The sequence below is a fragment of the Mesorhizobium sp. LNHC221B00 genome (assembly GCF_000502935.1).
Classification (GTDB): domain Bacteria; phylum Pseudomonadota; class Alphaproteobacteria; order Rhizobiales; family Rhizobiaceae; genus Mesorhizobium; species Mesorhizobium opportunistum.
This window is the reverse complement of sequence record NZ_AYWR01000009.1, coordinates 1-55419: the sequence shown is the minus strand read 5'-3', so window position 1 is coordinate 55419 and position 55419 is coordinate 1. Positions and strand designations below refer to the sequence as shown.

General features: G+C 62.7%; 54 protein-coding genes, 1 tRNA gene and 6 pseudogenes (1 of these 61 only partly in view). 41 read left to right on the top strand and 20 right to left on the bottom strand.

Going from position 1 to position 55419, the window contains the following annotated elements:
- Positions 1–748: the 5' portion of a pyridoxal phosphate-dependent aminotransferase gene (locus X741_RS153145; protein WP_023777886.1), read on the bottom strand. It extends 365 nt beyond the left edge of the window; the window shows 748 of its 1113 coding nt (coding positions 1–748); it begins with the start codon at positions 746–748; the stop codon falls past the left edge of the window.
- A gap of 327 nt (positions 749–1075) precedes the next feature.
- Positions 1076–1288: pseudogene (locus tag X741_RS1000000168305) on the bottom strand (porin); the annotation flags it as partial.
- A 248-nt stretch (positions 1289–1536) separates the two neighbouring features.
- Here X741_RS1000000168305 and X741_RS153150 point away from each other — a divergent pair.
- Positions 1537–1627: transfer RNA gene (locus X741_RS153150), tRNA-Ser, on the top strand.
- A 55-nt stretch (positions 1628–1682) separates the two neighbouring features.
- Positions 1683–2350, top strand: a pseudogene (locus X741_RS01000000166520) (site-specific integrase); the annotation flags it as partial.
- A gap of 45 nt (positions 2351–2395) precedes the next feature.
- Here X741_RS01000000166520 and X741_RS153155 read toward each other — a convergent pair.
- Together X741_RS153155 and X741_RS153160 are read right to left on the bottom strand one after the other, a co-directional pair.
- The gene (locus tag X741_RS153155; protein ID WP_023777884.1) at positions 2396–3301 is read right to left on the bottom strand and encodes an alpha/beta hydrolase; all 906 of its coding nucleotides are present in this window, start codon (positions 3299–3301) and stop codon (positions 2396–2398) included.
- Positions 3302–3529: 228 nt separating this feature from the next.
- On the bottom strand, positions 3530–5590 hold the full coding sequence (locus X741_RS153160; RefSeq protein ID WP_023777883.1) for a lytic transglycosylase domain-containing protein: 2061 nt from the start codon (positions 5588–5590) through the stop codon (positions 3530–3532).
- A 301-nt stretch (positions 5591–5891) separates the two neighbouring features.
- On the opposite strand from X741_RS153160, the gene dapA reads away from it, so the two are divergent.
- From dapA to X741_RS153180, 4 genes and pseudogenes are all read left to right on the top strand, one after another.
- Positions 5892–6773 carry a 4-hydroxy-tetrahydrodipicolinate synthase gene (dapA, locus tag X741_RS153165; protein ID WP_023777882.1) on the top strand — a complete coding sequence of 294 codons (882 nt, stop codon included), beginning with the start codon at positions 5892–5894 and terminating at the stop codon, positions 6771–6773.
- 25 nt (positions 6774–6798) lie between these two features.
- Entirely contained in the window at positions 6799–7278 is a 480-nt protein-coding gene (gene smpB, locus X741_RS153170; protein ID WP_013896388.1) for an SsrA-binding protein SmpB, read from the top strand.
- A gap of 88 nt (positions 7279–7366) precedes the next feature.
- The gene (locus X741_RS153175) at positions 7367–8077 is read left to right on the top strand and encodes a GH25 family lysozyme (RefSeq protein WP_023777881.1); all 711 of its coding nucleotides are present in this window, start codon (positions 7367–7369) and stop codon (positions 8075–8077) included.
- A gap of 224 nt (positions 8078–8301) precedes the next feature.
- Positions 8302–8547 (top strand): annotated as a pseudogene (locus X741_RS153180) (zinc-binding dehydrogenase); the annotation flags it as partial.
- 46 nt (positions 8548–8593) lie between these two features.
- Here X741_RS153180 and X741_RS153185 read toward each other — a convergent pair.
- The gene (locus X741_RS153185; RefSeq protein WP_023777879.1) at positions 8594–9250 is read right to left on the bottom strand and encodes a uracil-DNA glycosylase; all 657 of its coding nucleotides are present in this window, start codon (positions 9248–9250) and stop codon (positions 8594–8596) included.
- Between the two features lie 11 nt (positions 9251–9261).
- Complete coding sequence (locus tag X741_RS153190) at positions 9262–9843, bottom strand: NYN domain-containing protein (RefSeq protein ID WP_013896383.1); 582 nt, start codon at positions 9841–9843, stop codon at positions 9262–9264.
- 341 nt (positions 9844–10184) lie between these two features.
- Between X741_RS153190 and rpoZ the strand changes: the two genes are divergently transcribed.
- The 9 genes and pseudogenes from rpoZ to era all read left to right on the top strand — a co-directional run bounded on the left by rpoZ (position 10185) and on the right by era (position 17730).
- Entirely contained in the window at positions 10185–10586 is a 402-nt protein-coding gene (gene rpoZ / locus X741_RS153195; protein WP_013896382.1) for a DNA-directed RNA polymerase subunit omega, read from the top strand.
- A gap of 134 nt (positions 10587–10720) precedes the next feature.
- On the top strand, positions 10721–12949 hold the full coding sequence (locus X741_RS153200; RefSeq protein WP_013896381.1) for a bifunctional (p)ppGpp synthetase/guanosine-3',5'-bis(diphosphate) 3'-pyrophosphohydrolase: 2229 nt from the start codon (positions 10721–10723) through the stop codon (positions 12947–12949).
- A 96-nt stretch (positions 12950–13045) separates the two neighbouring features.
- Positions 13046–13624 (top strand): orotate phosphoribosyltransferase, encoded by a 579-nt coding sequence (pyrE, locus tag X741_RS153205; protein ID WP_023768484.1) that lies wholly within the window; start codon positions 13046–13048, stop codon positions 13622–13624.
- Positions 13625–13639: 15 nt separating this feature from the next.
- Positions 13640–14020 carry a VOC family protein gene (locus tag X741_RS153210; protein WP_023777878.1) on the top strand — a complete coding sequence of 127 codons (381 nt, stop codon included), beginning with the start codon at positions 13640–13642 and terminating at the stop codon, positions 14018–14020.
- Between the two features lie 264 nt (positions 14021–14284).
- The gene (locus X741_RS153215; RefSeq protein WP_023777877.1) at positions 14285–14875 is read left to right on the top strand and encodes a DUF2062 domain-containing protein; all 591 of its coding nucleotides are present in this window, start codon (positions 14285–14287) and stop codon (positions 14873–14875) included.
- Positions 14872–15285, top strand: coding sequence for a holo-ACP synthase (gene acpS / locus X741_RS153220; protein WP_023777876.1), 414 nt, complete (start codon positions 14872–14874; stop codon positions 15283–15285). The genes X741_RS153215 and acpS overlap by 4 nt, the downstream gene beginning before the upstream one ends.
- A gap of 78 nt (positions 15286–15363) precedes the next feature.
- Complete coding sequence (lepB, locus tag X741_RS153225) at positions 15364–16113, top strand: signal peptidase I (protein ID WP_013896376.1); 750 nt, start codon at positions 15364–15366, stop codon at positions 16111–16113.
- 2 nt (positions 16114–16115) lie between these two features.
- Positions 16116–16829 (top strand): ribonuclease III, encoded by a 714-nt coding sequence (gene rnc / locus X741_RS153230; protein ID WP_023777875.1) that lies wholly within the window; start codon positions 16116–16118, stop codon positions 16827–16829.
- Positions 16814–17730 (top strand): annotated as a pseudogene (gene era, locus X741_RS01000000166515) (GTPase Era). Before rnc ends, era begins: the two are co-directional and overlap by 16 nt.
- A 73-nt stretch (positions 17731–17803) precedes the next feature.
- On the opposite strand, the gene X741_RS153235 reads toward era, so the two are convergent.
- Complete coding sequence (locus X741_RS153235; RefSeq protein ID WP_023777874.1) at positions 17804–19309, bottom strand: winged helix-turn-helix domain-containing protein; 1506 nt, start codon at positions 19307–19309, stop codon at positions 17804–17806.
- A 128-nt stretch (positions 19310–19437) separates the two neighbouring features.
- Positions 19438–20241 (bottom strand): type II CAAX endopeptidase family protein, encoded by an 804-nt coding sequence (locus X741_RS153240; protein ID WP_023777873.1) that lies wholly within the window; start codon positions 20239–20241, stop codon positions 19438–19440.
- Positions 20242–20986: 745 nt separating this feature from the next.
- Between X741_RS153240 and X741_RS153245 the strand changes: the two genes are divergently transcribed.
- The 11 genes and pseudogenes from X741_RS153245 (at position 20987) to X741_RS153290 (ending at position 31664) form a co-directional block, all read left to right on the top strand.
- Positions 20987–22153 (top strand): porin, encoded by a 1167-nt coding sequence (locus X741_RS153245; protein WP_023777872.1) that lies wholly within the window; start codon positions 20987–20989, stop codon positions 22151–22153.
- A gap of 131 nt (positions 22154–22284) precedes the next feature.
- Positions 22285–23061: a DNA repair protein RecO gene (gene recO, locus X741_RS153250; RefSeq protein WP_023777871.1), complete on the top strand. Its 777-nt coding sequence runs from the start codon at positions 22285–22287 to the stop codon at positions 23059–23061.
- Complete coding sequence (locus X741_RS153255; RefSeq protein ID WP_023777870.1) at positions 23058–23576, top strand: PaaI family thioesterase; 519 nt, start codon at positions 23058–23060, stop codon at positions 23574–23576. Before recO ends, X741_RS153255 begins: the two co-directional genes overlap by 4 nt.
- Before the next feature lie 94 nt (positions 23577–23670).
- Complete coding sequence (locus X741_RS153260; protein WP_023777869.1) at positions 23671–26421, top strand: DUF2339 domain-containing protein; 2751 nt, start codon at positions 23671–23673, stop codon at positions 26419–26421.
- A gap of 47 nt (positions 26422–26468) precedes the next feature.
- Positions 26469–26711 (top strand): type II toxin-antitoxin system VapB family antitoxin, encoded by a 243-nt coding sequence (locus X741_RS153265; protein WP_023777868.1) that lies wholly within the window; start codon positions 26469–26471, stop codon positions 26709–26711.
- Positions 26711–27127 (top strand): type II toxin-antitoxin system VapC family toxin, encoded by a 417-nt coding sequence (locus tag X741_RS153270; protein ID WP_023777867.1) that lies wholly within the window; start codon positions 26711–26713, stop codon positions 27125–27127. Before X741_RS153265 ends, X741_RS153270 begins: the two co-directional genes overlap by 1 nt.
- A 163-nt stretch (positions 27128–27290) precedes the next feature.
- The gene (locus X741_RS153275; protein WP_013896365.1) at positions 27291–27809 is read left to right on the top strand and encodes an RNA polymerase sigma factor; all 519 of its coding nucleotides are present in this window, start codon (positions 27291–27293) and stop codon (positions 27807–27809) included.
- Positions 27806–28597 carry an anti-sigma factor gene (locus tag X741_RS153280; RefSeq protein WP_023768470.1) on the top strand — a complete coding sequence of 264 codons (792 nt, stop codon included), beginning with the start codon at positions 27806–27808 and terminating at the stop codon, positions 28595–28597. The genes X741_RS153275 and X741_RS153280 overlap by 4 nt, the downstream gene beginning before the upstream one ends.
- A 206-nt stretch (positions 28598–28803) precedes the next feature.
- Entirely contained in the window at positions 28804–29901 is a 1098-nt protein-coding gene (locus tag X741_RS153285) for a GNAT family N-acetyltransferase/peptidase C39 family protein (RefSeq protein ID WP_023777866.1), read from the top strand.
- Positions 29901–31374: pseudogene (locus X741_RS01000000166510) on the top strand (RimK family protein). Before X741_RS153285 ends, X741_RS01000000166510 begins: the two are co-directional and overlap by 1 nt.
- A gap of 17 nt (positions 31375–31391) precedes the next feature.
- Entirely contained in the window at positions 31392–31664 is a 273-nt protein-coding gene (locus tag X741_RS153290; RefSeq protein WP_023777865.1) for a DUF3303 family protein, read from the top strand.
- A gap of 20 nt (positions 31665–31684) precedes the next feature.
- Here the strand turns inward: X741_RS153290 and X741_RS153295 are convergent, their stop codons facing one another.
- A complete protein-coding gene (locus X741_RS153295; protein ID WP_023777864.1) occupies positions 31685–32602 on the bottom strand; it encodes a LysR substrate-binding domain-containing protein in 918 nt (305 codons plus the stop codon).
- A gap of 113 nt (positions 32603–32715) precedes the next feature.
- Here X741_RS153295 and X741_RS153300 point away from each other — a divergent pair, with 113 nt between their 5' ends.
- Complete coding sequence (locus X741_RS153300; RefSeq protein WP_023777863.1) at positions 32716–33606, top strand: fatty acid desaturase family protein; 891 nt, start codon at positions 32716–32718, stop codon at positions 33604–33606.
- A 10-nt stretch (positions 33607–33616) separates the two neighbouring features.
- Here the strand turns inward: X741_RS153300 and X741_RS153305 are convergent, their stop codons facing one another.
- The 3 genes from X741_RS153305 to X741_RS153315 form a co-directional block, all read right to left on the bottom strand.
- The gene (locus X741_RS153305) at positions 33617–35758 is read right to left on the bottom strand and encodes an EAL domain-containing protein (protein ID WP_023777862.1); all 2142 of its coding nucleotides are present in this window, start codon (positions 35756–35758) and stop codon (positions 33617–33619) included.
- 65 nt (positions 35759–35823) lie between these two features.
- Positions 35824–36459 (bottom strand): HD family hydrolase, encoded by a 636-nt coding sequence (locus X741_RS153310; protein ID WP_023777861.1) that lies wholly within the window; start codon positions 36457–36459, stop codon positions 35824–35826.
- Positions 36459–37319 (bottom strand): folate-binding protein YgfZ, encoded by an 861-nt coding sequence (locus X741_RS153315; protein WP_023777860.1) that lies wholly within the window; start codon positions 37317–37319, stop codon positions 36459–36461. The genes X741_RS153310 and X741_RS153315 overlap by 1 nt, the downstream gene beginning before the upstream one ends.
- Positions 37320–37394: 75 nt before the next feature.
- Between X741_RS153315 and X741_RS153320 the strand changes: the two genes are divergently transcribed.
- Positions 37395–38726 carry a dihydroorotase gene (locus tag X741_RS153320; protein ID WP_023777859.1) on the top strand — a complete coding sequence of 444 codons (1332 nt, stop codon included), beginning with the start codon at positions 37395–37397 and terminating at the stop codon, positions 38724–38726.
- An 84-nt stretch (positions 38727–38810) separates the two neighbouring features.
- Here the strand turns inward: X741_RS153320 and X741_RS153325 are convergent, their stop codons facing one another.
- From X741_RS153325 to X741_RS153340, 4 genes are all read right to left on the bottom strand, one after another.
- Positions 38811–39596: a hypothetical protein gene (locus tag X741_RS153325; RefSeq protein ID WP_023777858.1), complete on the bottom strand. Its 786-nt coding sequence runs from the start codon at positions 39594–39596 to the stop codon at positions 38811–38813.
- Between the two features lie 70 nt (positions 39597–39666).
- The gene (locus tag X741_RS153330; RefSeq protein ID WP_008874920.1) at positions 39667–39924 is read right to left on the bottom strand and encodes a hypothetical protein; all 258 of its coding nucleotides are present in this window, start codon (positions 39922–39924) and stop codon (positions 39667–39669) included.
- 408 nt (positions 39925–40332) lie between these two features.
- The gene (locus X741_RS153335) at positions 40333–40710 is read right to left on the bottom strand and encodes a TIGR02301 family protein (RefSeq protein WP_023768459.1); all 378 of its coding nucleotides are present in this window, start codon (positions 40708–40710) and stop codon (positions 40333–40335) included.
- 62 nt (positions 40711–40772) lie between these two features.
- The gene (locus X741_RS153340) at positions 40773–41207 is read right to left on the bottom strand and encodes an NUDIX hydrolase (RefSeq protein ID WP_023777857.1); all 435 of its coding nucleotides are present in this window, start codon (positions 41205–41207) and stop codon (positions 40773–40775) included.
- Between the two features lie 128 nt (positions 41208–41335).
- Between X741_RS153340 and X741_RS153345 the strand changes: the two genes are divergently transcribed.
- Positions 41336–42097, top strand: a complete 762-nt coding sequence (locus X741_RS153345) for an SOS response-associated peptidase (protein ID WP_023777856.1) — start codon at positions 41336–41338, stop codon at positions 42095–42097.
- A 79-nt stretch (positions 42098–42176) separates the two neighbouring features.
- Here the strand turns inward: X741_RS153345 and X741_RS1000000168300 are convergent, their stop codons facing one another.
- The gene (locus X741_RS1000000168300) at positions 42177–42332 is read right to left on the bottom strand and encodes a hypothetical protein (protein WP_013896350.1); all 156 of its coding nucleotides are present in this window, start codon (positions 42330–42332) and stop codon (positions 42177–42179) included.
- A 416-nt stretch (positions 42333–42748) separates the two neighbouring features.
- Here X741_RS1000000168300 and cysS point away from each other — a divergent pair, with 416 nt between their 5' ends.
- The 10 genes from cysS (at position 42749) to X741_RS153395 (ending at position 51249) form a co-directional block, all read left to right on the top strand.
- Positions 42749–44197 (top strand): cysteine--tRNA ligase, encoded by a 1449-nt coding sequence (cysS, locus tag X741_RS153350; RefSeq protein ID WP_023777855.1) that lies wholly within the window; start codon positions 42749–42751, stop codon positions 44195–44197.
- A gap of 120 nt (positions 44198–44317) precedes the next feature.
- A complete protein-coding gene (locus tag X741_RS153355) occupies positions 44318–44725 on the top strand; it encodes an endonuclease domain-containing protein (RefSeq protein ID WP_023777854.1) in 408 nt (135 codons plus the stop codon).
- Positions 44722–45108 carry a VOC family protein gene (locus X741_RS153360; RefSeq protein WP_023777853.1) on the top strand — a complete coding sequence of 129 codons (387 nt, stop codon included), beginning with the start codon at positions 44722–44724 and terminating at the stop codon, positions 45106–45108. The genes X741_RS153355 and X741_RS153360 overlap by 4 nt, the downstream gene beginning before the upstream one ends.
- 6 nt (positions 45109–45114) lie before the next feature.
- A complete protein-coding gene (locus tag X741_RS153365) occupies positions 45115–45606 on the top strand; it encodes a GFA family protein (protein ID WP_023777852.1) in 492 nt (163 codons plus the stop codon).
- On the top strand, positions 45603–46079 hold the full coding sequence (locus X741_RS153370; RefSeq protein ID WP_023777851.1) for a GFA family protein: 477 nt from the start codon (positions 45603–45605) through the stop codon (positions 46077–46079). Before X741_RS153365 ends, X741_RS153370 begins: the two co-directional genes overlap by 4 nt.
- Positions 46076–47029, top strand: coding sequence for a prolyl aminopeptidase (gene pip, locus X741_RS153375; RefSeq protein ID WP_031250025.1), 954 nt, complete (start codon positions 46076–46078; stop codon positions 47027–47029). The genes X741_RS153370 and pip overlap by 4 nt, the downstream gene beginning before the upstream one ends.
- A gap of 197 nt (positions 47030–47226) precedes the next feature.
- Positions 47227–48843 (top strand): citramalate synthase, encoded by a 1617-nt coding sequence (gene cimA / locus X741_RS153380; protein ID WP_023777849.1) that lies wholly within the window; start codon positions 47227–47229, stop codon positions 48841–48843.
- Between the two features lie 3 nt (positions 48844–48846).
- On the top strand, positions 48847–49359 hold the full coding sequence (locus X741_RS153385; RefSeq protein WP_023777848.1) for a hypothetical protein: 513 nt from the start codon (positions 48847–48849) through the stop codon (positions 49357–49359).
- A 276-nt stretch (positions 49360–49635) separates the two neighbouring features.
- Positions 49636–50553, top strand: a complete 918-nt coding sequence (gene rarD / locus X741_RS153390) for an EamA family transporter RarD (protein WP_023777847.1) — start codon at positions 49636–49638, stop codon at positions 50551–50553.
- 9 nt (positions 50554–50562) lie between these two features.
- Positions 50563–51249 carry a glutathione S-transferase family protein gene (locus X741_RS153395; RefSeq protein WP_023777846.1) on the top strand — a complete coding sequence of 229 codons (687 nt, stop codon included), beginning with the start codon at positions 50563–50565 and terminating at the stop codon, positions 51247–51249.
- A gap of 15 nt (positions 51250–51264) precedes the next feature.
- On the opposite strand, the gene X741_RS153400 is transcribed toward X741_RS153395, so the two are convergent.
- Together X741_RS153400 and X741_RS153405 are read right to left on the bottom strand one after the other, a co-directional pair.
- Positions 51265–52260 (bottom strand): transporter, encoded by a 996-nt coding sequence (locus X741_RS153400; RefSeq protein WP_023777845.1) that lies wholly within the window; start codon positions 52258–52260, stop codon positions 51265–51267.
- A gap of 181 nt (positions 52261–52441) precedes the next feature.
- Positions 52442–52732: a muconolactone Delta-isomerase family protein gene (locus X741_RS153405; RefSeq protein ID WP_023777844.1), complete on the bottom strand. Its 291-nt coding sequence runs from the start codon at positions 52730–52732 to the stop codon at positions 52442–52444.
- A 107-nt stretch (positions 52733–52839) separates the two neighbouring features.
- On the opposite strand from X741_RS153405, the gene X741_RS153410 reads away from it, so the two are divergent.
- Positions 52840–53724 carry a LysR substrate-binding domain-containing protein gene (locus X741_RS153410; RefSeq protein ID WP_023777843.1) on the top strand — a complete coding sequence of 295 codons (885 nt, stop codon included), beginning with the start codon at positions 52840–52842 and terminating at the stop codon, positions 53722–53724.
- Between the two features lie 132 nt (positions 53725–53856).
- Here X741_RS153410 and X741_RS153415 read toward each other — a convergent pair whose 3' ends face one another.
- The gene (locus X741_RS153415; protein WP_023777842.1) at positions 53857–54468 is read right to left on the bottom strand and encodes a TIGR00730 family Rossman fold protein; all 612 of its coding nucleotides are present in this window, start codon (positions 54466–54468) and stop codon (positions 53857–53859) included.
- Positions 54469–54644: 176 nt separating this feature from the next.
- Between X741_RS153415 and X741_RS1000000167495 the strand changes: the two are divergent.
- Positions 54645–55419 (top strand): annotated as a pseudogene (locus tag X741_RS1000000167495) (peptigoglycan-binding protein LysM); the annotation flags it as partial.

Here is a 55419-nt window from a genome sequence, read left to right as displayed (position 1 = left end):
GGATCTTTTCGAAGTCACGGATCACTTGCGTCTCCGCCACCGCATAGCCGCAACGTATCCCGGCGAGCCCGTAAGCCTTTGAAAAGGTGCGCATGCGGATGACGTTCGGCCGGGAAATATCAATCGGCGGCAGTGACGAGGCCGGCCCCAATTCGCCATAGGCCTCGTCGAGCACCAGCATGGTTGTTTCAGGCAACGCCTTGATGAAGCGGATGATTTCGCCCGCCTCCCACCAGGTGCCCATCGGATTGTCCGGGTTGGACAGATAGACCAGCGGCGCCTTTTCCTTGACGACCGCCGAAAGCAGGCCGTCCAGGCTTTCGTGGTCGTTCTCGTAAGGAACGGTCACCAGCCGCCCGCCAACGCCGGCGACATGGAAGTTGAAGGTCGGATAGGCGCCGAGCGAGGTGACCACCGCATCGCCTGGCGCCACATACATGCGCGCTACCAGGCTGAGCAGGCCGTCTATGCCTTCGCCGACAACGACATTCTCGACCGCCACGTTGTGATGCGCGGCTACTGCAACCTTGAGATCGTAATTGTCCGGATCGCAATACATCCACATATCGCGGGCGATTTCGGCCATGCGGGCTATGACACGCGGGGACGGTCCAAAACTGCTCTCATTGGCGCCGATGCGGGCACGGAAAGCCCGCCCGCGCTCGCGCTCCTGCGCTTCGGGACCGACAAACGGCACAGTCGAAGGAAGCGCTGCGATGAGCGGTGTGAGGGGAGGGCGCTGGCGCATGACGGAAGCTCGCATGGAAGGGGCTTTCTTGCTAGCTTGACCGCATGGTTGGCGCAAGCTGTGGTGGCCTCGGTTTGTCGTGCTGGATTCCTGCGACTGTTTTTGCTAGCGAGGCAAGATGAACAATCGTCTGCCGCCCGCTTGGTCCAAACACCTGAAAGCTCCGTCCGGCTCGAAAATCCCGCACCCGAATCGCACAGCCAAAGGCGAACCAGCTATCGCGGGCACAGGCCGACGACGCGTTGTTCGGCAGGCGGTAAAGCTTCATCAAGCAAACCGGTTGCTTGAGGCCGAGGCACTGTGTCGGCGCGGTCTGGCGCATAACCCGCCCGAGCCTTCTTCGAGCGAGACCACGGCCGAGAAGCCATTGCCGGCATCGAAGTAGTACTGCACGGCGTTGGTGTCGAAATTGCCGTAGGGGACATCCTCCATGACGTTGCCGGCATAGCCGATGAACGTATCGAAAGCAGATTCGTCTTTACCGACGCGCAGGCCACCGAGCTGGGTCCAGGCGAAGTTCAGCGAAACGCCCTTGTTGTGCCCCTGCCAGCCGTCACCTCACTCAGAAAGCTCTCGTTAACCTTCAGGCCCGCCGCAACCGCTTGTTTCCAGCCGAATCCGGCAATCGGCCGACGGAATCATGGCAAAGCCTGGAGTCGCCGGCCTGGGATTTGCCGCAGAACTGCCGCAGCCGGGGAAACCCGCGATTTCCGGCGCCATCTTATTTTTCCATATAATGGTGCGGGCTTGTTGATTGTGGCGGCGCTTTTCTTTATCTGCGGCGCAACGGAGAGGTGGCCGAGTGGTCGAAGGCGCTCCCCTGCTAAGGGAGTAGAGGTCAAAAGCTTCTCGTGGGTTCGAATCCCATCCTCTCCGCCATCCTGCTTCGCTCTTCGAGCTTCGCAGGACAAGCCCAGACCTCCCCGCGAAGCAGGATGTCACCTTGCGCCAGCGCGGCAACAGCAACGCAACCATCAATCGAAAGATGGCTGCCCTCAGCAAACTGCTGCGCAAGGCTTACAAGATGGGGGATATTCACAGCCTGCCCGAGTTTCGTCGCCAGAAGGAACGGGCGGGGCGGATTCGTTTCGTGGAAAGGGACGAAGAGGCGCGGCTGTTCGCCGCTATCAAGAGCCGCAGCGAGGATGCCTACAGGCTTTCCGTCTTCCTGGTCGATAGCGGCTGCCGTCTCGGCGAGGCGCTGAGGCTGATCTGGAACGACCTCCAGGAGCATCGCGTCTCCTTCTGGATCACCAAATCCGGCCGCAGCCGCACCACCCCGATGACCGAGCGGTCAAGGAGGTGACCAAGCTGCCCCCGGCCGAAGGCCGTCGGCCGAAAGGCCCATTCACCAAGCTCAGCCAGGCACAGTTCCGTGCCATCTGGAACGAGGCGAAAGCCGAGGTCGGACTTGGCGCCGATGACCAGGTCGTGCCGCACATCCGGCGTCACACCTGCGCCTCGCGACTTGTCCAGGGCGGCATCGACATCAGGCGTGTGCAGATGTGGCTCGGCCATCAGACCCTGTCGATGACCATGCGCCACGCGCATCTGGCCACCAACGATCTCGACGGCTGCGTTGCCGTGCTGGAGACGCCTCGGTGCAATGGGGCGGGCGACCGCAATTCATGGGGTCAAGATTTGACCCTAGGCTTCTTGCTTCGAGCCTCCCTGCCTTTCCGCACGGGCGAGAAAAGCCGCGATGTCGTCGGGCAAGCTGCCGGTCTCAAGGAAAGGGGCGTGACCCTGGCCCTCGACCGTGATCGTATCCATCATCGGATGGCGCTCTCGCATCCGCCGCAGCGTATCCACCGACAGCAATCTCGAATTGGCGCCGCGTATGGCGAGCAAGGGAATCGCCGCCAACGCATCGAACTGCGGCCACAAGGCCGGCAATGGCTGCGACAGGTCGAGACCGGCAACCGTGTCGACCAGTCTCGGGTCGAAGTCCGGCAACAGCCCCAGATCCGTCTCGCGGTAGAGCGCCGCCACCATCCGCTTCCAGTCAGCTTCGGTGAGCGCCGGAAAGTCCCGACCGTGAACGCTGCGTTGAGCATTCATCACCTCGGCGACGGTCTTCGGCTTCGGCGCGCGCTCGAGATACGACTGGATATGCGCGAGGCCTGCCGGCTCGATCACGGGCCCGATGTCGTTGAGAACAATGGCTTTCAGCGCGGCTGGCCGCAGGGCGCCGAGCACATGGATGATCAGCCCGCCGCGCGAGGTGCCGATGAAGGCGGCCTCCTCGATGCCGAGCGCTGCCAGCCCGGCAAGCACGTCGCCGGCCTCGATGCCGACATTATAGTGGCTGAGATCGGGATCGTAGGCCGACTGCCCGCGTCCGCGATAGTCGAAGGCAACCACGTTGCGTGGATTGGGTCCTGTCGACAGATGCAGCGCCAGCTCGTGAAAATCCCGCGCGTTACGGGTCAGGCCAGGCAGGCAGACGACCGGCCAGTGTCCGGAATTCGCTTCGCCATAGACGCGCGCATGAAGTCTGAGCCCATCCGGCGCGGCGTAGAAGTAATCGCAAAAGCCTTCGTGGTTCGACATTGGAAAAGACTCCTGGCCGGCTTGTTTCCGACTGCTACAGATGAGTGCAGGAGCGGTCAAATAGAAGGCGCGACGCCGAAGCTGCCAATCTCCCCCCTTGCGGGGGAGATGGCCGGCAGGCCAGAGGGGGGNATCGACAGGTTGGCGGGACAGCACCCCCCTCTGCCTTGCCAGGCATCTCCCCCGCAAGGGGGGAGATCGGCAACTTTGGCGACGGTGTGCTTGCCGTCAACTCCGTCCGTTCACCAGATCGCCTACAATGTCGTATTTGCCGGAAATACGCATCTTGTAGACCTCGTAATTCTCCATCACGCGCTGCACGTAACTTCTTGTTTCCGTGTAAGGAATCCGCTCGATCCAGTCCACCACGGCATCGATGTCCTTGCCGCGCGGGTCACCGTATTTCGCCACCCATTGGCTGGCCCGGGCCGGACCGGCATTGTAGCCGGCGAAGGTCAGCACATAGGAGCCGTTGAAGCGGTTGAGCTGTTCGCCAAGGAAGGCCGAGCCAAGCGTGGCGTTGTAGCCGGCATCGGTGGTCAGCCGTGTCTGCGAAAACTGCAATCCGGCCTTCTTCGCCAATTGCCTGGCGGTTCCCGGCATCAGCTGCAGCAGCCCGCGTGCTCCCGCGCTGGAGACGGCGCCGACGTTGAATTCGCTTTCCTGGCGAGCGATCGCATAGGCCAGCGCCTTGCCCGAACCGGAAATATTGGCCGAATCGGGAATGACGCCGAGCGGATGCGACAGCGCGCCGACATCGATGCCGCGGGCGCCGGCGATCTTGCCGACCTTCAACGCCATGAAATGGTTGTCCTGCTTCTCGGCAAGGACAGCGAGCAGTGCCAGTTCGCCGGGGCTGGTCAACTGTCCGGCAAGATCGCGATAGAGCGTTTCGGCATAGCGATCATAGCCTGCCTCCTGCAGGCGCTTGATGGCGCTCACCGCTTCACGGCCGGCAAAACTCTGCCGGTCGGCCGCACTTGGCGAGGGATAGACGATATTCAGCGCCTGCCGGCCGACACGCTCGGCGGCAAGCTGGCCGTAAAAAGTCGTGCCATAGTCAGCTGCGCGCCCAAAATAGTCCTTGGCATTGCCGGGGCCGCCGACTTCCGCGGCACGGCCGAGCCAGTAATAAGCGCGCGACAGGGTCATCGGCCCCTGGGCAAGGTCGGCGATGCGCGTGAAATGCGTTACGGCAAGCTTGGGGTCGTTCAGGCCGCGCAACGCGTACCAGCCGGCATGGAATTCGGCTTCCGCCGCATTGGCAGCACTTTCGGCCGCATGCATGGCGACGATCCGGTAGGCCATCTTCATGTCGCCCTGGTCGACCAACTCGCGCGACAGCACCCGGCGCTCGACCCACCAGGCATCCGGATCGACAAGTGCCTCGCGGTCCGTCGGCGCCTTCATGACAATGGCGGCGGCGCCGGCAAGATCCTCCTGCTTGCGCAAATACTCGGCCTGGGCGAAGAAAAAACCGGCCGAACGCTGCGCCACCGGCACTGCCTTGAGCAGTTTCGGCGTGTTCTTGTCGCCCCTGTCGGCGGCGGCCCAGGCGTCCGCCAGCTGCTGGGCGCCGGCAAGGCCGGCGACGCGCAGGGCGGAATTCACCCTGTCGGCATAGAACATGCGCTCCATGCGAAAGCGATGGTCGGCGGCAGGGATCAGGCCGCCGAACTCCTTGATCAGCGCCGTCTCGTCCTTGGCTTCCAGGATTGCCGTGTGCCAGAACGGCGACAGCACCGAGCGCGCCGCCTTGATATCGCCGGATGCCACATAGGCACGGGCTAAAACCATCACGCCTTCGAATGTCTGCGGCTGGCTGCCATCGAACGCCCGGACGACGATGTCGGGGGCGGGGTTTTCGCGATAGAGAGCGCGCTCGCTGTTCTTGCGCAGGGCAGCCGTGCCCGGCCAGTTGGGCAGCACCTTCGCGGCGTTGGCGATATCGCCGCTCGGTACCTTGTCGCCGCCATAAAGCGCGATTGCCCAGGCCAGAATGTGCTGGTCGAGTGCGTGAGCGGGCAGGGCGTCACGCACGCCGCGAGCGCGGGGAATATCACCGGCCGCCAGCGCATCCAGCCCGCTTTTCAGCAGGGCGACGCTGGGGGAGGGATCCTGCTGCGCCTCGTCTTGCCGGTTCGGGTCTTGCAGGTTCTGGTCTTGCAGATCCGGCATGGGGATGGCCGAGGTGACCCGCACATCGACGCTGCCGCCGATCGCCACGCCGGGCACCAGCACGGCAATGGCGCCAAGCAGCGCGAAGAAATGGGGCCGATTGGCCGGCATGATCTACCTCTTTCCTTGCTCTGGCATTTGCCAGCAGGCGAAGATGCCTCGAAGCCTAAACTTAGGTCGTGAAGGGCTCGTAAACAAAAGCTTATCGAGGCCGTTCGAATTGCGCTCGGTGGCACCACGGCAATGCTTGCCGCGCAACCATGTCGAGACTATGGTGCGCCGCTTCGCTTTCGGCTAGAAGGCGCGCACGGCAAACTGATCGACAAAACACCGATGCATGTCGCCCAAAAATGGTTACCGGGTTTGGGACAACGACATGCACAAACAAAGAAGTCCCAAGGAGTTGGACGATATGCTGAGAGGCTCGCTTACTGCGCTCGTGACACCGTTCGAAAAGAGCGGGCGTTTCGACGAGAAAGCCTTTCGCGCGTTTGTCGAATGGCAGCTCGGCGAGGGCACGGCGGGCCTGGTCCCGGTCGGCACCACGGGCGAGTCGCCGACGCTGTCGCATGACGAGCATCGCCACGTCGTCAAGGTCTGCATCGAGGTGGCCAAGGGCCGCGCTCCGGTCGTCGCAGGCGCCGGTTCCAACAACACCGAAGAGGCCGTCGGCCTCGTGCAATATGCCGAGGAGGCCGGCGCCGATGCCGCTTTGGTCGTCACGCCCTATTACAACAGGCCGACGCAGCGCGGGCTCTACGAGCACTTCGCCGCCGTCGCCAGGGCGACCAAGCTGCCGATCATCATCTACAACATCCCGCCGCGCTCGGTCATCGATATGATGCCGGAGACGATGGGACGGCTGGCGCATGACTTCAAGAACATCGTCGGCGTCAAGGATGCGACCGGCAAGGTCGAACGTGTTTCCGAGCAGCGCATGACTTGCGGCAAGGATTTCATTCAGCTTTCGGGCGAGGATGCCTCCGCGCTCGGCTTCAACGCGCATGGCGGCGTCGGCTGCATCTCGGTGACGTCCAATGTCGCGCCGCGGCTCTGTGCCGAGTTCCAGGAAGCGACGCTTTCCGGCGACAGCGCCAAGGCGCTGGAATTGCAGGACCGTCTGTTGCCGCTGCACAAGGCCATTTTCATCGAGCCCGGCGTTTCCGGCGCCAAATACGCGCTGTCGAAGCTCGGCAAGGTCGAGAACGTGCTGCGTTCGCCGTTGGTTACGGTCGAGCCTTCGACAGCAGAAAAGATCGATGCGGCCATGAAGCACGCCGGCTTGATTAATTAGGGATGAGGCGCCACCTCTCCACATCATGAATCAAGTCAGAAAAGCCGATCCCAACAACAAGACCGTTGCGGAAAACCGCAAGGCGCGGTTTTCCTATGAGGTGCTCGACACGATCGAGACTGGCCTTGTGCTGACCGGCACCGAGGTCAAGTCGCTGCGCCAGGGCCAAGCCAACATCCAGGACAGCTACGCTTCGGTCGAGGGCGGCGAGATCTGGCTGATCAACTCCTACCTGCCGGAATATTTGCAGGCCAACCGCTTCAACCACGAGCCTAGGCGGCGCCGCAAACTGCTGCTCAACAAGCGCGAGATGGCAAAGCTGGCGCAGAGTGTCGACCGCGAAGGCATGACCTTGGTGCCGCTGAAAATCTATTTCAACGACCAGGGCCGCGCCAAGCTGCTGCTTGCCGTCGGTCGCGGCAAGAAGCTGCACGACAAGCGCGAGACCGAGAAACAGCGCGACTGGTCGCGCGAAAAGGGCCGGCTCTTGAAGGAGCGCGGGTGAGAAACATCGGGCGATAGCCCTGGAAAAGCCAAGCGTTTGGCCTTCAGGTGCGAGCAGTGGAGCCAAGCTGATACCGGAGGAGACAGTCTTGAAGAACCAGATCATCCTCTGGGGATCGGTTAGCCTGATTCTTGCAACCCTCATCGTCGCCGGCGGCTTCTTCTACTTTCAGACCTATTCTCCCGACCGCGGCAAATATCCGCTCAGGGGCATCGATGTTTCCCATCATCAGGGCCAGATCGACTGGCGGCGCGTTGCCGCCGACGATGTCGCCTTTGCCGTCATCAAGGCGACCGAGGGCGGCGATCATGTCGATGATGCCTTTGATCGGAATCTGCGGGAGGCTCGCGCGGCCGGCCTAGCTGTCGGCGCCTATCATTTCTTCACCTTCTGCCGGCCCGGCGCCGATCAGGCGAAGAACTTCATCTCGGTCGTGCCACGCGATCAGCCCTTGCTGCCGCCGGTCGTCGACGTCGAGTTCGGCGGCAATTGTCCGCAGCGCCCGTCGCCCGAACAGTTGAATGCCGAACTCCAGGCCTTTCTCGGACCTGTCGAGGCAGCGTTCGGCAAGCCGGCGATCGTCTATCTGACGGATGAGGCCGAGGCAGCCTATGCCGGGCAGATCGCGGCTCGTCCGCTCTGGCTTCGCTCGCTGCTCGTGGAGCCGGACCGCCACGACTGGGTCTATTGGCAGTATCACAACAGGGGCCGCGTCGACGGGATCGCGGGCGATGTCGACCTGAACGTTCTTCAGGGCGGGCAAGAGAGATTGGCGGCGCTGCTTGCATCCGCGCATTGAGGTGTTGACGCGCGCCCGAATCTGTTTCTTCACAAGCCGAGCCATGTCATTGAATCCAATGACGATTGCGGTGGCACTTACCTATGCCTCGATCGGCGACGTGGAACCGGACGCACTGCTGCCGGTGTGAGCTTTGCCGGTCGCTGCCGCCACCGCCTCAAGCCGCGGCTTGAGACCCCTCTGGCGCCAGCGTCACATTCGCGTCGCCCCACACTTTCAGCGCGATGAATGAGCGCAAGAGCGTTTCGATCCATTGGGAGCTGATGTTCACCCGCTCACTGTACGAAGCGCCTGATATGGCTGCGCAGGGAGAGCATCTGAACGAACTGGCGCGGCTCGTAGACGCTGGCACGATCCGCACCACGCTGGGTGAGACGTTCGGTCCCATCAATGCCGCCAATCTGAAGCGTGCTCACGCGCTGATCGAGAGCGACAGGGCCAAGGGCAAAATCGTGCTGGAGGGGTTCTGACGCAATTTCAGAAAAATTGTGAAACGGTTTCCCGTCCGGAATCGCGCTATTCCCGCAGGAACGCCGCGATCTCGCTGAACACCTTGACGAACATCGCTTCCGTCAACACACCCGTATTGGTGTTGTAGCGCGAGCAGTGATAGCTCGAAAAAAGCGTGATGCCGCCGGCCGGCAATTGCCCGCCATGCTTGAACGGGTAGGCGGCGACACGCCCGCCCAGCGCGCGCACCGTCGACTGGTGCGCGATCGATCCCAGCGCGAGCACGGCGCGCAGATTGGGGAAGCGGGCGATCGTCGGCACCAGGAACGTCCGGCAAGTGGCGATCTCGGCGCCCACGGGTTTGTTTTCCGGCGGCACACAGCGCACCGCATTGGTGATCGCCGTGCCGACAAGCTCCAGACCGTCATCGGGCCGGGCCTTGAACTCGCCACGTGCAAAACCGAGCGCGATCAGCGTCGAGTAGAGCAGGTCGCCGGCATAGTCGCCGGTGAAGGGACGCCCGGTGCGGTTGGCGCCGCGCAGGCCGGGCGCCAGCCCGACGATCAGTAATCGAACCGCGGCGTCACCTTCCGGCGGCAAGAAAGTCGGTACCGGCGCGTTGAACCAGGACGGCTCGCGCTGCCGCCATTCGGCGATGAAGTCATGCAGCCGCGGACAGAGCGGGCAGTCGCGGTTCGGCTCGGAAGCGGAAAGGGCCGTCAAGGCGACCGGCCTCAGTAGTCGTCCTCGTCGACTTCGGCCGGCTCGGGCCGGCGCACGGGCCTCTCCGAGGGATCGCGGCCGACCTCGTTCTTCAGCGTCACAAGGTCGATGAAATGGTCGGCCTGGCGGCGCAGGTCGTCCGATATCATCGGCGGCTGCGAGGCCATGGTCGAGACGATCGACACCTTGCGGCCACGCCGCTGCAGCGCCTCGACCAGCGTGCGGAAGTCGCCATCGCCGGAAAAGATGACATAGTGGTCGACGACATCGGCGAGCTCCAGCGCGTCGACCGTGAGCTCGATGTCCATATTGCCCTTGATCTTGCGGCGGCCGGTCGAGTCGGTGAATTCCTTGGCGGGTTTGGTGACCACCTTGAAGCCGTTATAGTCGAGCCAATCGATCAAGGGGCGGATCGACGAGTATTCCTGATCCTCCACCAGCGCCGTGTAATAATAGGCGCGCAGGAGATAGCCGCGCTTCTGGAAGCTCGACAAGAGCTTGCGATAGTCGATGTCGAAGCCGAGCGCCCGCGACGTGGCGTAGAGATTGGCACCGTCGATGAACAGGGCGATTTTTTCACGAGGGTCGAACATGGAAAATATTCCTTTTCGAAAATGCGGGCCGTCTAAACGAAATGCGGTAGCGACTATCGGTCAGGCTCATAATAAACCGGCTGACCTTGTCCATCCGAGATAACGCCAGTTTGGTGGCAATCCAAGGCGTGATGGGGCACTGCAAGCAATTGTGATCGCAGCGCCGAAAGAAGGAGGCGGCCCGACTTTGCCAAATCCCCCGACTTTGCCAAATCCAGCGTCTGGACAGGGGATTGAGCGCCCAATAGCGCCGCCATTGCCAAGAAGCTTGTATTTCGGCGGCGTTCGGGTTATGGACCGCGCCTGTTTTCCGTCAAATCCAGGCATGAAAGGGGCAATCCATGGCCCGCGTAACCGTTGAAGATTGCATCGACAAGGTCGACAACCGCTTCGAGCTGGTGCTGCTTGCCGGCCACCGCGCTCGCCAGATCAGCCAGGGCGCGCAGATCACCGTGCCGCGCGACAACGACAAGAACCCGGTCATCGCCTTGCGCGAGATCGCCGACGAGACGCTGTCGCCCGACGATCTCAAGGAAGATCTGATCCACTCGCTGCAGAAGCATGTCGAGGTCGATGAGCCCGAGGCCGATGGCGAAGTGATCGCCGACCAGACCGGCGGTGCCGTTGCGGCCGCCGACACCGACGACGCCGAGGAGAATGTCACGTTCGACCGGATGACCGAGGAAGACCTGCTGGCCGGCATCGAGGGTCTGGTGCCGCCGGAAAAGAGCGACGACTACTAAGAGCGAGCTTCTGTTCCGGGGGGGGGCTGGAATAATCTTCCGCACTTCCGTCCTGGCAGTTTCGTGGTTATCTATGACATGCGCCGTACAGCAGTGCGGCGCATGATTCATTTCATCGCCGAGAGATTCCGCCCATGATGCGTCAGTATGAGCTTGTCGAGCGCGTCCAGCGCTACAAGCCTGACGTCAACGAGGCATTGCTCAACAAGGCCTATGTCTATGCCATGCAGAAGCATGGCCACCAGAAGCGCGCGTCCGGCGATCCCTATTTTTCGCATCCGCTCGAAGTCGCGGCGATTCTCACCGAAATGCACATGGACGAGGCGACCATTGCGGTCGCCCTGCTGCATGACACCATCGAGGACACCACGGCGACGCGGGCCGAGATCGACGATCTGTTCGGCCCGGAAATGGGCAAGCTGGTCGAGGGCCTGACCAAGCTTAAGAAGCTGGACCTCGTGTCGAAGAAGGCCGAGCAGGCGGAAAACCTGCGCAAGCTGCTGCTGGCCATCTCGGAGGATGTCCGCGTGCTTCTGGTCAAGCTCGCCGACCGCCTGCACAACATGCGCACCCTCGACCATATGCCGGAGGCCAAGCGCCTGCGCATTGCCGAGGAGACCATGGACATCTATGCGCCGCTGGCTGGGCGCATGGGCATGCAAGGTATGCGCGAGGAATTGGAGGAGATCGCCTTCCGCTTCATCAATCCGGAAGCCTACCGCGCCGTCACCGCGCGGCTTGCCGAGATCTTCGAGCGCAACAAGGGCGTGCTGACCGACATTGAAAAGGCACTGTCTACGCTGTTCGAGAAGCATGCGATCAATGCCGGCGTCAAAAGCCGCCAGAAAAAGCCGTGGTCTGTGTTCCGCAAGATGGAGGCCAAGGCGCTGTCTTTCGAGCAGCTGTCCGACATTTTCGGCTTCCGCGTCGTCGTCGATACGGTCGAGGATTGCTATCGTGCGCTCGGCGCCATCCACACCACATGGTCGATGGTTCCCGGCCGCTTCAAGGATTACATCTCGACGCCGAAGCAGAACGACTACCGCTCGATCCACACCACCATCGTCGGCCCTTCGCGCCAGCGTGTCGAACTGCAGATACGCACCCGCGAGATGAACAAGATCGCCGAATATGGCGTCGCCGCCCATTCCATCTACAAGGATACCGGCGGCAAGGTGAACGGTGCCGCCCCCGCGATCTCGAAGGAAACCAACGCCTATGCCTGGCTGCGGCGCACCATCGAACAACTCGCCGAAGGCGACAATCCCGAGGATTTCCTCGAAAACACCAAGCTGGAGCTGTTCCAGGACCAGGTGTTCTGTTTCACGCCGAAGGGGATGCTGATTGCGTTGCCGCGCGGCGCCACGCCCATCGACTTCGCCTATGCGGTGCACACCGATGTCGGCGACACTTGTGTCGGCGCCAAGGTCAACGGCCGCATCATGCCGTTGATGACGGAACTGAAGAATGGCGACGAGGTCGAGATCATCCGCTCCAAGGCGCAGGTGCCCCCTGCCGCCTGGGAATCGGTCGTCGTCACCGGCAAGGCGCGCGCCGCCATCCGCCGGGCCACCAAGAACGCCATCCGCAAGCAGTATTCGGGCCTTGGCGCGCGCATTCTGGAGCGGGCCTTCGAACGGGCCGGCAAGACTTTCACCAAGGATAGCCTGAAGCCGGTGCTGCACAGGCTGGCGCGCAAGGACATCGAGGATGTCCTGGCCTCGGTCGGTCGCGGCGAACTGGCCTCGACCGACGTCATGAAGGCGGTGTTCCCCGACTACAAGGACGAGCGCGTCACGCCGGCCGCGCCCAAACAGCGCGAGGAGGGCTGGTCGAAGATCCGCAATGCCGCCGGCATGCTGTTCCAGATACCGGGCCGCGCCGCGCGCAAGGACAAGGACCAGCCGCGCGACGGTGCAGTTCCCATCCGCGGCGTGCGCGGCGATCTTCCGGTGCGCTTCGCGCCGGAAGGCGCCGTGCCTGGCGACCGCATCGTCGGCATCGTCCAGCCGGGCACCGGCATCACCATCTATCCGATCCAGTCGCCGGCGCTGCAGGCCTTCGACGACCAGCCCGAGCGCTGGATCGACGTGCGCTGGGACATTGACGAACGCACCAAGGAGCGGTTTCCCGCGCGTGTCTCGGTCACCGCCATCAACGCGCCGGGATCGCTCGCCGACATCGCCCAGGTCGTTGCCTCCAACGACGCCAACATCCATACGCTGTCGATGGTGCGCACGGCACCCGACTTCACCGAAATGCTGATCGATCTCGAGGTCTGGGATCTGAAGCATCTCAACCGGCTGCTGTCGCAGCTCAAGGACAATTCGAGCGTCAGCGACGCACGGCGTGTGAATGGGTGATAGTGAGTAGTGAATGGTGAAGGAAGTGCATTACCCTCTACCCTACCCTCTACTCACTACTCACTACTCACTACTCACTACTCACTGGAGCGAACAATGAACACCGATGAAGTGCTGGGCATTTTCCGCGAGGCAGGTGCTGTTCTGGAGGGGCATTTCATCTTGACGTCCGGCTTGCGCAGCCCGGTTTTCCTGCAGAAGGCGCGCGTGTTCATGCATGCCGACAAGACCGAGCGGCTGTGCGAGGCGCTGGCGACAAAGATCCGCGCGGCGGTGCCGGGCAAGATCGACTATGTCGTCGGCCCGGCGATCGGTGGCCTGATCCCGGCTTACGAGACCTCGCGCCATCTTGGCGTGCCGGCGATCTGGGTCGAGCGGGAAGGGGGCGAGTTCCGCTTGCGTCGCTTCGAGATCGCGCGCGGGGCGCGTGTCGTCATTGTCGAGGACATCGTCACCACCGGCCTGTCGATCCGCGAAACCATCGACTGCCTGCGCGAGCTTGGCGCCGAAGTGGTCGCCGCCGCCTGCATCATCGACCGTTCGGCCGGCAAGACCCATGTCGGTGTGCCGCTGATCGCGCTGGCCGAGTATGAGGTCCCGGCCTATCCTGCGGACCGGTTGCCGCCGGAGCTTGCCGCCATACCGGCAATCAAGCCCGGCAGCCGCAACATCTGACGACGGGAGGTCGAGATGATCGTCGGGATCGATCATTTTGTTTTGACGGTGGCGTCGCTCGACGCGACCTGCGCCTTTTATCAGCGCGTACTGGGTTTTGAGCGCATCGATACGCCGGGCCAGCCGACAGCGCTGGCTTTTGGCAATCAGAAGATCAATGTCCACGAGATCGGTCGCACTTTCGAACCGAAGGCTAGGTTGCCGAGGGCAGGATCCGGCGATTTCTGCCTGATCACCGATCGCCCGCTCGGCGAAGTCATCGCCAGTCTCGAGGCAAACACTGTGGTGGTGGAACTGGGGCCGGTCGAACGCACCGGCGCCCGCGGCCCGATGATGTCGGTCTATTTCCGCGACCCCGACGGCAACCTTGTCGAGGTCAGCGAATACCTGCGGTAGTATCGCAAGCATTGGGCTGCGACAAAAAGCCGACGCCCCTTCTCAAATTCGCCGTGATTGTCCGGTGTTGGAGGAGGCGAACCTTACCAGGATTATAGGCTGTATGGCCGCAGTTCGGATGGCATTCGGTTGTTGTCGGGGGTGCGCATGGCTATATCAAAGTCGCGATTGCCTTTAGGCGGCCGCAAAGCGCAAGATATGGCGGTCGAAGCCGGGCTGGAAGCAGCCGGTATGTAAGCTGTACGTTACCGGGAATAGGAAAGAGTGCTTTTTCGTCGCCGCAAGCCGGATGGTCTTCTCGAGCGGGTGCGTACCTATCTGTGGCCGCGCCGCTCGTTTTCACGCTCGCTCCAGTATTTCTCCAAGCGTATCCTGCGGCTGAAGGCCACGCCGCACGCTGTGGCGGCCGGGGTCGCCGCCGGCGTCTTTGCATCGTTTTTCCCGGTGGGCTTCCATTTCGCCATTGCCGCTATCGTGTGCTGGCTGATCGCCGGCAATCTGGTGGCAGCCGCCCTCGGCGCGGTTTTCTTCGGCAATCCGTTGACCTTTCCCCTGTTGTGGGGCGCGTCCTGGGAAACCGGCAAGCTGATCCTGCATGAGCGCCTGCCCAAGCACGGACCGCCGGCGCAACTGGGCGACATGATGCATACGCTTTCGTTTGCGAAGCTGTGGCACCCCGTGCTGGAACCCATGCTGATCGGCGCCGTGCCGCTCGGGCTGGTGTTTGGCCTCTTGTTCTACGGCATCACGCGCTGGGGCATGAACGCTTTCCGCGAACAGCGTCGCAAGCGCCTTGCCGAGCGCGCACGCCGATCGTCCCATCCCACGGGAAGCATCGGCTCCGCCGCACGATGATCATTGGCATCGGCAGTGACCTGATCGATATCAGGCGCATCGAGAAGTCGCTGGAGCGCCACGGCCAGCGCTTCATCCAGAGAATCTACACCGAGGTCGAACAGGCGCGTTCGGAAAACCGGCGCGCCCGCGCGGCCTCCTACGCCAAGCGCTTCGCTGCCAAGGAGGCTTGCGCCAAGGCCTTGGGAACGGGTCTGGCGCAAGGCGTCTTCTGGCGCGACATGGGTGTCGTCAACCTGCCCAGCGGGGCGCCGACGATGGCGCTGACTGGCGGCGCACTGGCGCGGCTGGAAAAGATTCTGCCCCGGGGGCATCGCGCGGCGATCCACCTCACCATCACGGATGATTTCCCGCTCGCTCAAGCCTTTATGATCATCGAAGCGTTGCCCGTCGAAGAAGCGCCACATTGATTGCCTCTGACGACCGGCATTGACGTTGCCCAGCGCGCGCCGAGACTCTATACCATCCAACGCACAATCGAGGACGACATGAGCGTGGCTGATAAATCCCAGAAGAAATCCGGCGGGCTTGGCGAAACCGTCAGCGTCGTCGTCCAGGCGCTTTTGCTCGCCCTGGTCATCCGCACGCTCTTGTTCCAGCCCTTTTCGATCCCGTCGGGATCGATGCGGCCGACGCTCCTGGAAGGCGACTATCTGTTCGTCACCAAATGGTCCTACGGCTACTCGCGCTATTCGCTGCCTTTTGGCCCCGATATTTTTTCTGGCCGCATCTGGGGCTCCGAGCCCAAGCGCGGCGATGTCGTGGTGTTCAAGTTCCCGCCGGACCCTTCCGTCGACTATATCAAGCGCGTGGTCGGCCTGCCCGGCGACAAGATCCAGATGAAGGACGGCCAGTTGTTCATCAATGGCGTGGGCGTGCCGCGTGTGAAGACCGGCCAGATCGATAATCCCGACGTCACGGAAAAGGATTATCCGATCGACGTCTATCGTGAGACCCTGCCTAATGGTGTCAGCTACGACACGCTGGACCTGTCGCCGAATTCGATCGGCGACAACACCCGCGAATTCGACGTGCCGCCCGGCCATTATTTCATGATGGGCGACAACCGGGACAACTCCGCCGACAGTCGTTTCACGGTCGGCTATGTTCCGGCGGAAAACCTGGTTGGCCGCGCCAATCTCGTTTTCTTCTCGATCGCCGGCAAGGCAAGCCCACTCGAAATCTGGAAATGGCCGTCGCTGATGCGCGCGTCGCGCCTGTTCCACTTCGTCAATTAGGGATGGCAGCGGCAAAACGCCTGACCGCCGATGCGCTCGCCGAAGCGCTTGTGGAACGCACGGGCCATGCCTTTGCCGACCGCCAGCGCCTGCAGCGCGCGCTCACGCATGCCAGTGCCCGTGGCGCCAATGCCGGCATCGATTACGAGCGCTTCGAGTTTCTCGGCGACCGCGTTCTCGGCCTGGTCGTCGCCGACATGCTGCTGGCCGCATTTCCCGATGCGGCGGAAGGCGAGCTGTCACTGCGGCTCAACGCGCTGGTCAACGCCGAGGCGCTTTCGGACATTGCTGAACATATCGGGTTGCCGGACCTGATCCGCGCCGGATCGGATATACGCGGGCTCGATGGGCGCAAGCGCGTCAATCTGCGCGCCGACGCCTTGGAATCGCTGATCGCCGTGCTCTATCTCGACGGTGGGCTGGAGGCGGCGCGGGCTTTCATCCACAAATATTGGGTGCCGCGTTCGCAGGCTTCGGGGGCGGCGCGCCGCGACGCCAAGACCGAATTGCAGGAATGGGCGCATCAGGCGGCGGGTGCGGTTCCCGCCTACCAGATCGACAGCCGCGAGGGGCCGGACCACGACCCGCTGTTCACGGTCAGCGTCAGGGTCGGCGCGTTTCAGCCGGCAGTCGGCAGCGGCCGTTCCAAGCGCGAGGCCGAGCAGGCGGCCGCGGCTGCCCTTCTGCTGCGCGAAGGTGTATGGAACGCGGCATGACCGATATCGAAACTGCTGAACCCCCCGCCACGCACTCCGGTTTTGTCGCGCTGATCGGCGCGCCCAATGCTGGCAAGTCGACGCTCGTCAACCAGTTGGTCGGCGCGAAGGTGTCGATCGTCACCCACAAGGTGCAGACGACACGTGCCATCGTGCGCGGCATCGCCACGCATGACAATGCGCAGATCGTCTTCGTCGACACGCCCGGCATCTTCAAGCCCAAGCGGCGGCTCGACACGGCAATGGTCACCACCGCCTGGGGCGGCGCCAAGGACGCCGACATCGTCTTGCTGCTGATCGATGCCGAGCGCGGCATTCGGGGCGATGCCGACGCCATCCTCNCCCCCAGCCGATGGCGCTGATCCTCAACAAGGTCGACCGGGTCAAGCACGAGACGCTTCTGGCCCTGTCCGCGGCGGCGAATGAGAAAGTGCCGTTCAAGCGCACCTTCATGGTCTCGGCGCTGACCGGTTCCGGCTGCAAGGACCTGCTCGACTATCTGGCGCAGGCACTGCCGGCCGGCCCTTGGTACTATCCGGAAGACCAGATTTCGGACCTGCCGATGCGCCAGCTCGCAGCCGAGATCACGCGCGAAAAACTGTATCTGCGGCTCCATCAGGAATTGCCCTATTCCTCCCATATCGAGACCGAGAAATGGGAAGAGAAGCCGGACGGCTCGGTGCGCATCGATCAGACCATCTACGTCGAGCGCGACAGCCAGAAGAAGATCGTGCTCGGCCACAAGGGCGAGACCATCCGCGCCATCGGCCAGGCGGCGCGCATGGAAATCGCGGGCATTCTCGAGCAGAAGGTGCACCTCTTCCTGTTCGTCAAGGTGCGCGAAAACTGGGGTGACGATCCCGAGCGCTACCGCGAGATGGGACTGGAGTTCCCGCATTAAGGTCGAAATCGACACAGCACTCGTCAGCTGGTTGGTCGCCACGCCTATAAGCTGTGAGGTAACGGCACCGGATCTAACGTCGCCGTCCCAGCGCCAGCAATACGCCATTGACAAGATGCTCCGCGTCGACGGCGTTTTCGAACGGGACCACTGTTGTCGCATAGTCGACCGGCGAAAAATCGAAGCCACCGGCATTGATCAACGCCGCCTGGCGTGTTGCCGCCTCCATGTTGCCGAGTTGCGCATAGCAGGCGGCCAGGCGCGTGCGGATCCACGGCGTTGGCCGCGTCGCCAGTTCCAATGCCTCCGCGGCCGGCCGGTATTCGCCCAGCATGTAGAGCGCCAGCGATCGATCGTATTGGTACCAGTGAGGATTGAGCGGGTCGATCCTGATGGCGCGCGCCAGCCAGCTGAGCGCCTCGAGCGGTCGGCCGCGCATCGTCAGAAGATGGCCCATCTGCTCGATGCATTCGGCGTCGCCAGGATTAAGCTCGAGCGCGATCCGCAAATGATGCTCGGCGGCCGGATGGTCGCGCATGCTGAGCCGGACCAGCGACTGAATGCGGTGCGCCGTCGCCTGGTCGGGAGACAGCGCGATACCCCTTTCCGCAAGATCGCGGGCTTTTGCCAGCACGGAACTGCTGGTGGGTCCGAATTCGCTGTTCAGCACATGGGACAGCGCCAAATACGTGTGGGCGAGGCCATAGGAAGGATCCTTCGAGATCGCCGCCTCGAACAGTGCCGCAGCTGCCTTCAGGTCGCTTTGCGCCGGGTCGCGCATCAAGGCGACGCCTCGCAATACCAACTCATAGGAGGCGAGGCTGGTCACCGGCCGCCGCGAGGCGCGCGTCAGTCCGGCATTGCTGACTTTGACCACCAGCCGACCGACGATCTGCTCGACGATGTCCTGCTGGATCGCGAACAGCCCGGCAGCCTCAGCCTGGTAGCGATCGCCCCAGAGCTGCGCTGAATTGGCGGCATCGATCAGACTGACCGCGGCGATGATGCGCTCCGCTTGTCGCCGCACCGAGCCTTCAACGAGATAATCGGCGCCGATGCGCGAGCGGATGGCTGGCCACTCGGCGGGCGAATGGGAGGCGAACGAAAAGCTCGAATTGCGCGCCAGCACTGTCACCGTGCCGAAGCGGGCAAGACCATTGATGATGTCTTCTGCAAAACCGTCGACAATCTCCTGATTGGCTGGATCCGCGCCGTCGTTGCGAAATCTCAGCACCGCCACGATTGGCTGTGCACCGGATTCGGGTACTGCTTCCGTCTCCGGCACCAACATGTAGCCGCGTTTCGACACCGTCCGCACCCGTTCCTCACCCAGCACCTTACGAATTTCGCGCACCGACTGCGTCAGCGAATCCTCGGTGACGAAAACTCCAGGCCAGACCGTATCCATCAGCTCCGATTTCGGCACCACGCGGCCGATGTGGCAGGCAAGGTGGGTCAGCAACGCGTAGGCTTTCGGGCGCAGGAAGGCCGGCTGGTCGGCCCGGCTGAGCGTGCCTTTGCCCAGATCGAGCGTAAAACCGCCGAATTGAAAAACCTGACCGGTGGCCGAGACCGCCATCAAAGGCCCGCTCCTGAAGCCATGCCGGCATTGGGCTACGGCGAGCGGGCTGGGTCAAGGGCCAGTGCACTTTCATCGCCAGAAAGACGCAGCGCCTGGCTTCGGTCGCCGCGACAATTGCGTTTGCGTTAGACTGTGCCGGCGACGGCAAACCGCATCTTTGGCCTGCGCACGAAACTTTCCGTGCCATAGTGGGCGACAATGATGACCGCGATGACTGCCCAAATGCCGACACCGAGCCATTGCTGCTGTACGTAGTCGCCGCCCGTGAACACCTGGCCCAGGAAGCGCACGCTGTTCTGGTGGGTGAGGTGCATGATGAAGGCGAGAAGCACGCTGCCGGTATTCTGGTAGAGCCATGTGAAGACCACGGCAGCCAGCAAGACATTGATCGTGCCGTACAGGCTGAGGTCGCCGACCAGCCCAAGCGGAAAGTGCCAGACTGCCCAGATCACGCCGAGGATCAGGCTGCCGGCCAGCGCCGAATGACTGGCGAGCAGACGTGATGTCGCAAAGCCCCGCCAACCGGGCTCTTCTCCGAGCGGGCCGCTGAAGATGGCGTAGAGCGCGATGATCGGCATCATCTCGGAAAAGGCTGGAATATTGGCCCAGGCTGGTGCTGCGGCGCCAAATAGCGGATTGATCATGATGGAAGTCAGCTGAGTTGCGAACGGCAGGCCGAAGGCCACCAGGTACCATGTCGGATGCACCCGCCACTTTACCATCGAGGCGAGGATCGCCTTGACTGAAGTCCAACCTCCGGAAAGAGAGGCGACGATGAAGCCGGCGGCCATCGGGCCAAACGTAAACCAGGGAATACTGTCGCCATTCGACAGCCAGAACGGGATGAAGCCCAGCCAGGTCAGGCCAAGCGCCAGTGAAAAGAAGGTGGTCAGTTGGTGCCTTCGCACCGTGCTCAGGAGGGAAATCATGTCAGGTCCTCTCGACGGGCAGATTGGTCAGGAGAAGTCGCCGGGCTGCCCGATCGGTCGACCTGCATGTGGAAACGAGCCTAATGTGTCCGGCCGTTGATCGACCGCTCTGGCCGACCTGCCCTTATTGCTTCTTGTGCCGCCAAAAATCCCGAGCAGTTTCTGAAATATTTCCGATATTTCTGAAGGGCTGGCCTATTGCTCGGCAGCCGGGGCGGAGCCGATGTCGGATCCGGCCACGGACTGCTACCGGGCACCGCGTCCCGATTGGCGCCATCTCACAGTCTTGCCGGACGGTCTGCCGACCGTATCGCCGCAGATGCCCGGGCCGTCGGCGTTGCCGAAGGGACGAATGTCGCATGGCGATGCGTCGGGCAAAAAAACAGCTGCGTATTTGCAATTCGGAACAGGTATGGCCTCACGAGTTCCGGTGTTTTGTAGCGGTACCATGCGTATACGGCTATCTAGCCAGGAAATTATTCGTATATATATTGAATATATGACGTTGTTCCGATTGTGCCATTCGCTAAAATGGCAAGTGTTATTTGTGCAACACAGGATTATTCTGTTAATGGAATCGACGTTATTTACGAAACCGTCATTGAAGGCGGACGATTGATGGGTATGTTCGCCGCGAAAAGGGGACGCGGTGCGAGCCTTTTTCGTTGTGGGGATGAGGCGGGAAAACATATCCGCCAGCCACAAATCCGAAGCCATTTTTAACTTTGACTGGAGAGGTCAGAAAATGAACATCAAGAGCCTCCTTCTCGGCTCAGCCGCGGCACTGATCGCGGTATCCGGCGCGCGCGCCGCGGACGCTGTCGTCGTCGCCGAGCCGGAACCGGCCGAATACGTCAAGATCTGCGACGTCTACGGCGCCGGCTACTTCTACATCCCGGGCACCGAGACCTGCCTGCGCATCGGCGGCTATGTCCGTTATGACATTGGCGTCGGCGACGCCGGCACGTTCGATGGTGTCAACCATGTCCCTGACCATCAGAGCGTCGGCGACACGCATTCGACCTATTACAAGAACACCCGCTTCACGCTGAAGACCTGGACCGGTCAGGAGACCGAGATCGGTACCCTGAAGACCTACACCGAGACCCGCTTCAACTACGGCAACAGCTCAGGTGATTATCTCAATCAAAAAGCCAGCAATGCCGACGACTGGCAAGGCCGCAACAAGTCTCTCTCGCTGCGTTTCGCCTGGATTCAGCTCGGCGGCCTGCGCGTCGGCAAGGACGACACGGCTTTCGATACGTTCATCGGCTATGCCGGGAACGTCATCCAAGACACGATCGTGCCCTATGGCGGGCAGGAGAGCAACGTCGTTCAGTACTACTTCGATGCAGGCAACGGGCTGACCGGGCTGGTCTCGCTCGAAGAAGGCGCCGGCAAGATCGGAACCATCGACAGCTATGTTCCGCATGTCGTCGGCGGCTTGAAGTACAAGGGCGACTGGGGTGCGATCACTGGCGTCGTCGCGTATGACAGCAACTACGAAGAAGTTGCCGGCAAGGTTCGTTTGGACGTGAACGTCAGCAAGGAATTTTCGCTGTTCGTCATGGGCGGTTACGGCACCGATGACAACCTCACCGATCCGACCAACGCCATCGATGCCAAAGGTCGCGGCTTCTACAAGCAGTGGGGCGGCAACTGGGCAATCTGGGGCGGCGGCACCTACAAATTCGACGCCAAGACCTCGTTCAACGCTCAGGTCTCTTACGACGACTGGAAGAACCTCGGCATCGCCGCTAACGTTGCCTATACCGTTGTGCCCGGCTTCACGGTCACGGCCGAAGTCGACTACCAGAATGTCGGCAATGACACCCCGGCGAACTCCATATGGGCCGGTGCCACCAAAAAGAGCAATGTCGGCGGCATTCTCCGCTTCCAGCGCAACTTCTAAAGGGTAGACTGACCTCACCACCCGCCCGCAGCATTTGCTGCGGGCGGTTTTTTATGCCTTGTTGCGAGAGTCGGTCCTGGTGCCAGGCCCATACCTTGATTTCGCCACCCGATCGGTGAAAAGCTCTAGAAATGGAATGGCGCGACGAGGGAATCATTCTCGGCACCCGCAAGCATGGCGAAACCAGCGCCATTCTCGAGGTGATGACGCGCACGCATGGCCGCCATCTCGGTCTCGTTCGCGGCGGCCGTTCGCGCAAGCAGCAGCCTGTCCTGCAGCCAGGCAATCGCGTCGATCTCTTGTGGCGGGCACGTCTTGACGAGCATCTCGGCACCTTCCAGGCCGAGCCGATCGAGATGAATGCCGCCCGGCTGATGGACAGCGCCGTCGCCGTCTACGGATTGCAGACCATGGTGGCACATCTGCGTCTGCTGCCGGAGCGCGACGCCCATGGCGGCCTTTATGAGGCGCTTTCGGTGATGATCGTCCATCTCGACAACGCCGATGCCGCAGGTGAACTGGTGGCACGCTTCGAGCTTCTGATCCTCGATGAACTCGGCTTCGGCCTCGATCTCAGCCGCTGCGCCGCCACCGGCACGCAACAGGACCTCGCCTATGTCTCGCCGAAGTCGGGGCGCGCCGTGTCGCGTGAAGCAGGCTTGCCGTGGCGCGACAAGATGCTGGCGCTGCCGGCCTTCCTGCAGCGCGGTTCCGGCCTGCGCGCGGATCCCGGAGCTGTCGAGGACGCCTTCCGGCTCACCGGCTTCTTTTTCACCCGCCACGTCTATGAGCCGCGCGCCATCGAGCAGCCCGATGCCCGCACCGGCTTTCTTGCCGCACTGCGCAAGCATCATGCAGCGCGCAAGACTATTGCCGGAGAGAATGCCGCCAGAGAAATCATCACATGAGCGAGATTGAACTCTATCCGGGCCGCGTCTCGCCGCTCGGCTTGGGCACCATCCCGCATGCCGACATCCTGGAGTACACCGGCCTGGAATTGCTGCAGCGCATCGTCGATGGCAAATATCCGGCGCCGCCGATTTCCTTTCTGCTGAATTTCACCCTCACCGAAGTCTCGGAAGGGCGCGCTGTCTTTCATGGCATGCCGAGCGAGCGTCACCTCAATCCGCTCGGCAGCGTGCATGGCGGCTGGGCGGCGACGCTTCTCGATTCGGCTTTGGCCTGCGCCGTGCAGACACTGCTCGAAAAGGGCGAGGCCTATACGACCGCGGAATTCAAGGTCAATTTGACACGGCCGATCACGCCCAGGACCGGCGAGGTGGTCTGCGAAGGCAAGGTTGTCCACAAAGACCGAACGCTTGCCGTTTCGGAAGCGACGTTGAAGGACGCTGGCGGCAAGCTGCTAGCTTTCGGCACCGAGACATGTTCCATATTTCCAGCCGCCAATCTGGCGTCGCGTTGAGTTTTCCAGCTGTCCAGCCGTCGCCTAGCCGCCGTATTTGAATGTCAGTGAGACGAAACGTCAGTGAAAACTGGCCTGGTTTGGGGGAACCGCCATGTTTGAGAGCCTGATCGGCCTTGTCGCCATCATCGCCTTGTTCGTCATCATTTCGCGCCAGCAAGGCCGCATCGGCCTGATCGAGCGCGAACTTGGTGCGTTGCGCAGCCTTGTGCTTTCAGGCGCCGTGCCATCAGTGGTCAAGCCGTCCGAACCGGCGGCCACCGATGGCAAGGAGGACGCGGCACCGGTGCCGGCGGCAGCGGCCGATCTGGCTCCAGCAGCAGTGAGCGAGCCGACCGCCGCACCGGCACCGGCTACGGAAGCAGAAGCTCCGTCCGGCGAGATCATGTCCGGGCCATGGACCACGGGCGAGCCGAAGGCAACGGAGCCCACCGAACCTGCCACAACGCCGAAAGCCGCCCGCCAATCCGATGTCGAAACGGCGCTCGGCACCCGCTGGGCGGTCTGGGTGGGCGGCATCGCGCTGGCGCTGGGCGGGTTGTTCCTGATCCGCTACACCATCGAGGCTGGTATTTTCGGTCCCGGCGTGCGGCTCATCATGGCTGCGGTGCTCGGGCTGGTGCTGGTTGCGGGCGGCGAGTTCATCCGCCGCACCGGCTTCAAGATGCCCGTGCAAGGCGCCGCGGGCGCCTACATTCCGGCAATCCTGACAGCGGCGGGTGCCTTCATCCTGTTCGGCACCGTCTACGCCGCCCATGGCATTTACGGTTTCATCGGGCCAGCGCTTGCCTTCACGCTGCTCGGCGCCATCGGCGTGGCGACCATCGCGGCCGCTCTCGTCCACGGCCAGGCGCTGGCGGGCATCGGCCTTGTCGGCGCCATGGCGACGCCGGTGCTGATCGCCTCGCAGGCGCCCAATCCCTGGGCGCTGTTCGGCTATCTGGCCATCGTGCTTGCCGCCACCGGCGTCATCGCCCGCATCCGAGATTGGAAGCTGCTGATGGCGGCGGCCTTTTTCGGCACCGGCATCTGGACCATCCTCTACATGACCGACGCACCGGGGGCGAACCTCTCCGCCATCCTGTTTATCAACGCGGCCACGCTCGCTGTGCTCGCTTTTGTCTGGCTCGGCCGTCGTGGCGACGAGACCGGACCGGCCAGGGTTTTCGACTGGCCGTCGATCGTGCCTGGGCTGTTCGTCGCATTCTCGGCGCTGGGCCTGTCGGTCGACCCGGTCTTCGCCGCCGCCGGCGATGCGTTGTCGGCGGCAGTGCTGCTTGCCGTGATGGTGGCCGTCGCGCTCTATCGACCGCTGGCGCTGCCCCTGCTTTTCGCCGCCGGATTGGCGACGGTGCTGATCTATCTCGGCATCATACCGCCGACCTCGATCGCTTTCGATTTTTCGGGCGGCGCTCTTGGTGTCGATGGGCTGCCGCTTGCAACCTCCAACGCGCTGACATGGCGCATCGGCATCGCGCTGGGCCTGGTCTTCATTGGCGCCGGTCTCTGGGCAGCCCGGAAGTTCGCGGCCTCCTCCTGGCCGCGGTCCGCCTCCTGGGCGGCATGGGCCGTCATCGTGCCGCTGGTCATCCTGCTGGGGCTCTGGTTCACCTTCGGCAATCTCGACCGCGACTTTGTTTACGCCGCCATCGCGGCACTGCTGGTGGTGATTTTCGCCGCCGGCGGCGAGTGGATCGCAAGGGCCGAAGCGCCGCCGCTCAAGGGTGGAATGGCTGTATCATTTGCCTTGGGCGGCGCGGCAATCGCCGGCCTCCTGATGCTGCACATGGCTTTCGGCTCGGGCTGGACCACTATATTGCTGGGTGCCGCGGCCATCATACCGGCGCTGGCGACACGCTGGCGTTCTTATCCGGCGCTCGGCTGGATTTCTGTCGGCGCCGTGATCGCGGTGCTCGGCCGCGTCGCCTTCGATCCGACAATCGTCGGCGCTGAATTGCTCTCCACCACACCGGTGTTCAACTGGCTGCTGCCGGGTTACGGGATACCGGCGCTGGCCTTCGGCTTCGCCGCCTGGCAACTCGCCCGCACCACCGATGGCCGGCCGCGCCTCGCCATGGAAGCGGCCGCGGCGCTGTTTGCGCTGTTAGCCGTTGCCATGCTGGTGCGTCACGCCATGCATGGCGGCGTGATCGACACGGGTGCCATGACGCTCGCCGAACAGGCGATCTACACGCTGATCGCCATCGGCGCCGGCGCCATCCTGGTCGCCATCGACATGCGCTCGCCAAGTTCGGTGCTGCGCTATGGTTCGATGGCCGTCGGCGTGGTCTCGGTCGCCTTCATCGTTGTCAGGCATTTCGTGGTGCTGAATCCGCTATTCACGGACGAATCGACAGGCCGGATCCCGGTGTTCAACCTGTTGTTCCTCGCCTATCTCCTGCCGGCGGTCGCCGCCGGCGGGCTGGCGCTCTACGCCAGGGACAAGCGGCCGAAATGGTATGCTCAGATGTTGGCGCTGGTGGCGGCGCTGCTTGCCTTTGCCTATGCCACGCTGTCGGTGAGGCGCCTGTTCAAGGGCGAGTTCATCGGCTTGTGGAGCGGGCTTGGCCAATTGGAAACCTACACCTATTCGGCGCTCTGGCTGGTCATCGGCGTGGCGCTGCTCACCGCCGGCGTCTGGCTGAAGTCGCAGGTGCTGCGCATTGCCTCCGCCGGGCTGATCGCTGTCGCAGTGCTGAAGGTCTTCCTCTTCGACATGTCCGAACTGGAGGGCGTGCTCAGGGCGCTGTCCTTTATCGGGCTTGGTGCCGTGCTGATCGGCATCGGTCTGTTTTACCAGCGACTTTTGACGCGGGCGGCGAAGGAGGGAAGCGTAGCGTCTTGAAGGAATATGCAAGGTAGAATATATGAATATCCATTGGAGGATATTCCATGCCGCTCTACATCCGTGACGATGAGGTGGATGCGCTGGCAACCAAATTGCAGCGCGAGACCAATGCCTCGAGCAAAACGGAGGCGGTTCGGATCGCGTTGGTACACGAACTTGAGCGCAATCGCGCCACGGTGCCGCTTCGCGATCGGATTGCGAGGTTGCAAGCCGAGGCCAGGAAGCTTGGCCTGCCCAACCCCGATTTCGACATGAAGAAATTCACCGACGAGATGTGGGAAGACTGATGTTCGTCGACGCATCGGTGATCGTCGGAATTCTCAATTGGGAACCTGGGTGGGAGGAACTGGTCAAGCGGCTTTCCGGTTTTGCCGGCCCGCTCTACGTATCTGCGCTGGTGCGTTTCGAGGCGACGCAGGCAGTGGCGCGCGCAGCCGCGGGCTCCCACAGGCCGGATACTGAAGCCCTTCTCAGGGCCCGCGATCTGATCGATCGTTTCATTGTGGAAATTGGCGCGGAAAATGTGGTCATCGGCGAAGACATTGGCTCCCAGGCCATTGATGCAAGTGCGCGCTATGGCAAGGCTGTCGGCCATCAGGCCCAACTGAATTTCGGCGACTGTTTCGCCTACGCTTGTGCCAAAAGCCTCAATGTTCCGCTGCTCTACAAGGGCAATGATTTCCCGTTTACCGATTTGGGATAATTCGGCTTTCTTGTTGATTGCCGGGAATAAATCGCCCGACGGGCTCGTTATCTCATTGCTTGGGTGACCGGGGCGGCGGACCGCTTCGCGCTGGCCGCTTGCGCCGCGCCGGGAAGGCGCGTTCAATCGAGATCAACAAAGGCGACCTCAGAAACCAGCGGTCATGGACGAAAAGAAGGCAGCAATCCTTGGCGAAATACCGCGCCTGCGCCGCTACGCACGCTCGCTTTTGCGCGACCGCGATTCTGCCGACGACCTCGTCCAGGACTGCCTCGAACGCGCACTGCTGCGGCTCGAGAACTGGCAGACGGGAGAGAGCCCCAGGAGGTGGCTGTTTACGATCATGCATCATTTGTTCATCGACCAGATGCGCAAGGTGAACCGCCGTGGCGAGGCGGCGATGCTGCCGCTGGAAGCGGGCGAGGCGGTTGCCCAGCCGGCCGAACAGTTGGAGGGCATCGCCTCGCGCGAGATCATCAATGCTTTGCAGGCGATCAGCCCCGATCGTCGCGCCGCGCTTGTCATGGTCGCGATCGAGGGCTTTTCCTATGCCGAAGCCGCCAACATCCTGGGCGTGCCCGCCGGCACGTTGATGTCACGCATCGCGCGTGGGCGTGAGGAATTGCGCGGGTTGCTGGATGATACGGCGCGCCGCCGCACGATAAGGATCGTCGAGAAATGATCCGCCGCGATTTTTCCGAACGTGACATCCACATGGCGCTCGACGGCGAGCTGCCGGCCGACGAGCGTGCCGCCTACGATGCCTGGCTCGAAGCCAATCCCGAGATGAAGGCCAGGAGCGTCCGCTTCACCGCCGACCGGGAGGCATTGCGCGCCGCCTTTGGCGGCGTGCTGGATGAGGCTGTACCCCTGCGTTTGCGCAAGGTGGTGCTCGGCGAGGCACCGCTCAGGGTCGCCGCGCCACGCTCGCGCTGGTGGCTTGCTGCTGCCGCGGCCGTGCTTCTGGCCGCGGGCGGATTTGGCGGCTACTTTGCCGGCATCGACGGCATCGGGCAGGAGGATCCGGCTGAAGACAGGCTCGCCGAACAGGCGATCGCCGCCCATGTCATCTTCGCCGCCGAGAAGCGGCATGCCGTGGAAGTGCCTGCCAGCGACAAGGATCATTTGCAGACCTGGCTGTCCAATCGGGTCGGCTTGAGGCTGGTCGCCCCGGACCTGACAGCCAACGGTTTTCAACTGATCGGCGGCCGGCTGCTGCCGGCCGGCGAAAGCAAGGCCGCGATGCTGCTCTACGAGGACGACAAGGGTGAGCGCATATCGCTCTTCGTCACCGCGGAATCGACGGAGAACGCCAAGGGCACCTATGCTGCGGCGCAGGACGGGCCGCAGGCCGTCTATTGGCTGGACAAGGGCTATGGCTGCGCCGTCGTCGGCTCGCTGCCGCGCGAGCAATTGGCGGTCGTGGCCAAAAATGCGTATGGCCAGCTTTTGGCTGGTCTCGCGAGCTGAGCGGGCTGTGATCTTCCGCAACGGGCAGGCTTCAAACGGCGACCTTGCGCAAAGCTTGCCGGCTTCGCTGCCGTCACCGAAACTGTCACAATTCGGCCCTAATCAAGGAGCGATAGCGCTTGATGAATACCGGCGCTTCGGCCGGTGTTCGCGACGCTTTTGACCGGGGCCGTTTCCGCAACGCAATCGAGGTTTCCTCAAGCCGCATGCCTGCCGAGATCCGCACGGCCCGCGCGTCCGACGTCGATGATCTCGCCGCCATCGAGAAAGCTGTGTTCTCGAGCGACCGCATCTCCCGACGCTCCTTTCGCCAGTTCATCGAGCGTGAGACCGCCGAGACGCTGGTCGCCGAAATCGATGGCCGCGTCGCCGGCTATTCGATCGTGCTGTTTCGCAAGGGCAGCGGGGTCGCGCGGCTCTATTCCATAGCTGTCGGCCCGTTTTTCGGGGGACTCGGTGTCGGCCGCCAGCTGCTGTCGGCGGCCGAGGAGGCAGCCTTCGAGCACGACCGCATGATGCTGCGCCTCGAAGTGCGTGAGGACAACGGCCGGGCCATCCGCATCTACGAACAGGCCGGCTATCGCAAGATCGGCCGCGAGCCGGGCTACTACTCCGACGGCGAGACCGCGCTTCGTTATGAAAAGACACTGCGCGGCGATCTCCCGGTCGCCACCAAGGTGCCGTTCTATCAGCAGACCTGCGAGTTCACCTGCGGTCCGTGCTGCCTGATGATGGCCATGGCCAATTTCGACCAAGGCTTCGTGCCGGACCCGGTGATGGAAATCCGCCTCTGGCGCGAGGCGACGACCGTCTTCATGATGTCTGGACCTGGCGGCTGCGAGCCGTTCGGCCTGGCGGTCTCGGGTTACGAAAGCGGACTCGCGGCGGAGATTTTCGTTTCCTTCTACGGCGCGCTGTTCCTGCAGTCGGTGCGCAGCGAGGACAAGCGCCGGGTGATGGAGCTGGCCCAGGTCGACTTTCGCCGCCGCGCGGAACTTTACGGCATCCCGGTGAATTACCGTCCGTTCACCATCGACGATATCAGAACCGCGATCGCTGGGGGAAAGCTAGTGCTGGTGCTGATCAGCGGCTTCCTGATGTTCGGCAAGAAGGTGCCTCACTGGGTACTGGCCATCGGCGACGATGGCGACCATATCCTGATCCACGATCCCTGGGTCGAGGATGAAAGGCAGGAAACCATCCTTGATGCCGCCAACATTCCCGTGCCTTACAGCATCTTCATGAACATGGCGCAGTTCGGCCGCGACGGACTGCGTGCCGCCATCACTTTGGGAAAGAGATAATGACCTGGGTCATTCTTACCGGCAGGCAGAGCGATCTNGAGCGATCTCGACCAGGTGGCGACACCGCATAAGATCATCACCAATCGCGAGTATCTCGCGCATCCCTCGCTGTTCCGCGGCCAGCGGCCCAAGGTCATCAACCTGTCGAACAACTACGGCTACCAGAGCCGCGGCTACTATGCCTCGCTGCTGGCGGGCTCGCGCGGTCACAAGGTCATCCCGACCGTCGAGACCATGATCGACCTGTCCGAGCGCAAACTCTACGAACATGCGCTGCCGGAACTGGAATTGGCGCTCAACAAATGCCGCAAGGACCTCGGCGGCGTCTTTCCGGCTAAGGTGTGCATCTTCTTCGGCATCGGGCCGTCGAAAGTTTGGGACCGTTTCGCCAAGCTGTTGTTCGACTGGTTCAGGGCACCGGCGCTGGAGGTTCACATCAAGGACAGCGCCGAATGGGCCTCGATCCGCAAGATCGGCTTCCATCCCCTGGCGCGCATGACCGAGGACGAGGAAAAAAGCTTCATCCAGTGCCTGGAGACCTACACCAACCGCGAGTGGCGCGACACCAAGGGCCGCACGCCGGCGCGCTACACCTTCGCCACGCTTGTCGATCCGCATGAGGAACTGCCGCCGTCGGAAATCTCGTCGCTGCGCTATTGGGCCAAGATCGCCGAAAAGATGGGTGTCGAAATCGAGCCCATCACCAGGAAGGATCTCGCCAAGCTCGCCAACTACGATGCGCTGTTTATCCGCGAGACCACCTCGATTTCCAATCACACCTATCGTTTCGCCCGCCGCGCCCAGCAGGAGGGCATGCCGGTCATCGACGATCCGCTGTCGATGATCCGCTGCACTAACAAGGTCTATCTCAACGAGTTGATGGCCTACAACAAGGTGCCGGTGCCTCCCACGGTGATGATCGCCGGCACCTCGGATCTCGAACTCGCCGCGCAGACGCTGGGCTTTCCGTTGGTTCTGAAGATCCCGGACTCCTCCTTCTCGCGCGGCGTCAAGAAATGCGCCAACCTCGAGGAGCTGACGCGGCTCGCGACCGAGTGGCTGGAGGATTCCGATCTTCTGATCGCGCAGAAATTCATCCCGACCGAATATGACTGGCGTGTCGGCGTGCTCGGCGGCCAGCCTCTATTTGCGGTCCATTACCTGATGGCCAAGAAGCACTGGCAGATCGTCAACCACAAGGCCAATGGCAAGCCCGACCAGGGTGGCATCAAGACCTTCACGCTGAAGGAGACGCCGCCCCATGTCGTCGAGACCGCGGTCAAGGCGGCGCGCTGCATCGGCGACGGCCTCTACGGCGTCGACCTCAAGGAGACCAAGGATGGCGTCTTCGTCATCGAGGTCAACGACAATCCCAACCTCGACCATGGCTGGGAGGATTCCGGCGAGAAGGATGAGGTCTGGGTACGGCTGACGCAGTGGTTCCTAGAGCGGCTCGACCGGCCAGGTCGGTAATTCAACCGAGGAGAAACATGCAGTTCATCGTGATCGAGGATTTCACCGGTTGCGACCGCAAGGAGATCTACTGCCGTTTTCGCGATCGGGGCCGCCTGAAGCCGGATGAGCTTGTCGTGCACCACAGCTGGATCGCGGCGGATATGAGCCGCTGCTTCCTGCTGGTCGAAGCCGATGACGTCACACTGCTGCAACGTTGGGTCATCGAATGGGCGGATCTGGTCGAGTTCGAGATCGTTCCCGTGGCAACCAGCAAGGATATGACGCAAGCATTGAGCGGGCACCTCTGATCGTCTCGCCGCCTGCTGTGTCAACGGAATGCCGGCGAACCCACTGCGCGCTGGCATTCACGGATCAGCCAATCGCGGAACGCCGCCACGACGTCGCGCCGGCCGCTTCTTTCCGGGATCGTCAGGCAATAGGGCTGGCGCAGCGCGATCGCCCTGGCGGCGGGCCGGACCAGCCTGCCGTCCTCCAGAGCCTCGGCGCAATAGACCCCTTGCGCCAGCGCCACTCCCAATCCCGAAATGGCAAGGTCGAGCGCCGCGCGTGACGAGTTGGCCGAAAGGCCGCGCTGCGCTGCCCGGTCGGGCTGGATGCCGGCCGCGTCGAACCAGTTGCCCCAGGACGGAAAAGACGCGCCGGTCGGCCCCCAGTCCGTGTGGATCAGCGGCAGCCCGGCGAGCGGTCCGCCATCTGCCTTGACCATGCTGGCAAGCTTTGGCGCGCAAACGGGATAAACCGCGTCACGGACGATGTCCTCGGTCGGGTGCTCGCGATAATGCGGGCCGTAAGACAGCCTGATATCGATCAGCTCGCGATCGAACGGCACCGGATCGTCATCGCCCCGGAGCGAAACATCGGCGGCGCCATGGCTTGCGACGAAGCCGGCCAGGCGCTGCGAAAGCCAACCCATGGCCATGGATGGCGGGACCGACACCACCAGGCGCGGGCGGAAGACGTCGCCGCCCAGTTCGCGCGCGACGCTGCCGATTTCCTGGAAGGCCATGGTTAGCCGTGGCAGCATTTCCACGCCCGCCTCGGTGAGGACGACGCGGCGGTTGACGCGATGGAACAGCTTGCGGTCCATCTGTTCTTCGACCGAGCGGACGAGCTGGCTGACCGCGGCAGGCGAAACCGAAAGCTCTTCCGCCGCCGCGGCAAAGCTGCCTGTGCGCGCCGCGGCCTCGAAAGCCTGCAGTCCTTTCAGCGATGGAGATGTAACCATGATCACCAGATAGATAAGTTCACCTTATCTAAATCGCAGAAATCATCATTTTTGGAAAGTTTTTTCATCGGCTACAGTGGGTGTCATCAAATCCCAAGCCAGGATCGAAGCCAATGGACCACCGCGACATCATCGCGTCATTGACCCCGGAAGAGCGCAATCGTCTGACCGCCAAGTCCGATGCCGCGGGTCTCGTTCAGCTTGGCGCTCATTGGGGCGCGATCGCGGTCATTGGAGCGCTGATTGCGGCCAAGGTGCCATTCTGGCCGCTGCTGATGCTGCCGCAAGGCATCCTGATCGTGTTCCTGTTCACGCTCCTTCATGAGACGGTTCATCGCACGGCGTTTGAGACGCAAAGGCTGAACGATGCGGTGGCGCGGGTGTGCAGCTTGGCGATCGCGCTGCCGGCCGACTGGTTCCGCTACTTCCATTTCGCCCATCACCGCTTCACACAGGATCCGGACAACGACCCGGAACTGGCGTCCCCGAAACCGGAGACGCTGCGGCAGTACCTCGTGCATGTTTCCGGCATTCCGGTGTGGTGGGGCCATTTCAAGACGCTCTACGCCAATGCCATTGGACGCGGCCAGGACAGCTATGTGCCGCCGAAGGGCCGCCCCAAGGTGCGCGCTGAAGCCCGGGCGATGATTGCCATCTATGCCGTGGTCATTCTGCTCGCCGTCTATTTCCGGCTCTCCGTGCTTCTCTATGTCTGGATCGTTCCCGCTTTGCTCGGACAGCCATTCCTGCGCCTCTACTTGCTGGCCGAGCATGGCCGCTGTCCCTTCGTCGCCAACATGCTGGAGAACACCAGGACGACACTGACCAACTGGGTGGTGCGCAAGCTCGCCTGGAACATGCCCTTTCATGCCGAGCATCATGCCTATCCCGGCGTGCCGTTTCATCAGCTGCCGCGGTTTCACGCGCTGATCGAGCGGCATCTCAAGGTGGTCGAACCCGGCTATGTCAGCTTCCACGAGAAATACGTCGAGACACTGCGTTGAGCAGCCTGTCTCAGCCGGTCTGGCTGCGCGGCGCACGCGATTTCAACAGGCGCTGGATGTCCGCCGCCTTCGACGGGACGCCGATCAGATAACCCTGCGCCTCCGTGCAGCCATTGTCGCGCAGCATGTCGAGTTGCACCTCCGTCTCGACGCCCTCGGCTGTGACGACGATGCCAAGCTCCGTACCGAGCCCGATAATGGTGCGAACGATCGCCGCCGTGTCGCGATTGCCGATGTCGCGGATGAACGAACGGTCGATCTTGATCTTGTCGACCGGGAACCGCCTGAGGTAGCCGAGCGAGGAATAGCCGGTGCCGAAATCATCCAGCGCGATGCGAATGCCGAGGTCACGCAATTGCCGCAGCGCCTTCAAGACGGCTTTGCTCTCGTCCATCAGCACGGTTTCAGTGATTTCCAGTTCCAGCTGCCCGGCCGGCACCCCAGAAAAAGCCAGTGCCGAGATGACGCTGCGGGCAAATCCGTCGCTTCTGAGCTGCACGGCCGAGACATTGACCGCTATACGCAGGCCTGGTGGCCAGCCGGCCGCCGCCGCGCAGGCCTTCCTCAGCGCCCACTCGCCGAGCGGCACGATCAGTCCGATGTCTTCGGCGACCGGAATGAATTGGTCCGGCGCGACAGTCCCCCGCACCGGGGAATGCCAGCGCATCAAGGCCTCGGCGCCGGTGATCTCGCCGGAGGCGATGTTCATGATGGGCTGGAAATCGAGATCGAATTCCTGACGCGGCAACGCTGTCTCGAGGTCGACTTCAAGCGCCCGGCGGGTCTGCACCATGGCGTCCATCTTGGGTTCGAAGAAGCGATAGAGGTTTCGTCCTTCGCTCTTCGCCCGATAGAGTGCCGTATCGGCGTTTTTCAACAGCGCATCGGCGTCCCTGCCGTCGTCGGGGAAAACGGCGATGCCCAGGCTGATGCCGACATGCATGTCCCGGCTCTTGTCGCGAAACGGCTTTGCGACCGCTTCGATGATGCGCTTCGCCAGTTTCTCGGCATCGGCGATGCCCTTGAAATTGAACTGCATGACAACGAACTCGTCGCCGCCGAAGCGGGCGACAATGTCTGTCTCATTGCGCAGGCAACGCTGCAGCCTCTCGGCGACGCATTTCAACAGCCAATCGCCGGCCGGGTGCCCCCAGCTGTCGTTGATCGCCTTGAAGCGGTCGAGATCGAGCGAGAAGATCGCCAACCGTGCGGCCGCCGCGTCTTCCAGGGCGAGGTCGAGCCGTTCGCGAAACATCGAGCGGTTGGGCAGCCCGGTCAGCATGTCGTGATGCGCAAGATGGGTCATGCGCTCTTCGGTGCGGCGGCGCTCGGTGACGTCGTCGAAAGTCGCCACCCAGCCGCCGCCGCTCATTGGCCGGCGTGTGACCAGGATTGTCCTGCCGTCGGTAAGATGCCGATAGGCCGAATGGATTTTTCCCGCCCGCCGGCAGGCTTCGGTCTTGGCAACTTCGCTGTCGACGTCGATCTGCGTATAGATGCCGAGTTCAAGCAACCGTTCGAGCGCGTCGCGATGCGTTGTCCCAAGCGGGAAATCCGCTGCCTTGACCTTGTAAAGCTCCAGAAAACGCTCGTTGCGCACGATCATCTTGCCGTCGGCGTCGTACATCAGCAGGCCTTGCGACATGTTGGCGAGCGCGGCGTCGAAGCGGCGATGCTGCTCCTTCAGATCCTGCTCGGCGCGCCGCTGTTCGGTGATGTCCTCATAGATCGAGACCCAGCCGCCCAAGGCCAGCGGGCGGTGCGAGATGCGGATGATGCGGCCGTCCGCCAGCGCCTCCTCGTAGGTCGAGGGTTTCGCCTGGTCGATATAGGGCTTGCGGATGGCGTAGAGTTCATTGGCGCTTTGCGACGCGATGCCGATGTCGACGCTGTGCCGCAGGATGTCGATGAAACGGATGCCGGGCCGCACCACCTTGGCGTCGAGGCAGAAGATGTCGATGTAGTTGCCGTTGCAGATGATCATGCGCTCGTCGGCGTCGAACATGCAAAGGCCATGCGACATGTTCTCGACAGCAGCCGAAAAGCGTTCGTTCTGTTCGCGCAGTTCGTCTTCCATGCGGCGTGAGCGTTCCATGCCTTCGGCCGCCCGTTCCGGGACGATCGAACCATCCTTGACGTCCACGACGGGCATGGGGCGCGCCTGCGGTGCGTGATCGAACATCACACTGTTGACGCTTCCGGTTAATTTAGCGTTTTCTACCCTATCGCGGGTGTCGGGGCCTGCTGCCGCGATTTCTCGATCGCCGAAAACCGCTTCAGGAAGGCATTCTGTGCCCAGGTCACCGAACGCGGTGCGAAATCGAAACGTTCGGCGGAAAAACCGCGCGGGCGGCCGAAGAACTCCGTTGCCTCGGCGGTCGAGAAGCCGGCGAGCAGTGTTGCCTCGAAATAGGCGGCGATCTGGTCGGCGCGCTTGATTTCCTTGCGCAACGCCGCCGCCAGGTCGGGAGGCAGCGAGAAGCGCAGATGGATGGCGCGCTGCAAGCGCAATTCGCAGTCCTTGTAGCTGCCGCCCATCACCGACTTGAACGGCGAGATCATGTCGCCGATGACATATTCGGGCGCATCGTGCAGCAGCGCCGCCAGCCGGTCGTCGGCCGAAGCCGTGGGCATCAGTTCGTTGAACAGCGCCTCCACCAGCAGCGAATGCTGGGCGACCGAAAAGGCATGATCGCCGCTGGTCTGGCCGTTCCATCGGGCAACGCGGGCGAGCCCATGCGCAATGTCCGAAACCTCGATGTCGAGCGGCGATGGGTCGAGCAGGTCAAGCCGGCGGCCGGACAGCATGCGCTGCCAGGCGCGTGGCGGCGCGCCGGTGCGGTCCGCCGCCATCAGGCTTCCTCCGCGCTGACGGTTTCCTGCGGGAAACTGAATTTGGCCCAGGCGGGAATGGTGAGCGTCACCGGCACGTCGCCCGCCAGGATCGGCCGGCCGGCGTCCAGCGCCGCCTTGACCCTGTCGATGCGCGCGATGGCAAGCCCGGTCGTGCCAGCACTCGAGCCGAGCGCGCCGACCGGCCGTCCCTCGACGGTCAGCTCGGTGCCCGCGGCGGGCAGGGGAAGCTCGGACTGGACAATCAACACACGCCGCCTGGCCGTGCCGCGATGCTGCATGCGCGAGACGACTTCCTGGCCGACATAGCAGCCCTTGCTGAAGCCGACGCCGCCTGTTTCGTCGAGCAGCACGTCGTGCGGGAAAGCATCGCCGAGCGCATAGTCAGCCCCGCTTTCGGCAATGCCGTGGGCGATGCGGAAGGCCTGCCATGCGGCGCCATCATCGGCTTGCGCAGCGCCGGCATAGGAGCGCGTGACGCTCTCGTCATCAAAGCGCCTGTCGGCAACCGCCGTTGAATCACTTCGTGAGGCGATTGACTCGTTTCCCCATGCAACAGAGACAAGTGCCTGCTCCGACTTGGCAATCTCGACCTTGGCGCGAAGCTTGTAGAGCATCAGCCGGCGAACGAAATCATCCGAGATATCGGCACGGCATTCGAGCCGGAAGGCGTTTTCACCAGCACGCGAGATCAGGAAGTCGAACAGGATCTTGCCTTGCGGCGTCAACAGCGCGCCCGGTCTTGCCTCGCTTTCACCCAGCGCATCGAGGTCGGTGGTGAGGATGTTCTGCAGGAAGTGCTCGGCATCCGGACCCGAGACGGAAATCAGCGCGCGGTCTTTCAGAAGGGTAAAGGGCATGGGGCGAATAAAAGCCTGATCTTGCAAAACGGTTGGCCATTACGTAAGCCGCTGGCACTCCCCCCGCAAGAGAGCATGACCATGACCTACGACCTCATCCTGACAGGCGGCACCGTGGTCAACCATGATGGCGAGGGACTTCGCGACGTCGGCGTGAAGGGCGGGCGGATCGCCGCGATAGGCGATCTCGGTCAAGCCTCGGCCGGCGAGACGATCGACTGCCGCGGCTTGCATATCCTGCCGGGCGTCGTCGACAGCCAGGTGCATTTTCGCGAGCCTGGACTGGAGCACAAGGAGGATCTGGAAACCGGCTCGCGGGCAGCGGTGCTCGGCGGCGTCACAGCCGTGTTCGAGATGCCCAACACCAATCCGTTGACCACCAGCGAGGCAACGCTTGCCGACAAGGTTCGGCGCGGCAGTGGCCGCATGCATTGCGATTTTGCGTTCTGGGTCGGCGGTACACGCGAGAACGCCAAGGATGTTGGCGAACTTGAGCGGTTGCCCGGTGCGGCGGGCATAAAGGTCTTCATGGGATCGTCAACCGGCGATCTGCTGGTCGAGGATGATGAAGGCGTCGCCTCGATCCTGCGGAATACCCGCCGCCGTGCGGCCTTTCACTCGGAGGATGAGTTCCGGCTGCGCGAGCGCCTTAGCGAACGCATCGAGGGCGACCCGTCATCGCATCCGGTCTGGCGTGACGAGATCGCCGCCTTGCGCTGCACCGAACGGCTGGTGCGCGTTGCGCGCAGCGTTCGCGCCCGCATCCATGTCCTGCACATTTCGACCGCCGAGGAGATCCTGTTCCTCGAACAGCACAAGGATGTCGCGACCTGCGAGGCGACGCCGCACCATCTGACGCTGAGCGCCGACGACTATGCGCGGCTCGGCACGCTGATCCAGATGAACCCGCCGGTGCGTGCCGCACGCCACCGCGACGGCATCTGGCATGGCATCGCGCAAGGCATCGTCGACGTGCTCGGCTCCGACCATGCGCCCCACACATTGGCCGAAAAGGCAAAAACCTATCCAGCTTCGCCCTCGGGCATGACTGGCGTACAGACGCTGGTGCCGGTCATGCTCGACCACGTCAATGCCGGCCGGCTGACCTTGCAGCGCTTCGTCGACCTGTCCAGCCACGGCCCGCAGCGCATCTTCGGCATGGCTGGAAAAGGCCGCATCGCCGCCGGCTATGACGCCGACTTCACCATCGTCGATATGAAGCGGCGCGAAACGATCACCAACGCGCAGGCCGGCTCGAAGGCGGGCTGGACACCCTATGACGGCAAGCAGGTCACCGGCTGGCCAGTAGGCACAGTCATTCGCGGTCGCCGCATCATGTGGGAAGGCGAAATCGTCACGCCAAGCCAGGGCAGGCCGGTCGAGTTTTCCGAGGCGCTGTCGGCATAGGCTTGGACCGAAGGCCCGCTTAGTGGCGGCGCCATACCTGCCCAGCTGTCCATGGCGACCGTTCCCTGGGGAGGGTAAGCCCGCTCAATCCCCGGCGACGAAGAAGGTCCACTGCCCGGCGGGCGTGATGCCGACGCGGTAGAAGATGTAGGCGCCGAACTGCTTCATGTCGTCGAAATCGCCGGCGGTGACGATCTTGAACAGCTCGACCCGCTGCTTGGCGTCGAGCTTGTCGAGCGGCAGCGCGAAGAAATATGGCCAGACATAGAGTTCCTGCGGCGTCCCGGCGTCGACATGGACATAGCCGGCACTGAGCACTTCTTCCAGAATGGCCAGGATTTCCTGGCCGTCCGGGTCGCCGGAGAGCCCCTTGAGGAAGGCGATGGCGTCGCCGTCGATGTCGGCCAGCGACAGTTGGGTCATGCTGTCGCCCGTGCCGATCAACGGCCTGAGCCTTTCGATGTCGCCGGTCCTGCAAGCCTCGATAATCAGGTCGTGCATGCGCCGCACGGGCTCGGGCAGCTTGGCGAGGTCATAGACCACCTCCGGCAGGGGCGCTTCGGGGTCGACGCGCGGCCTATTGCTGCTGCCATCCGATGGGCGGTCGGGTTCCGCCGCGTCCGGAGCAGCCGGCTGGCTGGTCGAAGGCGTCCCCACGGGATCCGGCATCGGGACTGTACTTCCGGGCGCCGAACTGTCGCTATCCGTCGGCGGCGTCACAGGGGAGGGAAGCTCTTCGCGCTGGATCTGGCTCAACGCATGGGCAGGGCTGCTGTCCAAGCAAGCCACCAGGGTAAACGCGGCACAGCAAGCAGCGAGACGGATGTAAAGGACCAAGCCCTTCGGCTTGCCTGACATCGAAAAATTCACTGCCCGTATCTCCCTGCTTCCGGGCATGATGCCCGAACGGCACTTGATGGTCAAAGAACCTGATATCGGTTCAGTGCCGCAGCCGCTCGGGTTCGAAGGCGCCAGCAATCACCTTCTCGCGCATGCGGTCGAGCAGGGCAAGGGCCGATGTCTCGCCGTTGGCGCGCAACATTTCACCGAATGCGGTCTCAAGTGCCGCCTCGGCAATGATCTCGGGCTCGATGCCGGCCGAAAGGCCTTCCGCCCAAGCTTCGCTGTGGCTCTCCACCGCGGTCAGGCGCTTTTCTTCCCTGACCAGCGCGTCGATGTCGTTGACACCATGTTCCATAGCGATGTCCACCCTTTCAAGCGGCGATCCATCCGTGTGAATCAGGCTTGATCTGTTTCGTTTACACGCAGCCCTAAGTAAGTATTTGTAAATACGACATTTTTTTGATCGTGCTTTACAAAGGGGCGGCTGCGCCTGGCGAAGCTGCATTCAACTCGGATCAAACTTAGCCGATTAGGCCGGCCTGCGGGGCGAAAACCTTCAGTTTGAGTTAATTCCACATTTGTGCGCTAACGTTTGATTAACGCTGTTGCAGAAGTGCAACATCAGGATTGCACCAAGACACTGGCTGGCACAAGCCGGATATGTGCGCTGCCACTCTCAACTGCCCGGATATCTGTTGACGGACGCCTGGAGAGCTTCGCCGTTATCCCGGGAGGACCGCGTCACACTTTTCCTGGAATTGCCCTAGTTGCCGTAGCGCGAGGCAATGTCGCGCGTCAGCGTCTCGCCTTCCTTCATGTAACGGCTGATGGCTTCGGTGGCTGAGGCGGTGCATTGCGTATAGGTGCCGCCGAAAGAGCGGTAGCCGCGGTTGAAGCTGGCGATGAAGCGGGCGCGCCGCTCGGCATCCGGATTTTCCGAATCGAGCAGTTTTTCCATCTCGACGCGCCATTGGTCGCCCTTCTCGCCACACAGATTGCGCAGGAAATGCAGCGATCCCAAAACCTCGGCCAGCCGCATCAAGCCAGGCTCGAACGGCGCCTCCGCGCTCGATGCCGGCCGCACCGCTAGGCCCGTGCTGGCGGCAAGGCACAAAACGACGAGAAGGGAGGTGCGGCTCATATGTCTATCTGGCCAAACAATTTGTCGCCTGCAAGGCGTTTCCAGCGGGACGGTTGCGGATTTCAGCGGCTTGCAGGGGAACCGTCGGGTCGCCCCAGCAGATCTTGTGCCACCGCGAACACCGAACCGGCGAGCGGCAACGCCGCCATCTCGCTGAGCGTATAGAACGCGGCTGTCTCGGCGTCGTCGCTGGCCACCGCCTCGCCGCCGGCATAGGCGGCGCCGAAGACCGTGAGGCGGTAGTCGACCGGATGGCTCTCATCCCTGCCGTCGATATGGATTTCCCGAAGCGGGCGAAAACCGGCGGCGTGCAAACCAGTTTCTTCCAGCAACTCGCGCTTCGCGGCATCCTCCAGTGTCTCGCCGGCTTCGACCTTGCCGCCCGGAAAGGCGTAGAGCCCCTGCGAAGGCGGCCTTGCGCGCTTGACCAAGAGCACGGTGTCACCACGCACCACCGCGACCGAGACTGCCGGCAGTATCTTTCGTTGTTCGTTCATGGCTCCCAACCGTTCGATCGCCGCAGCCCGCTGTGGACGGCCAGTGCCGGACAGCTTTAGCGGTTGCAGTGCGGCTGTTCCATCGCCACTTTCTTGCGGAACCATTCATTCAAGAGACACGATCGATCATGTGCGGACGCTTTGCCTTGACCGCCACGCCGGACCAGACCGCCGCCTTTCTGGGCTTGGCTGAGCTGGAGGAATTTCCGGCGCGCTACAATATCGCGCCGACGCAGCCAGTGCTGATGGCGATCTCCGGGGTGCCGCGGGCGCCAGGCTCCAACCTGCCGGACCGCCAGTCGATGCTGGTGCGCTGGGGCCTAATTCCCACCTGGGTCAAGGACACCAGGGAGTTCCCGCTGCTGTTCAACGCCCGCTCGGAAGGCGCGATCGAGAAGGCCTCGTTCAAGGCGGCCATGCGCCATCGCCGCGCTTTGGTGCCGGCATCCGGCTTCTACGAGTGGCGGCAAACCGGCGGCAAGAAGGGGCAACCCTACTGGATACGGCCCCGGCATGGCGGGTTGGTGGCCTTTGCCGGCCTGATCGAAACCTATGCCGAGCCGGGCGGCTCGGAAATGGATACCGGCGCGATCCTGACCGTCAATGCCAATGGCGACATCGCCCATATCCACGACCGGATGCCGGTGGTCGTCGATCCCGGGGATTTCGCCCGCTGGCTGGATTGCCGCACGCTCGAGCCGCGCGATGTCGCCGACCTGCTGCGGCCGGCGCAGGCTGATTTCTTCGAAGCGATTCCCGTGTCCGACCTCGTCAACAAGGTCGCCAACACCGGACCGGAAATTCAGGAGAGGGGCGAGATCGGACCGGAGCTCGAGAAGGTCAGGCGCCAGAAACCTGGCGCGGACGACGGTCAGATGACGCTGTTCTAGCCAAGCCCGACGAGGGCTTCATTTCCAAGGCGCCTGTTCGCACCGTGATGGCCGGCGGTTGCGCCGGCCGCGCATCGTTTCAGGCCGCGCGGGGCGATACGATCTTCTGCGCAGGCTTCTTCTTTTTAGCGGTGTGAAGAAGGGCGGCGACGATCGCGGCCGGACCGATTGCGCGATAGTGGCTGGCCAGCGCCGGTTGCTTGGCGCGGTTGGCGTCTTGCTTGCTTCGAGGCATCTTTCTCTTCCCTGGTAACGTCTTCGTGTCTGCGTTTGATGGTTGATTCCGACCAAATCGTGACGCTTGGTGATCTAGCCGGCGAATGTTTCATGACTGTGCCGACATGTTTAATAAAATGTTTCACTGCCTGATTCCGCGTGATCGAGCGACGCGCTTCACCGTCTTTATGACGTTTTTCCTGGGGTCAGCGACTTGACGGCAACACTGGCCAAGGCGATAAAGCCGCCCATGAAAACGTCTTTCGCCATTTGTGGCATCTGCATTATTGGCTAGCCTCGCGCTGGTCCGGACGTTTTCGCCTCATCTTCCCCTAGATTGGACAAACGCCCCGGCCAGCAGGCTGGAGCCTGATTTGCGCCTCGGCGCGGGGCCGGCTCCATCCAGACAAAAGTTCTGAACCGGGAAGGCATGGAATGTCTGACGCATCGAAGGGCCTGCGCCTCTACAACACACTGACGCGGACGAAGGCGGACTTCACGCCGATCGATGCGCTGAATGTGCGCATGTATGTCTGCGGCCCGACCGTCTACGATTTCGCCCATATCGGCAATGCCAGGCCGGTGATCGTTTTCGATGTGCTGTTTCGCTTGCTGCGCCATGTATACGGCGAAACGCATGTCACGTATGTGCGCAACATCACGGATGTCGACGACAAGATCAACGCGCGCGCGCTGCGCGATTTCGGCGACGAGATATCAGCCGGAAAGCTGTCGCTCAACGAAGCGATCCGGCGGGTGACCGAAAAGACCGCCGACCAGTTCCACAGGGATGTCGCCACGCTCGGCTGCCTGGAGCCGACCGTCGAACCGCGCGCCACCGAATTCGTCGAGCCCCGCGCCGACGGCAAGGCCGACATGATCAGCTTGATTCAAAGCCTGATCGAACGCGGCCATGCCTATGTCGCTGCAGGTGAAGTTCTGTTCGACACGGCGTCGATGCCCGACTACGGCCAGTTGTCGAAGCGCAATCTCGACGAGCAGCAGGCCGGTGCCCGCGTCGCCGTCGATGCGCACAAGAAGAACCCTGGCGATTTCGTGCTGTGGAAACTGTCGTCGCCTGAAGAGCCGGGTTGGAAGAGCCCGTGGGGCAGGGGCAGGCCAGGCTGGCACATCGAATGCTCGGCGATGTCGGCGGCTTATCTCGGCGAAGTCTTCGACATCCATGGCGGCGGCCTCGACCTGATCTTCCCGCACCATGAGAACGAGATCGCCCAGTCGCGCTGCGCCCACGGCACCGATGTCATGGCCAATGTCTGGATGCACAACGGCTTCCTGCAGGTCGAAGGGCAGAAGATGTCGAAGAGCCTCGGCAATTTCTACTCGATCCACGAACTGCTGGAGACCGAGACCTTTGGCGGCCGCAGCTGGCCGGGCGAGGTTCTGCGGCTGGCGATGCTGATGACGCACTACCGCGAGCCGATCGACTTTTCGGTGCGCAAGCTGGAGGAAGCGGAGAACACGTTGCGCAAATGGAAACGCGCGGCCGATCTGGCGCCGGCGGCGGGACAATTGCCGGCTAAGGTCGTGGAAACCCTCTCCGACGACCTGGCCACCTACGCCGCATTCCAGCAATTGACCCAGCTTGCCGGCGAGGCTAGCGAAGTCGAAGGCCATGGCGGGAACGCCGCCGCCGCTTCGCTGAAGGCCGCACTTCTCTTCCTCGGCTTCGACATCGGCGCGGCCAGGGTCGACGAGGCCGAGATCGCGAGATTGATCGCCAGGCGCCTGGAATTGATCGCCGCCAAGAACTGGGCCGAAGCCGACCGCATCCGCGACGACCTTTTGGCGCAAGGTGTACAGCTGAAGGACGGCAAGGATCCGGTGACCGGCGAACGTGTCACGACGTGGGAGGTGAAGCGGTGAGGGTGGCGCCAAGCGCCTTTGCAAAGTTGGCGGAGGCGCTGGCGACAGCCGATCTCCCCCCTTGCGGGGGAGATTGCCTATCATCGGCGATTTCGCCAATCTTCAGCGTAAAGGTGATTGATGGGGCACGACCTCGTTCCGTCGCGACAGCGCAAGAATGCAAAATCCATGCGGCGCGTGATGACCGATGCCGAGCTGAAGCTTTGGAACGAGTTGCGCGCCCACCGACTGATGGGAATGAGCTTTCGCCGGCAAGTACCGATCGGCCCTTACATTGTTGATTTCGCTTGCTCGGCCTGTCGCCTCGTTGTTGAGGTCGATGGCAGCCAGCATGCAGATGCCGAACATCTGCGGCATGACGAGGCGCGAAGCGCCTATTTGAAAGCCAGCGGCTGGACCGTCCTCCGCTTCTGGAACGATGACGTCATTCGCGATATCGACAATGTTTGCCAGCACATCGTCGTCGAGGCCGGCCTGGGCAATGCCGCGATACCGGCGGGCGAACCAGCAAGGGAGGCTGTTCCATGATCGATCATCTCGGCATCACCGTTGCCGATTTCGATGTTTCGAAGGCTTTCTACGACAAGGCGATGGCGCCGCTTGGTGCGTCGTTGCTCTATATGGTGCCGCTGGAATACACCGGCGGCGCCAAGGTCGGCGGCTATGGCCGCGACCGGCCGGTGTTCTGGTTGAGTACCGGCAAGAACAAGCCGAGAGACCACCAGCACGTTGCCTTCACCGCGCGCAGCCGTGCCGAGGTCGATGCCTTCCATGCGGCGGCCCTTGCCGCCGGCGGCAAGGACAATGGCGGGCCTGGTCTGCGCCCGCACTATCATCCGAGCTACTATGGCGCCTTCGTCTTCGATCCCGACGGCAACAATGTCGAGGCGGTTTGCCATGACCCGGAGTGAGCAACGATGAGCCTCGACAACCGGCCGGTCTACACGGGCGGCTGCCAGTGCGGCGCGGTGCGCTTCCGCGTCGAGGGCGCGCTTGGCGATGCCTCGGTCTGCCACTGCCGCATGTGCCAGAAGGCGTTCGGCTCGTTCTACGCACCGTTGGTATCGGTGCGCGGCGCCAAGTTCGAGTGGACGCGCGGCGAGCCGAAATATTTCCGCTCCTCCAGCCATGTCGATCGCGGTTTTTGCGCCAATTGCGGGACGCCGCTGACCTTCACCGCGCCTGATGGTGTCGGTCTCGCGATCGGTGCGTTCGACAATCCGGCGGACATCGTGCCGACGATCCAGTGGGGCACCGAGGCAAAACTGCCCTATGTCGACACCATCCCGGAACTTCCAGGCGAGGAGACAATGGCCGACATATCGGCGGCTCCGTATCTCGCCGATCTCGTTTCATATCAGCACCCGGACCACGATACGGAACAGTGGCCGCCAAAGGAAAAATCATGACCGATCAGGTTCGAACCGGCGGCTGCCAATGTGGCGCCGTGCGCTTCCGCATCAAGGGGGCGCTCGGGCGCCCGTCCATCTGCCACTGCCGGATGTGCCAGAAGCAGTTCGGCTCCTTCTTCGGCGCTTTGGTGACCGTGCCGAAGGACGGCGTCGAATGGACTCACGAGGAACCGAGCTATTTCCAGTCGTCGGTCAATATCGATCGCGGCTTCTGCGCCCGCTGCGGCACGCCGCTGACCTACCGCCAGCCAGGCGGGCTCGAGATCGCCATCGGCGCCTTCGACGACCGCTCGGATCTGGCGCCGCAGATCCAGGTCAATTACGCCGCGCGGCTGCCCTGGGTGGAGACGATCTTCGACCAGCCCATTCACCAGGATCCAGACTTCTACGCTAGGCAGGAGCAGATCATCTCCTTCCAGCATCCCGATCACGAAACGGCCAACTGGCCGCAACAGGGCCTGAAACTATGAGCTTGCGTACCCTCTATCCGGAAATCGAACCATTCGACTCGGGCATCCTCGATGTCGGCGACGGTCATCAGGTCTATTGGGAACGCTCCGGCACCAAGGGCGCCAAGCCGGCGGTGTTCCTGCATGGCGGACCCGGCGGCACCATTTCGTCGAAGCACCGGCGGCTGTTCGACCCCAAACGCTACGACGTCATCCTGTTCGACCAGCGCGGCTGCGGAAAATCGACGCCGAACGCCTCGCTGGAGGCCAACACGACCTGGCATCTGGTTGCCGACGTCGAACGCCTGCGCGAGATGGCCGGCTTCGACAAATGGCTGGTGTTCGGTGGCTCCTGGGGCTCGACGCTGGCGCTGGCCTATGCCGAGACTCATCCCGATCGCGTCAGCGAACTGGTGGTGCGCGGCATCTACACGCTGACGCGGGCCGAACTCGAATGGTACTACCAGTTCGGCGTCTCCGAGATGTTTCCCGACAAGTGGGAACGCTTCCTGGCGCCGATCCCCGAAGCCGAGCGCGGCGACCTGATGGCGGCCTACCGCAAGCGGCTGGTCGGGTCCGACCGCAAGGCGCAGATCGAGGCCGCTCGCGCCTGGAGCCTGTGGGAGGGCGAGACGATCACGCTGCTGCCAGAGCCGGAGACCAGCGGGCCATTTGGCGAGGACGACTACGCCGTCGCCTTCGCCCGCATCGAGAACCACTATTTCGTCCATGCCGGCTGGCTGGAGGAGGGGCAGCTTCTGCGCGACGCGCACAAGCTCAAGGACATCCCCGGCACCATCGTCCATGGCCGCTACGACATGCCGTGTCCGGCGCGCTACGCGTGGGCGCTGCACAAGGCCTGGCCGAAGGCGGATTTCCACCTGATCGAGGGTGCCGGCCACGCCTATTCGGAGCCGGGCATCCTTGACCAACTGATCCGGGCGACGGACAAGTTTGCGGGGGAGGTATAGTCGATGCACGGCGATCCTTCACACCCCCGTCTGTCCTGCCGGACATCTCCCCCGCAAGGGGGGAGATTGGATGTCGCCTTCGCTTTCGCCAATCGTCGACGTTGCAGGACCAGCGCTGTCATCAAAGCTGCCGATCTCCCCCCTTGCGGGGGAGATGTCCGGCAGGCCAGAGGGGGGTGCTCAAGCACCTTGCCATCATGAAAAAGCAACGCCTCTATCTCTTCGACACCACACTGCGCGATGGCCAGCAGACGCCGGGCATCGACTTTTCGGTCGAGGACAAGATCGCCATCGCAAGGCTGCTCGATGAATTCGGCTTCGACTATGTCGAGGGCGGCTATCCCGGCGCCAATCCGACCGACACCGCATTCTTTCAGCAGAAGCGCACGGCGAAGGCCAAATTTGTCGCCTTCGGCATGACCAAGCGGGCAGGCGTCTCGGCTTCCAACGATCCCGGCCTTGCCGCCCTTGTGCAATCGAAGTCGGACGCCATCTGCTTCGTCGCCAAGAGCTGGGATTACCATGTCCGTGTCGCGCTCGGCTGCACCAACGAGGAAAACCTCGATGCCATCAAGGCCTCGGTCGAGGCATCGGTCGCTTCGGGCAAGGAAGCGATGGTCGACTGCGAGCATTTCTTCGACGGCTTCAAGGCCAACCCCGATTACGCGCTAGCCTGCGCAAGGACGGCATACGACGCCGGCGCGCGCTGGGTGGTGTTGTGCGACACCAATGGCGGCACGCAGCCATCGGAAGTGCGCGCCATCGTCGAGAAGGTGATCGCCTCCGGCATTCCCGGCGACCATCTCGGCATCCATGCCCATGACGATACCGGCCAGGCCGTAGCGAATTCCCTTGCCGCCGTCCAAGCCGGCGTGCGCCAGATCCAGGGCACGCTGAACGGCATCGGCGAGCGCTGCGGCAACGCCAATCTGATCTCGATCGTGCCGACGCTGGCGCTGAAGCCGGCTTTCGCCGATCGCTTCGAGACCGGCGTTTCGGCGGAAGCGCTGACCGGCATCTCCAGGCTGTCGCGCGCCTTCGACGAACTCCTGAACCGTGCGCCTGAGGCGCAGGCGCCCTATGTCGGCGCCTCGGCCTTCGCCACCAAGGCCGGCATCCACGCCTCGGCGCTGGCCAAGGAGCCGGCGACCTATGAGCACGTGCCGCCGGAAACGGTCGGCAACCGCCGCCGCGTCATGGTTTCCGACCAGGGCGGCAAGGCCAATTTCCTCGCCGAGCTGAAGCGGCGTGGCATCGATGTGCCCAGGGACGATCACCGGCTCGACGCGCTGATTGCCGTGGTCAAGGAGCGCGAGGCCGATGGCTATGCCTATGAGGGCGCCGACGCCTCCTTCGAACTGCTGGCCCGCAAGATGCTGCATGGCCTGCCGGAATTCTTCAACGTCACCTCGTTTCGCTGCATGGTCGAGCGGCGCTTCGACGCCAATGGCCAGTTGAAGACGGTGTCCGAAGCGATCGTGAAAGTGCTGGTCGACGGCGAAGAGAAGATGTCGGTGGCCGAAGGGCATGGCCCGGTCAACGCGCTCGACATCGCGCTGCGCAAGGATCTGGGCAAATACCAAAGCGAGATCGTCGATCTCGAACTCGCCGATTTCAAGGTGCGTATCCTCAATGGCGGCACCGAAGCGATCACCCGGGTGCTGATCGAATCGCATGACGGCACCGGCGCGCGCTGGTGGACTGTCGGGGTTTCCGAAAACATCATCGACGCGTCCTTCCAGGCGCTGATGGATTCGATCGTCTACAAGCTGATGAAGAACCGTGAGATGGCAGGGTTGGTGGCGGCGGAGTGAGATATGGACATCAACCTCTTCTTCAAAGAGATGTACTCTTTCGAAATTGAAAGGAAGGATAAGTTGGATGGCTCCGTCGGTGTCATGTTGACGGCCGTTACCGGTATCGTTGTCTCAATGGTCTTTGTTATAAGTGATATTGGGTCAAAGAATCCGTACCCAGACAAGAGGATGATACTTTCTCTATTTGCGGTATGTTCATTTGTATTAGGGGGATCTATATTATTTTTGTTGGTAGGATTTTATGGTAGGACTTATAAATATGTTGACTATCCAAGCGAAATGATGAAGTATTATAATAAGTTGGAGTCGCACTACCGGGGAGATGGCCAGGCAGCCGATAAGGAATTTGCCGACGCAGTGACACATCAGTTTGTGTCATTTGGAACGCATAATGCGCAGGCGAATGATGAAAAGTCGGAAAACTATTTTCAAGCGAAACGTTGGTTTGCTTGGAGCTTGTTGCCCTTCGCTTGTGGGATCATAACTTACGGTCACTATCTTATTTTTGACTGAGGAGTGATTGAAATGGGCGATGACAAAGACAAAGAAGATGAAAAAAGGCCGCGTGACGAACAGAAACCGCAGCCGCCGCCTGGGCGAGAAATCAGGGAAGGCTATGAGCCGCCCCTGAGGAGTTAGCCTGCCGGACTCACGGTAGAACGAGAAGATTGTTGGGTTGGTGCAAATGTGCGGTGGCGTAAGCACTCGTTGAACCATCAGCGAAAGTCCATTGATCCATCACAACTTTGCGATGGTCTTGCGGAGATGACTGCGCCATAGCGTTGGCCCATGGTCACTGAAGTAGTTACGCTCGACGCGGATTCGAAGGCCCGGCGCGGTTTCCTGTTGGCGCTGGGTGCTTACCTCTTGTGGGGGTTGCTGCCGTTTTACATGAAGGCAGTGGCGCATCTGCCGCTCGCCGAGGTGATCGCGCACCGCATCGTCTGGTCGGTGCCGATCGCCGCTGCGGTTCTCATCTGGGCCGGCCGCACAGCGGACTTCAAAGCGGCATTGCGCTCGCCGCGCACCATTTCCATGGCCGCGCTGACGGCGGCGCTGATCTCGGTCAACTGGGGCATCTATGTCTGGGCGATCGCCGTCGACCGCACCGTCGAGACCGCGCTTGGCTATTACATCAACCCGCTGGTCAGTGTGGTCGTCGGCGCGCTGCTGCTTGGCGAACGGCTCGACCGCTTGCAGATCGCCGCGGTTGTGCTTGCGGCGGTCGCCGTCGCGGTGCTGACGATCGAGGGCGGCAAGCTGCCCTGGGTATCGCTGGCGCTGGCGTTTTCCTTCGCCGCCTACGGCTTCTTCCGCAAGACGCTGCCGATCGGGCCAAGCCAGGGCTTTCTGCTCGAAGTGCTTTTGCTGTCGGTGCCGGCGCTTGGCTACATCGTCTACCTGATCGCGACCGGACAGGATCACATCGTGTCCAGCAACAGCACCGACACGGCGTTGCTGATCGGCTGCGGTCCGGTCACATCGGTGCCGCTGTTGCTGTTTGCCTTCGGCGCCAAGCTGTTGCGGCTCTCCACCATCGGCATCATGCAGTATATCGCGCCGACCATGGTGTTCCTGATCGCCGTGCTGATCTTCGATGAACCGTTCGGCACCATCCAGGCGCTCGCCTTCGCGCTGATCTGGACGGCACTGGCGATCTATTCCTGGTCGATGCTGACATCGGCACGCAAGGCCTCCGCCCGATAGGGAGTTTCGATGTACCAGTTGCACATCGCCAACAAGAACTATTCCTCATGGTCGCTACGGCCATGGATCTTGATGCGAGCGCTGGACATTCCATTCGAGGAGCGGCTGATGCCGTTTCCGACCGGATCGAGCTGGAGCCTTTACCGATCGTTCTCGCCGAACGGGCGGGTGCCTTGTCTGATCGACGATGGCTGGGCGGTCTGGGATTCGCTTGCCATTGTCGAATATCTGGCCGAGCGGCATCACGGTGTCTGGCCTGTCGAGGCCAAGGCGCGTGCCTGGGCGCGTTCGGCCGCCGCCGAAATGCATTCGAGTTTCACAGCTTTGCGCGGCGCATGCCCTATGAGCTGCGGCGTGCGCGTCGAACCGTTTCCAATGTCCGACGCGTTGAAGCAGGATCTCTTCCGCCTCGGCGACCTCTGGAACGATGGCCTTGCCCGTTTTGGCGGGCCGTTTTTCGCCGGCGCGCATTTCACCGCCGCCGATGCCTTCTTTGCCCCGGTGGCGTTCCGGGCGCAGTCCTACGGGCTCACCTTCGAGGGCGCGGCGTCCGCCTATCCGACGCAACTGCTGGCGCTGCCGGCGATGCGTGAATGGTACGCCGCGGGCCTCGCCGAGACTTGGCGTGAGCCGGATCATGAAGCGGAAGTCCGTGCCGCCGGCACGATTATCGAGGATCTTCGCGCCTTGGCGTGAAACCGCGGGCTGCCGTTACAATCCCCGGCCAAGCCGCCTGACGAACAGATAGGTGGCCGCCGCGATAACCACCGACACCGCCGTCACCACCCAGAAGCCTATTGGTGTATCGACGAGCGGCAGCCCGCCGACATTCATGCCGAACAGGCCCGAGATGATGGTCATCGGCAGCAGCACCGCTGTCATCACGGAGAGAACATAAAGCAACTGGTTCGACTGCATGGTCAGCTTGGCCATCAGCTCGTCCTGCAGCAGCCTCGTGCGCGCCTGCAACTGCTCGCCGTCATTGTAGAGCGTGAAGGCGCGGTGCGAGAGCCTGGCCGCCATGTCGTTGATCAGGTCGGGCAGCTCGTCGCGATGCGAATGGTCGAGATGCCGGAACAGGTTGGTCAGCGTCGCCATCTGCCGATGGATCACCACCAGCTGCCGGCGCGCCTCGACCAGCGCCTGGCGCTCATTGTGCCATGCGTCGCGCACCACGCGGTCCTCGATGCCGTCGAGCGTGTCGCCGAGCTTGCCGAGTTCTGCCGCCATGCCGTCGAGCGACTGGCCCATCACCGCCTCGATCAGCTCCGCCGGCGAGCGGAATTTCCGCGATCCGTTCTCCACCGCCTTGCGGACCGCGTCGACCGACTCCAGCGGCTGCTTGCGGGCGCCGATCAGCATCGTGTCGTTGAAGGCAAAGCGGAAATGGACGAGCCCGCGCGCCTCCGAAAAATCGTGCCTGAGATCAGGCAAATCGCCAAAGAGCCAGTTGTCCTCGTAGTCGATATGGCAGCCATGGCTGGGCGCGAGGAAGGCATCGCGGGCCGGCGCCGGCAGCGCCTTTTCGGCGCCGATCTCCTGGCGGGCGTGCAGGTCGGTGATCTGATAGCTGCGCCAGGTCCACTGCGCTTGCGCAGGATCCTTGGTGCGCAGGCCACTGGCGGTGAAATGATAGATAAAGAACAGCCCGTGCTCGTCGGGCAGATAGGGCGACAGGTCGGTGCCTTCGGGGAGGGCGACATCCATTGGGCGCAGTGCCAGATACAAGTTACGAAGCAGCGCCGCGCAGCGGCACCTGACCGGGATTTCTAGCACGCATGAACCCGCTTCCGTGTGACGGTTTCTTGACAGCCAATCACGAAGTGTCGAGCAGGCAGCAATGCGGTGGCGGCGCCTTTCACCACCACCGCATCGCAATTGCGGCGGTTCAGCGCTTCGGCCCGAACCCGGGATATGGGTTCAGCGGTACGATCGCCGCGACGTCCATTATGCCGGCCTTGACCAATGGCAGAGTGGCGAGATGGCCGCGCACTTCGGCGTCGTCGGCCGCCTCGAGCATCATGCCGCTGCCGGGAACATCGCCGCGGTTCCAGACCTGGCGCACCGCGCCTTCGGCGTAAAGCGTGCGCCGCTGCTCGGCCTCGCCGGGCAGAAGCGGTGCGAAGTCGGCGTCACTGAACTTGGCGGTGTTGCGGGTGAGAAGGGCAAAGAACTGCATGTCGGTCTCCTTGGTTGGGATGGCCGAGTATCGCTTTTAGCTAGTCAGACTGTCCAAGACTGATTAGGATAAAGTTGAGACCTATCAGGACTGGATGCTTCGGAAAAATGTTCGACCTGCGCCAGATCAGATATTTCGTCACCGTTGCGGAAACCGGCAATGTCGGACGCGCCGCCGAAATCCTGCATATTTCGCAATCGCCGCTCAGCCGGCAGATCATGCAGCTCGAGGCACAACTGGGCGTCGCTCTATTCGAACGAGCAAGGCAGCGCGTCCACCTCAATGCCGAGGGCCGCGCTTTCCTCACCGAGGCCCGCGCGCTGCTCGCCGATGCGCGGCGGGTCGAGGAGTTCGGCCGCAACCTTGCCAGCGGCGCGGTCGGCCGTCTCGCCATCGGCTATGTCGAGGGCGCGGTGCACGCCGGGCTGGTCGCCGACATGCTCAGGCAATTCCGCCGCGAACGGCCGGATTTCCATCTGCAGCTCAGGAGCCGGCGCACGGCGGCGCAATTCGACGAGTTGCGGCAGCGCGTGCTCGATCTCGGCTTCGTCTACGCTCCGGCCCCGGCCGACGATCCGGACATCGACAGCATGCTGGTGCGGCGCGAGCCGCTGGTGCTGGCTATCCCCGAGGATGATCCACTTGTCGCGCTAGCCGACATCGGGCCGCGGCATCTCGACGGCCGCACCTGGATCACCGTGGTGCGCCAGCCCGACGACACCAATCGCGGCCAGTTCCTCGCCGCTTGTGCAAAGGCCGGCTTTCTGCCCGACATCGCCTATGAAACAGCCGATCCGCTGACCTCGCTCGGCCTGGTCAGCGCCGGCCTCGGCCTGGCGACGGTTCAGTCCAGCCTGCGTGCCGCCGCACCGCCGCGGGTGGTGTTTCGCGATTTGCCATGGTTCGAACGCACGGTGTCGCTCCATCTGGCCTGGCGCCGGCATGACCGGCGGGCGGTGATTGGGGATTTGAGGAAGGCAGTAGGGCAGTAGGGCAGTAGGGCAGTAGGGCAGTAGGGCAGTAGGGCAGTAGGGCAGTAGGGCAGTAGGGCAGTAGGGCAGTAGGGCAGGCGTCGATGCGCCTTGATTTCCCCTACTGCCGTACTCCCTTATTCCCTTATTCCCTTACATCTTATCGATCACCGACTGCACGCCCTCGGTCGGGGCGTCGACGGAGGAGCCTGCCACCATGATGGCGGCGACGATGGCCTCGGGGTCGTTGACGACCAGCGGCTTGACCCTTTGCGCGGTGTGAATGAAGCCTTCCGCCGCCATATGATCAAGCAACGTCAGCATCGGATCCCAGAAGCCACCGACATTGCCGAAGACGATCGGCTTGCGATGATGGCCGAGTTGCCCCCAGGTCATGACCTCGACGATCTCCTCGACCGTGCCGATACCGCCCGGCAGCGCCACAAAGGCGTCGGATTTCTCGAACATCTTATGTTTGCGCTCGTGCATATTGTCGGTGATCACCAGCTCGTCGAGCCGGTCAAGCGCGGTTTCGGTTGCTTCCCTGTTGATCAGGAAGCGCGGAATGATGCCCGTTACCTTGCCGCCGGCCTTGAGCGCGCCTTCGGCGACAGCGCCCATGATACCTTTGGTGCCGCCGCCATAAATCAGCCTGAGGCCGGAGCGTGCAAGCGAGCGCCCGAGCAGGTGACCGGCCTTGGCATAGGTTTCATCACGGCCCGGAGACGAGCCGCAATAGACGCAGACGGATCGAATCGTGTTCATGCCGACGATTGGTGATTGGGTCTGAAAGCGGGGTCAAGCCCCAAGGGTAATAAGGCCGGGCTTTTTCTTGTCGGCCCCTTTTTCTTGTCTGCCCGTTTTTCTTGTCGGCCCGTTTTTCTTGTCGGCATTGGGAAAACACGCTAGACCGGCGTTAGGTGGCTAAGGGGTAGGGAAATATGGCAATTAATCCACTGAAGGCGTTCCTGTTCGCGGCGGGTGGGACCGTCGCGGCTGCGGGAACCGCCTATGTATCGGGTGCACTCGACCCGTATCTTCATCCAACGCCACCGGCGCAGGTAGCGGCCTTGACGCCGCCCGAGGCGAAACCGGCGGATCCCGGCACGGAAGGGCGGTTGCCAGCACCGGCGGTGCCGGCCGCTCCCGCCGCGGCACCACAGGCGACGGCTCCGGCAGCGGATGCACCGGCGCCGGCAGCGCCCGCGGCGGCAGGTCCGATCGCGCCGACATTCGACGTCGTGCGCGTCGAGGGCAACGGTTCGATCGTGGTTGCCGGCAATGCGGCGCCCAATTCGAAGGTCGAGATCCTGAGCGGCACCACCGTGCTTGGTGCGACGGTGGCGGGCCCCGATGGAGCCTTTGTCATCGTGCTCGACGATCCGCTGAAGCCGGGCGACTATACGATTGCCCTGCGTTCGACGGTCGGTACCGTGGTGACCGCCTCGGTNCGATCCGCTGAAGCCGGGCGACTATACGATTGCCCTGCGTTCGACGGTCGGTACCGTGGTGACCGCCTCGGTGCAGACCGCCGTCGTTTCGGTTCCCAAGGATGCCGCCGGCCAGGTGCTGGCGATGGTCGAGGAGCCGGGCAAGCCGGCCGAACTGCTGACAGTCCCGGCGCCCGAAACCAAACCGGCCGCACCGGCCACCGGCGACCAGGCTGCCGCGCCGGCTGCACCAGCGCCGGCTCCGGCCGCTGAAGCGCCTGCGGCT

Bases quoted from the DNA above. Each gene is read 5' to 3' on its own strand.
- X741_RS153315 (WP_023777860.1), bottom strand. From the start codon at position 37,319: ATGCCCTTTACCCTTCTGAAAGACCGCGCGCTGATTTCCGTCTCGGGT.
- X741_RS153295 (WP_023777864.1), bottom strand. From the start codon at position 32,602: ATGGTTACATCTCCATCGCTGAAAGGACTGCAGGCTTTCGAGGCCGCG.
- X741_RS153355 (WP_023777854.1), top strand. From the start codon at position 44,318: ATGGGGCACGACCTCGTTCCGTCGCGACAGCGCAAGAATGCAAAATCC.
- X741_RS153385 (WP_023777848.1), top strand. From the start codon at position 48,847: ATGGACATCAACCTCTTCTTCAAAGAGATGTACTCTTTCGAAATTGAA.
- X741_RS153405 (WP_023777844.1), bottom strand. From the start codon at position 52,732: ATGCAGTTCTTTGCCCTTCTCACCCGCAACACCGCCAAGTTCAGTGAC.
- X741_RS1000000168300 (WP_013896350.1), bottom strand. From the start codon at position 42,332: ATGCCTCGAAGCAAGCAAGACGCCAACCGCGCCAAGCAACCGGCGCTG.
- cysS (WP_023777855.1), top strand. From the start codon at position 42,749: ATGTCTGACGCATCGAAGGGCCTGCGCCTCTACAACACACTGACGCGG.
- X741_RS153255 (WP_023777870.1), top strand. From the start codon at position 23,058: ATGAGCGAGATTGAACTCTATCCGGGCCGCGTCTCGCCGCTCGGCTTG.
- X741_RS153365 (WP_023777852.1), top strand. From the start codon at position 45,115: ATGAGCCTCGACAACCGGCCGGTCTACACGGGCGGCTGCCAGTGCGGC.
- X741_RS153200 (WP_013896381.1), top strand. From the start codon at position 10,721: ATGATGCGTCAGTATGAGCTTGTCGAGCGCGTCCAGCGCTACAAGCCT.
- rpoZ (WP_013896382.1), top strand. From the start codon at position 10,185: ATGGCCCGCGTAACCGTTGAAGATTGCATCGACAAGGTCGACAACCGC.
- X741_RS153245 (WP_023777872.1), top strand. From the start codon at position 20,987: ATGAACATCAAGAGCCTCCTTCTCGGCTCAGCCGCGGCACTGATCGCG.
- X741_RS153280 (WP_023768470.1), top strand. From the start codon at position 27,806: ATGATCCGCCGCGATTTTTCCGAACGTGACATCCACATGGCGCTCGAC.
- rarD (WP_023777847.1), top strand. From the start codon at position 49,636: ATGGTCACTGAAGTAGTTACGCTCGACGCGGATTCGAAGGCCCGGCGC.
- X741_RS153155 (WP_023777884.1), bottom strand. From the start codon at position 3,301: ATGTCGAACCACGAAGGCTTTTGCGATTACTTCTACGCCGCGCCGGAT.
- X741_RS153320 (WP_023777859.1), top strand. From the start codon at position 37,395: ATGACCATGACCTACGACCTCATCCTGACAGGCGGCACCGTGGTCAAC.
- X741_RS153335 (WP_023768459.1), bottom strand. From the start codon at position 40,710: ATGAGCCGCACCTCCCTTCTCGTCGTTTTGTGCCTTGCCGCCAGCACG.
- X741_RS153210 (WP_023777878.1), top strand. From the start codon at position 13,640: ATGATCGTCGGGATCGATCATTTTGTTTTGACGGTGGCGTCGCTCGAC.
- X741_RS153275 (WP_013896365.1), top strand. From the start codon at position 27,291: ATGGACGAAAAGAAGGCAGCAATCCTTGGCGAAATACCGCGCCTGCGC.
- X741_RS153400 (WP_023777845.1), bottom strand. From the start codon at position 52,260: ATGGATGTCGCCCTCCCCGAAGGCACCGACCTGTCGCCCTATCTGCCC.
- X741_RS153415 (WP_023777842.1), bottom strand. From the start codon at position 54,468: ATGAACACGATTCGATCCGTCTGCGTCTATTGCGGCTCGTCTCCGGGC.
- X741_RS153310 (WP_023777861.1), bottom strand. From the start codon at position 36,459: ATGGCGGCGGACCGCACCGGCGCGCCGCCACGCGCCTGGCAGCGCATG.
- X741_RS153235 (WP_023777874.1), bottom strand. From the start codon at position 19,309: ATGGCGGTCTCGGCCACCGGTCAGGTTTTTCAATTCGGCGGTTTTACG.
- X741_RS153270 (WP_023777867.1), top strand. From the start codon at position 26,711: ATGTTCGTCGACGCATCGGTGATCGTCGGAATTCTCAATTGGGAACCT.
- X741_RS153340 (WP_023777857.1), bottom strand. From the start codon at position 41,207: ATGAACGAACAACGAAAGATACTGCCGGCAGTCTCGGTCGCGGTGGTG.
- X741_RS153240 (WP_023777873.1), bottom strand. From the start codon at position 20,241: ATGATTTCCCTCCTGAGCACGGTGCGAAGGCACCAACTGACCACCTTC.
- pyrE (WP_023768484.1), top strand. From the start codon at position 13,046: ATGAACACCGATGAAGTGCTGGGCATTTTCCGCGAGGCAGGTGCTGTT.
- smpB (WP_013896388.1), top strand. From the start codon at position 6,799: ATGAATCAAGTCAGAAAAGCCGATCCCAACAACAAGACCGTTGCGGAA.
- recO (WP_023777871.1), top strand. From the start codon at position 22,285: ATGGAATGGCGCGACGAGGGAATCATTCTCGGCACCCGCAAGCATGGC.
- X741_RS153160 (WP_023777883.1), bottom strand. From the start codon at position 5,590: ATGCCGGCCAATCGGCCCCATTTCTTCGCGCTGCTTGGCGCCATTGCC.
- X741_RS153190 (WP_013896383.1), bottom strand. From the start codon at position 9,843: ATGTTCGACCCTCGTGAAAAAATCGCCCTGTTCATCGACGGTGCCAAT.
- X741_RS153395 (WP_023777846.1), top strand. From the start codon at position 50,563: ATGTACCAGTTGCACATCGCCAACAAGAACTATTCCTCATGGTCGCTA.
- dapA (WP_023777882.1), top strand. From the start codon at position 5,892: ATGCTGAGAGGCTCGCTTACTGCGCTCGTGACACCGTTCGAAAAGAGC.
- acpS (WP_023777876.1), top strand. From the start codon at position 14,872: ATGATCATTGGCATCGGCAGTGACCTGATCGATATCAGGCGCATCGAG.
- cimA (WP_023777849.1), top strand. From the start codon at position 47,227: ATGAAAAAGCAACGCCTCTATCTCTTCGACACCACACTGCGCGATGGC.
- X741_RS153330 (WP_008874920.1), bottom strand. From the start codon at position 39,924: ATGGAACATGGTGTCAACGACATCGACGCGCTGGTCAGGGAAGAAAAG.
- X741_RS153265 (WP_023777868.1), top strand. From the start codon at position 26,469: ATGCCGCTCTACATCCGTGACGATGAGGTGGATGCGCTGGCAACCAAA.
- pip (WP_031250025.1), top strand. From the start codon at position 46,076: ATGAGCTTGCGTACCCTCTATCCGGAAATCGAACCATTCGACTCGGGC.
- lepB (WP_013896376.1), top strand. From the start codon at position 15,364: ATGAGCGTGGCTGATAAATCCCAGAAGAAATCCGGCGGGCTTGGCGAA.
- X741_RS153410 (WP_023777843.1), top strand. From the start codon at position 52,840: ATGTTCGACCTGCGCCAGATCAGATATTTCGTCACCGTTGCGGAAACC.
- X741_RS153345 (WP_023777856.1), top strand. From the start codon at position 41,336: ATGTGCGGACGCTTTGCCTTGACCGCCACGCCGGACCAGACCGCCGCC.
- X741_RS153290 (WP_023777865.1), top strand. From the start codon at position 31,392: ATGCAGTTCATCGTGATCGAGGATTTCACCGGTTGCGACCGCAAGGAG.
- X741_RS153285 (WP_023777866.1), top strand. From the start codon at position 28,804: ATGCCTGCCGAGATCCGCACGGCCCGCGCGTCCGACGTCGATGATCTC.
- X741_RS153300 (WP_023777863.1), top strand. From the start codon at position 32,716: ATGGACCACCGCGACATCATCGCGTCATTGACCCCGGAAGAGCGCAAT.
- X741_RS153360 (WP_023777853.1), top strand. From the start codon at position 44,722: ATGATCGATCATCTCGGCATCACCGTTGCCGATTTCGATGTTTCGAAG.
- rnc (WP_023777875.1), top strand. From the start codon at position 16,116: ATGGCAGCGGCAAAACGCCTGACCGCCGATGCGCTCGCCGAAGCGCTT.
- X741_RS153305 (WP_023777862.1), bottom strand. From the start codon at position 35,758: ATGCCCGTCGTGGACGTCAAGGATGGTTCGATCGTCCCGGAACGGGCG.
- X741_RS153260 (WP_023777869.1), top strand. From the start codon at position 23,671: ATGTTTGAGAGCCTGATCGGCCTTGTCGCCATCATCGCCTTGTTCGTC.
- X741_RS153370 (WP_023777851.1), top strand. From the start codon at position 45,603: ATGACCGATCAGGTTCGAACCGGCGGCTGCCAATGTGGCGCCGTGCGC.